Source organism: Arenimonas soli, assembly GCF_014643775.1.
In the GTDB taxonomy this organism is placed as follows: domain Bacteria; phylum Pseudomonadota; class Gammaproteobacteria; order Xanthomonadales; family Xanthomonadaceae; genus Arenimonas; species Arenimonas soli.
Genome location: NZ_BMKC01000002.1, coordinates 1 through 56,108, shown reverse-complemented (window position 1 = coordinate 56,108; position 56,108 = coordinate 1). Strand labels below are relative to the sequence as shown.

The window sequence follows — 56,108 nt, the reverse complement described above, 5'->3', positions numbered from 1 at the left end:
CGCTGATCGCGCGCGAGAACGCCCGCGGCGTGCCGCCCGAGCGCCTGCTGCTCGCGGGGTTCTCGCAGGGCGGCGCCATCGCGCTGGCCGCCGGTGTTCGCCGCGAGCGCGCCGTCGCCGGACTCATCGGCCTGTCCACCTACCTGCCCATGGGCTCGACCACGAAAGCCGAAGCCACACCGCAGGCCCTGGCCACGCCGGTTTTCATGGCCCACGGCACGCACGACCCAGTGGTGCCGGAAGGCTTCGGCGCCCGCAGCCGCGACCTGCTCAAGACCCTGGGCATGGACGTGGACTGGCACAGCTATCCCATGCAGCACAACGTCTGCGCCGAGGAGATCCGCGACCTGGGCGACTGGATGGACCGGCGATTCAAGGCCGGCTGAACTGGAAAACCAAGGAGCCGGCATGCGCTACGCACGTCATGGAATCGCTTTGGTCCTGCTGTTGCCCGTAGCGCAGTCAGCCATCGCTGTCGATGCAGCCGAAAACGAAGCGTCGGACGGGGAGGCCAGCCCGCCGGTGGTCCTGTACCAGAAGGCGGTCGCGCAGGCGGCCGCAGGCGAACCCGACGCCGCCATGCAGTCGCTTGCACAGGCGGTCGCCGCCGGTTACCAGGGCGACCGCGCCTTGCGCAACGACCCGGCGCTTGCCGCCCTTCGCGAGCGCGAGGACTGGGCGGCGCTGAGGGCGGACTTCGAAGCTCGCAACCCGTGGCTGGCCGTTATCGACTTCAAGCCTCGCGCCGGTTCGCCCTGGACCGAATATGCCGCCGGCTGGACCGCGTTGGCCGAGGGCAACGCGCCGAGCCCGGAGCGAGGCGCCGACCCCTCGACGGTCGGACATTTCGGACAGCTGCAGGCCCAGCGCGCCAGCCTGGTGGGCGACTACGACTACGCGCATGCAAACTACTTTGGCGGCATCCCGAAAGCAGATGCCGCCAGGTTGGGGCTGACGGGTCTCTACCCGGCGCTGCCGGCGCTGGCCCGGCTGGTGGAAGGGCGGAACGTCGTGATGTTCAACGAAACCCACGGCCACTCCAACCAGCGCGCGGCGAACTTCATGTTCGTGCGCGAGCTACGCAAGCTCGGTTTCACCCACCTGGCCCTCGAAACCTTGGCCTACACGCGAACCACGGACCATCCCTGCGCAAGTTCGGTAATTACCGACGACCAACTGCATTCGCGCGGCTACGCGACAAGCAAGACCGGCTATTACACGGACGATCCGGTCTTTGGTGAACTTGTGCGCATGGCCCTCGCAGAAGGCTATACGCTGGTCGCGTACGAACACGGCTTTCCCGACCCGCAAAGCCCTGCTCGGGAACAGGAGCAGGCGCGCAACATCGCCTGCGTATTCGAGGGGTCGCCCGACGCCCGCATCGTCGTGATCGGGGGCGGCGCCCATATCTCCAAGGCGCCCGACGACCGCAGGCCTCCGGGCATGATGGGCATGCGACTGGCCGCCATGCTGGAAACCGAACCTCTTGCCATCAGCAATGCGGTCTCGCGGCTGGAGGGGTTCAGCCCGGGCCGCGCCAACCAGGGCTATGTCACGCCATCCCAGGACGGCGAGCTGGCAGGCCAGCCGTATTTCGCAGACAACCGGGGCGGTGCGATTACCCGCCGGGGTTATGACCGCACCGCGTTCATCCCGCTGCCGGAAGACCGCTCCGCCGACGCCGGCTGGCTTCGCCTTGGCGGCTGGCGCGTGCCCGCGCCGCAAGTACCACTAACCTGCGAAAGAGCTCCTTGCCTGCTCGAGGCCCGCCGCGTCGGCGAAGACCCCGAGGCCGTGCCGGGCGATCGCTGCGTCATCGAAGCGGCCGGCCAGTCCTGCCAGCTTTTCCTGGCGCCGGGTGACTACGAGGCCACGCTGCTGGACGCCGACAGCCAGCGATCCGCGCCGGTACGGCTGCTCGTGGAACGCGCCGGCTGAGCCGGCGTCGTCTCTGGGGCATACTTCGGGGATGAAGCTGCTTATCGTCGACGACGAACCGCTGGCCCGCGAGCGCCTCAAGGCGCTGGTGGGCGAGGTGGGCGGGCACGTCATCGCCGGCGAGGCCGCCAATGGCCGCGAGGCCGTCGAGCAGGCCGAAGCCCTGGCGGTGGACATCGTGCTGCTGGATATCTCGATGCCGGTGATGGACGGCCTGGAAGCCGCCCAGCACCTGTCCGGGCTGCGGCCGGCGCCGGCCGTGGTGTTCTGCACCGCCTACGACCAGCACGCGCTGGCGGCCTTCGAAGCCGCGGCCGTGGACTACCTGGTCAAACCCGTGCGCCGCGAACGCCTGGCCGAAGCGCTGGAACGTGCCCGCCGCCATCGCAGCGCCCAGCAGCTGCCCGGACCCGGCGGCGGCCCGCCGCGCCAGCGCAGCCACCTCAGCGCCCGCCTGCGCGGCAGCCTGCGCCTGATCCCGGTGGACGAGATCCGCTACCTGCAGGCCGAGGAAAAATACGTCGTCGTGCACCATGCCCGCGGCGAAGACCTCATCGAAGAATCACTGAAGTCGCTGGAAACCGAATTCGGCGAACGCTTCATCCGCATCCACCGCAACTGCCTGGTCGCCGCCGACGAGTTCGCCGAACTGCGCCGCGGCGCCGACGGCCAGGTGCGCGCGATGCTGCGCAACGACGATGCCGCGCTCGAGGTCAGCCGTCGCTGCCTGCCGACGCTGCGCGAACGCTTGAAACACCTCTAGGGGGAGGACGAATGGAAAAGATCCGCCTGGCCACGCGCGAAAGCGCGCTGGCGCTGTGGCAGACCGAACACGTGGCCGCGCTGCTGCGCGAGGCGCATCCGGGGCTGCAGGTCGAACTGGTGCCGATGACCACGCGCGGCGACCAGGTGCTGGACCAGCCGCTGGCCGAGATCGGCGGCAAGGGCCTGTTCCTGAAGGAGCTGGAGGTGGCGATGCTGGAAGACCGCGCCGACGCCGCCGTGCATTCGCTCAAAGACGTACCGATGGATCTCGAGGCGGGTTTCGCGCTGGCCGCGGTGCTCGAGCGCGCCGATCCCTTCGACGCCTTCGTGTCCAACACCTATGCCGGCTTCGAGGAGCTGCCCTTCGGCGCCCGCGTCGGCACCTCGTCGCAGCGCCGGCAGGCGCTGCTGCGCGCGCACCGGCCCGACCTGGTCATCGGCGACCTGCGCGGCAACGTCAACACCCGCCTGGCCAAGCTCGATGCCGGTGACTTCGATGCCATCGTGCTGGCCTGCGCCGGCCTCGAACGCCTGGGCATGGGCGCGCGCATCCGCGAACGCTTGCACGCCCCACGCTTCATTCCCGCTGCGGCCCAGGGCGCGGTGGCGGTGGAGGTGCGCGCCGGCGACGCGGCAACGGCTGCGTTGTTCGCGCCGCTGCACCACGCCGACACGGCGGCGTGCACCAAGGCCGAACGCACCATGACCCGCCTGCTGGGCGGCAGCTGCCGCGTGCCGATCGCTGCCTACGCCACGCTCAAGGGCGACAAGCTGTCGCTCGAAGGCCTGGTCGGCGACGCAAAAACCGGCAAGACCGTGCGCGGTTACGCCAGCGGCCCCGCCAGCGAGCCGGACAAACTCGGCGAACAGGTCGCCGACATGCTGGTCGCGCGCGGCGCCGACGCGCTGTTGCCTTAGTAGTAGAGCATCACGAGGTGCCTGGCCTCGGCGAAGAACAGCCAGCGCTCCACCAGCGCGCCCAGCAACGAGGCCAGCACCGCCACCGCCAGCACGGGCGTGGCGGCCGCGGGGAACATCCAGGCCAGCCAGCAGCAGGCCGCCGGCACCAGGCCGAACAGCAGCACCGCGATCACCCGCAGCTTGCGTGAATGCTTGCGCGCCAGCACGAAGCCCATTTCAGTGGTCAGGTAATTGGCCTCGGTGTGCGGGCGTTCGAACACGCTCACCTCGCGTCCTTCCGGCAGGCCCAGCGCCGACGCCTTGCTGACCGGCAGCGGCCTGCGGTCGATGCCGCGCCAGTACAGCCACTTCATGAAAGCCACGATAAACGCCAGGCCGCCCGCCACCACCAGCAGCGGCGCGATCGCCACGCCGCCGGCCAGGCGCTGGCCCAGCAGCATCAGCAGCAGCCCGCAAAGCAGCGCGAATGCCAGGTAAACCGGCAGCACCAGCGGGTGCCGCCAGGCCGGGATGGGCTTGAGCGACGCGTAGATCATCGCCGTGCAGACCACGGTGGCCAGCGCGAACAGCAGCGCGGTCCAGATAACCCAGCGCACCTCGTCGGGCAAACCCGCGCCGGCTTCCACGCCGCGCAGTGGCGCCGACAGCCACCAGGCCAGGGCTCCCACCGGCAGGTAAACCAGCACCGCCATTACGCCCTCGCGTGAAAGCCAGGACGTGCGCCACTGCGAAAACGCCCGCCAGGCGCGCTGCGGCTGCCCCAGGTGGCCCAGCGAGCTGAGCAGGCCAGTGGTGAAGAATGCCGTCGCCGCGGCCAGCAGCCCCAGGAACAGCAGCGGCGTATTGCCCATCAGCGCCCCGGGCCGCTCGAAGGCCAGCAGCAGCATGGTCCAGGCCAGCAGGCCGTAGCCGGCGCCCGACAGGGTGGAAAAAAACAGCACGGAAAAGGCGGGATGCATGTCAGCGGCTCAGGGCGCGGTCGAGCCAGCGCAGCAGTGGATTGAGTTGCGACGGGTCCACGGTTTCGCCCGGGGCTTCAGGCTTGGCCGCGGCTTCGCCCGGAGGGCCGGCGCGGCGCGGGCGCGGCGGCAGGTAGCGGTTCACCGGCGCATAGCCCAGCTCGGGCATCAGCGGCACGCCGCCGCGTTCGGCCACCAGTTTCGAAACCTTCGAGTCCGGGTCGCCCAGGTCGCCGAAGTGGCGCGCGCGGGTCGGGCAGGCCTGCACGCAGGCAGGTTCGCGGGACACTTCGGGAATGGACTCGTTGTAGATCCGGTCCACGCACAGCGTGCACTTCTTCATGACCCCTTCGACGGGGCTGGTTTCGCGCGCGCCGTAGGGGCAGGCCCAGCTGCACAGCTTGCAGCCGATGCACTTGTCCTCGTCCACCAGCACGATGCCGTCTTCGGCCCGCTTGTAGCTGGCGCCGGTGGGGCAGACGGTGACGCAGGCCGGCGTTTCGCAGTGCAGGCAGCTGCGCGGGAAGTGCAGGGTGCTGGCGGGCTGGTCGGCGGTGGCGGCCACGTCGTAGCTGTGCACGCGGTTGAACCACACGCCGCTGGGGTCCTTGCCGTAGGGCCGCTCGTCGGTCAGCGGCCCGGCGATGCCACCGGCGTTCCATTCCTTGCACGACACCGCGCAGGCATGGCAGCCCACGCAGGTGTCGAGGTCGATCACCAGTCCCAGCTTCTTGCCGCCTGGTTTGGGCAGGGCGGTCATCAGAACGGGAAGAACTTCGGGATCAGGTACACGGCCATGCCCCAGAACATCAGGTTCAGCGGGATGCCCATCTTCATGAAGTCCACGAACCGGTAGTTGCCGGCGTTGTAGACCATCGTATTGGTCTGGTAACCCACCGGCGTGGCGAAGCTGGTGGACGCGGCGAACAGCACCGCCACCAGGAAGGGCGTGGGGCTGACGTCCATCGAAACGGCGGTGGTGAAGGCGATGGGGGTGATCAGCACGGCCGCGGCGTTGTTGCTCATCAGTTCGGTCAGCAGCGCGGTGGTCAGGTACACCGCCGCCAGCACGGCCAGCGGCCCGAAGCCGCCAACCCAGTTCACCGAAAAGTCCGCGATGCCCTGGGCCAGGCCCGACTTCTGCATGGCGATGCCCAGCGGCAGCACGCCGGCCAGCAGCACTATCACGCGCCAGTCGATGGCCTGGTAGGCCTGGTCGTTGCCGATGCAGCGCGTGGCCACCAGGGCAATGCCGCCCAGGATCGCCGAGGCGACGATCGGCAGCCAGCCCAGGCCGGCGACGGTGATGGCCGCGGCCATGATGCCGATCGCCAGCCAGGCCTTGCGCTTGGGCAGGGCGGCTTCCTCGCGCTCGTTGAGCACGATCAGGTTGTGGTTGGCGCGCAGCACGTTGAGCTCGGACTTGGGCGACAGCAGCAGCAGGACGTCGCCGACGTTGAGGTTCACGTCCCGCAGCTTCTCGCGCAGCACTTCGCCGCGGCGGTGCACGGCCAGCACGGTGGCGTTGTAGGTCCACTGGAAGTCCAGATCGAGCAGGGTATGGCCCACCAGGCGCGAACCCGGCGCAACCATGGCTTCCACCAGCACCTGCGACTGGTCGCCGTCCTCGCCGCTGAACTGGCTGTCCTGCAGCTTGAACTCGGGCTCGAAGTCGAGCTTGCTGCTGTCCTTGAGCGTCTTGATCTTCTCGAGGTTGCCGCGCACCAGAAGGACGTCGCCCTCGCGGAGCTCTTCGCCGCGCGGCGACCAGTGCTTCTGCTCGCCGCGCATGAGCTCGAGCACGTACACGGAATGTTTTTCGCCCAGCTGCGCCTGCGCCACCGACTGGCCGATCAGGGGCGACTCCGGCATCACCCGCAGTTCGGTGATGTACTTGCCCAGCTCGTAGGTTTCGGTGATGGCCGCCGGCGCGTGCTTGGGCAGCAGCCAGCGCCGCATCAGCAGCAGGTACACGAAGCCCACCGCCATCGTGATAAGCCCCACCGGCGCGAAGTCGAACAAACCAAAGCCCGGGTGGCCCAGGTCCTTGGCCATCGAGTTCACCAGCAGGTTGGTCGAGGTGCCGATCAGCGTGCACACGCCGCCCATCTGGGCCGCGTAGGACATGGGGATGAGGATCTGCGAGGGCGACTGCTGGTTGGCCGTCGAGGCCGCCAGCACCAGCGGCAGCAGCACCGCCACCGCCGCGGTGTTGTTCACGAAGGCCGAAATCGGGCCGACGACCAGCATGATCAGCAGCATGAACAGGAAGCCGTTCTTGACCCGCCCGAACAGCCGCCCCAGCGAGGCCAGCGCGCCGGTATGCGCCAGGCCCGCGCTGAGCACGAACATCGCCGCCACGGTGATCGTGGCTTCGCTGGAAAAACCCGACAGCGCCTCCACCGGCGTCACCAGGCCCAGCACCAGCAGGCTGGCCAGCACCAGCATGGCCACCACGTCCACCGGCAGTTTTTCGGTCACGAACAGCGTGACGGCGCCCACCAGCACCAGCAGCGTCAGGATGGCATCCATTTCCATCGTCAGGATTTCCTGAAATCGGCGCCGTAGCGCAAGGGGGCATTGTCGCCGTTATCGCCCAGCGCGGCGAACTGCGGATGGCTTTCTTCGACCGGGTCGGCCCGGTGGATGGCCACGCGCAGGTCGAACCAGGCCGCCTGGCCGGTCACCGGGTCGGCGTTGGCGTAGCCGCCATCGGGCAGCTTGTCGGAAATCAGGTGGTTGAGCAGGAAGCCCTTGGTGGCCTCCGGCGCATCCGCGGCCAGCTTCCAGGCCCCGCGACGCTTGCCGATCGCGTTCCAGGTCCACACCGTGTCCGGCTGCACGTTGCCGGCCAGCCGGCACTGCACGGTGATCCGGCCGTGGTGGGAATCCACGTGCACCCAGTCGTCGTTGGCCAGGCCGTGCCGCGCGGCGGTGTCCGGATGCAGGTACAGGAAATTGCGCGCGGTGATCTGCCGCAGCCAGGCGTTCTGCGACCCCCAGGCGTGGTACATGAACGGCGGCCGCTGGGTCACCGCGCTCAGCGGGTAGCGCTTGAGGTCGAGCTGGCTGCCTTCGAAGGGTTCGTACCAGGTCGGCAGCGGGTCGAAGTAGGTGGCCACGCGTTCGCGTTCGGCCTCGGGCGGCTGCACCGGCCCGTGGCCCAGCGCCGCAAGCCGGAACTTCTGCAGGGTTTCCGAATACAGCTGCAGCACCACCGGTTCCGCCTTTGCGATGAAGCCCATCCCTTGCGACCACTCGAGATAGTCGCGGTTGGCCATCTTGAAATAGCGGCCGGCCGCGGGCACCTCTGCGCTCCAGAAGCCGCCGTTGGCGCGGTAGCGGTCAAGCTGGTCCGGGTTGGGCGCGCCCTTGCCGTGCTGCGTGCCGTCGCCGCGCCAACCGGCCAGCAGGCCGACGCCGGGCGCCCGCTCATGGTTGACGATGTAGTCGGCGTAGTCGCGGTAGCGCGGGCTGCCGTCGTCCTTCACCAGCGCCGGCAGGCCGATGCGTGCGCCCAGGTCCAGCAGCACGTCCTGGAAGCCGCGCACGTCGCGGCCTTCGCGCTGGGTGCTTGCATCGAGCACCGGGTGCCGGATGGCGTCGGCGGCGCGGTCGGCGTCGGAAATCGGCCGGTCCAGCAGCGAAATCGCGTCGAAGCGCTCCAGGTAGGTCGTGTCCGGCAGCACCAGGTCGGCGTAGGCGACCATTTCGCTGGCGTAGGCGTCGGAATAGATGATCTTCGGGATGCGGTACTCGCCGGCCTCGTCCTTGTCGGTCAGCCAGCGCATGGTCTCGGCGGTGTTCATGGCCGAGTTCCAGCTCATGTTGGCCATGAACAGGAACAGCACGTCCACCGGCGCCGGGTCGGCGGCCCAGGCGTTGCGGATCACCGTGTGCAGCATGCCGTGCACGGCCAGGGGATAGCGCCAGGAATACGCGTGGTCGATGCGCCGCGGCTGGCCGTCGGCGTCCACCAGCAGGTCTTCGGGCCCGTGAATGAAGCCCAGCGGCGCGGCGTCGAGCGCGCCATTGGCCTGCCTCGTCTTGCCGGGCCGGTTGGCCGGCGGCACCGGCCGCGGGAAGGGCGGCTGGTAGCGGAAGCTGCCGGGCGTATCCACCGCGCCCAGCAGCAGCTGCAGCAGGTGCAGCGCCCGGCAGGTATGGAAGCCGTTGGAATGGGCGCTGATGCCGCGCATGGCGTGGAAGGACACGCCGCGGCCAACCATGCGTTCGTGGCGCACGCCGTGCACGTCGGTCCAGGGCTGCTCGATCACCACCGGTTCGTCGAAGGCGGCCGCGGCCAGCTCGCTCGCCAGCCGGCGGATGGTCGCCGCTGGCACGCCGCAGCGGTCCGCGACGGCGTCGGGCGAGTACTTCGGGTCCAGGTAACGTTCGGCGACGAGGTGGAACACCGGCACGGCCTGGCGGCCGTCGGGCAGGGTGAATTCACCAACAACCGCCGGGGAAAGGCCCGTGGCATCCGCAGGCGCCACGCCTTCCGTTCCCGCAGGCGCGCCAGCAGCCGGGGAACGGTTCCAACACAAGCCCCGCCCCTGTCCATTCCGCGCAAACAAGCCGTCGTCCGCCCCACCCGGATCGCGCACCACCAGCCAGTGCGCGTTGGTGTACCGAACTAGGTAGTCGAGGTCGACCTTGTCGGCCTTGAGCAGTTCATGGATCAGCGCGAACGCCAGCAGCCCGTCGGTGCCCGGCCGGATGCCCACCCATTCGTCGGCGATCGCCCCGTAGCCGCTGCGCACCGGGTTCACGGCCACGACCTTGGCGCCACGGCCCTTCATGTGGCCCAGGCCCAGCTTGATCGGGTTGGAATCGTGGTCTTCGGCCACGCCCCAGAGCATCAGGTACTTGCTGTGCTCCCAGTCGGGCTCGCCGAACTCCCAGAAGCTGCCGCCCAGCGTGTACAGCCCGCCGGCGGCCATGTTCACCGAACAAAAGCCGCCGTGCGCGGCGTAGTTGATGGTGCCGTACTGCTGCGCCCACCAGCCGGTCAGGGCCTGGCTCTGGTCGCGGCCGGTGAAGAAGGCCAGGCGGTCGGGGTCCCTGGCGCGGGTCTCGCGCAGCCAGCCGGCGGCCAGGTCCAGGGCTTCGTCCCATTCGATCTCGCGGAACTTGTTTTCGCCGCGTTCGCCCACCCGCAGCAGCGGCTTGTCCAGCCGCGCCGGCGAGTAGTGCTGCATGATGCCGGCCGATCCCTTGGCGCAAAGCACGCCGCGGTTCACCGGGTGCGCCGGGTTGCCTTCGATGTAGCGCACGCGGCCTTCGCGCAGGTGCACGTTGATGCCGCAGCGGCAGGCGCACATGTAGCAGGTGGTCTGGCGGACCTGGTCCCCCACCGGCTTTTGCAGATCGAGGACGGGCTCGTGCATGGCGCGCATTGTGCCGGTCGCGGGCGGCGGGTGCGAGGCCCGGCGCCCACGGTGGCGGGGCAGGGGCCGGAACTGCCATCCTAGGCGCCTTGCCGCCCACCGCCGGACCCGACCCCCATGGACCGCTACGAGCGCATCCTCGCCCTGCACCGCAGCCTCAAGACCGCCCGCTACCCGGTGCCGATCAAGCGCCTGATGGAAGAACTGGCCTGTTCGCGCGCCACGCTCTACCGCGACATCGCCTTCCTGCGCGACGCCCTGGGCGCGCCGGTGGAAAGCGAAGGCGAGGGCAGCATCCGCTACGACGAAAAGGAAGCCGAACGCTTCGAGCTTCCCGGCCTGTGGCTCAATTCCGACGAACTGCACGCCCTGCTGGCCGCGCACCAGCTGCTCGACCGCACCGGCCAGGGCGTGCTTTCCAGCGCGCTGGCGCCGCTCAAGGGCCGCATCGAGTCCCTGCTGGCCCAGCAGGCCGGCGGCAAGCGCTGGCCGGTCGAACGCGTGCGCGTCATCGCTTCGGGCGTGCGTCGCCGCGACGAACTGGCCTTCCGGCTGGTCGCCAGCGCGGTGCTCGAGCGCCGCCAGCTCGAGTTCGACTACCTGGCCCGGTCCACCAACGAACGCACCCATCGCAAGGTGTCGCCGCAGCGACTCACGCATTACAAGGACAACTGGTACCTCGACGCCTGGGACCACGACCGCGAAGGCCTGCGCAGCTTTTCCGTCGACCGGGTGCAGCACGCGCGCCTGCTCGACCCGGCCGCGCGCGACATCCTGGACGAGGAGCTCAACCAGCACCTGGCCTCGAGCTACGGCATCTTTTCAGGCGCCCCGAAGGGCATGGCCACCCTGGTCTTTTCGGCCAAGGCCGCGCGCTGGGTGGCCGACGAACACTGGCATTCCAAGCAGGAAGGTCGTTTCCTGCCCGACGGCCGCTACGAACTGAAACTGCCCTACAGCAACGCCAAGGAACTGCTGATGGACGTCATGCGCTACGGCGCCGATGCCGAAGTGATCGAGCCGCCGGCCCTGCGTGCCCAGGCGCGCACGATGCTGCAGCTGGCGCTGTCGGCGTATGAGCGCTGAGGCGTCCCGGCCAGCCGCGCCTGTGCGCGGCAAGCGCGTGGCGCTGGTGCTGGGCGCGGGCGGCGCCCGTGGCATCGCCCACGTCGGCGTCATCGAAGCCATCGAAGCGCGTGGCTACAAGATCGCCGGCATCGCCGGGTCGTCGATGGGTTCGCTGGTGGGCGGCATCTACGCCGCCGGCCGGCTGCAGGAATATTCCGACTGGGCCCGCGGCCTTCAGCGCGGCGACGTGCTGCGCCTGCTCGACTTCGTCTATGGCTTCCCGGGCCTGATCCGCGGCGACCGGGTCATCGGCGCCCTGCGCGAACTGGTCGGCGACCATCTCATCGAAGACCTGCCCATGCCCTACGTGGCCGTCGCCACCGACCTGGCCAGCCAGCGCGAAGTCTGGCTGACCCGCGGCAAGCTGTTCGACGCCATCCGCGCCTCCATCGCCATCCCGATGATCTTCACCCCGGCGCATGTCGACGGCCGCGAACTGGTGGACGGCGGCCTGCTGGCGCCGGTGCCTATCGCCGCCACCCGGCAAATGCGCGTGGACCGCGTGATCGCCGTGGACGTCAACGGCCCGGTGCCCTGGATGAACCCGGCGCTCGAACCCCGCCACGAAGAGATCCACGCCACCCATGGCGACGACGAGGAACCCGGGGACAACGGCGGCGGTGGCAGCCTGCGCGAACGCATGGCCTCGATCTGGGATGGCATCGCCTCGTCGGTGACGCCGTCCCGCCACGCCAGCGGGCACGAAAAGAGCCGCGGCGTGATGGACCTGATGTCGCGCTCGCTCGACACCATGCAGGCGCACATGTCGCGCGTGCAGCTGGCCCAGGACCCGCCGGACCTGCTTATCCAGATGTCGCGCGAGACCGCCAGCTTCTACGAGTTCTGGCGCGCCAGCGAACTGGTGGACGAAGGCCGCGCCGTGGCCGGAAAGGCGCTGGACGCGGCCGGCCTGTAAGCCCCCGCCGGTTTACTGGAAGCCCGGCTGCCCGACCTGTTCGGCCTTCTGCGGCACCTTCAGGATGGTTTCCGGGTCGTAGCCCCAGGCGGCGAAGCGCTGGCGCAGGTCCTGGTACAGGGCCTCGTCCATCACCGGCTTGCGCGAGAAGATCCAGGCCAGCTTGCGCTTGGGGTGGCCGATGAGCGCCCAGGAATAATCCGGCGCCACTTCCATCACCAGGTAGTCGGCTTTCACCAGCCCCCAGAAAAAGGCGATGCGCCACTGCGCATTGTTGGTGCCGGGCACGACCTCGGCGACGCCGTTCATGGACTTCTCGGGTTCGTCGAAGGCCTTGCGGTAGACGTAGGTGTTGGTGATGCGGCCGTCCTCGCGCAGCGTGTAGACGTCGGCGGCGGCAAGCTTGCCGCGTTCGGCGAAGTAGGGGACGTTGGCGATCACCCACCATCGGCCCATGTAGCGCTCGAGGTTGATGTTGGCGTCGGTGGTCAGGGGCGGCATGGTTCCTCCGGTGGCGGCGCAGGCGGCGAGCAGCAGCAGCGGCAGGATCAGGGCGAGACGGCGCATAGGCAGCTCCGTTCAGGGTTGTGACAGCCTATCGGGGCCGGGGCGAAGGGCGCGTCAATTCCGTCTCGGTCCCTGAGACAGGGGTTTGGGAGGCTTGCTCCACGCCAAACCTTGGAGCGTCCGATGCCCCGCCCCAGCACCTTCGCAAGCCGTCCCGAAGCCGCATTTCCCGTGCTTTCGCGCCTGCTCTGGCAGGCCCTGGCCCTGGGCGCGCTGGTTTCCCTGGCGCTGCTGGCGCTGCCGCTGGCGCCCGGCGGGGCAGCCACCTTCGGTTTCCTGCCCTTCTGGCTGCTTGCGGCGCCCGCCGCGGCCCTGCTCACGCTGCATCGCCGGTTCCTGGCGACGGCGTGGCGTGCGCACCTCGTCCGCGCCACGCCACGCCGCCGCCAGCGTTTTGGCGGCAGCCCGGTGCGCCGGTTTAGTCGCGCACGCCGAGGCGCTTCCTCTCAAGCCGCCTGAGAAACTCCCCCATGATCCGCCGGTACAGGTCTTCGCCCAGGTAGGCGTCCTCCACCCCGGCGTCGATGCTGGGGTTGTCGTTGACCTCGATGATCACCGTGCGGTCCTTCACCACCTTCAGGTCCACGCCGTAGAGGCCGTTGCCGATGGCGTTGCTGGCGCGCACGGCCAGGCGCACCACTTCCGACGGGGCCTCGCGCACCGGCAGGGTCTTGAAGCCGCCCGAGCGCACGGTGCCGGGCCTGGCGCCCGCCCTGGCCGCGTGGTCGTAGATCTGCCAGTGCCCGCGCGACATGAAGTACTGGCAGGCGTACAGCGGTTCGCCGTCCAGCACGCCGATGCGCCAGTCGAATTGAGTCGGCACGAACTCCTGCGCCAGCAGCAGCGCGGTCTGCTGGAACAGCTGGTCGGCCGCCAGCTTCAGCTGTTCCGGCGTTTCCACCTTGTGGATGCCGCGGGAAAAACTGCCGTCCGGGATCTTCAGCACCAGCGGCAGGCCCAGCAGGTCGGGCAGGGCGGCCAGCTTGCGGCTGTCGTCGCGGAACACGATCTCGGTGCGCGGCGTCGGCAGCTTGCGGCTGCGCAGGCGGTCGTGCAGGTAGATCTTGTTGGTGCAGCGCAGGATTGACTGCGGGTCGTCGATGACCACCATGTCCTCGCGCTCGGCCCGGTGGGCGAAGCGGTAGGTATGGTTGTCCACGGCCGTGGTCTCGCGGATGAACAGCGCGTCGTATTCGGCCAGGCGGGTGAAGTCGCGCCGGCCGATCGGGTCGACCTCGATGTCCAGTTCCTTGCCCGCCTCGATGAACTGCTTCAGGGCCCGCTTGTTCGAAGGCGGCATCGCTTCGTCCGGGTCCTGCAGCATCGCCAGGTCGTAGCGATACTTGCGGCGCGCCCGCGGCTTGCGCCACATCTTCTTGCTGAAGGCATCCAGCGCGTCGGCGAACGCCGTTTCCTGGTCGTCCGACAGCATGTGCAGGCTGGCCGGCTTGATCGCGGTGATCTGCCAGACCCGCTGGCGCTCGAACTCGATGCGCAGCACCGGGCAGGGGAAGGTTTCGAAGACCTGTTGGGCCAGGTCCTCGAGCGGCGCGTAGTGCGTGCGGCCGAAGTACACCAATAGGCCGAAGTCGCTGGCGTCGCGCGAACCTTCCGGCAGGAACTTGCCCAGCTGGGTGTTGAGGTCCTCGATGTCGATGCCGTACAGCGAGCGCCGGCGCAGGTCGTTGATGGTGCGCACGCTCGGGATCACCTTGTGCCCGCGCGCCTCGGCCAGCAGCGAAACGTAATAGCCGGTGCCCATGTACTTGTAGCTGCGGCACAGGTTGATCACCTGGGTGCGCTCGCCTTCGGCGGCGACTTCGCCACGCAGGTAGTCGGCGGCCGCCACCACGTTGTCGGACGGGTAGAACGCCCCCCAGTCGGAGGGTTTTTCAACAACGATGACGAGGCGGCTCATGGCGGCAGGCAGGGGGCGACGGCGCGAATCATGAGCCTTCCCCGCGCGCTTGGATAGACTGCCGCCATGCCCGCCCCCGCCCGCCTGCGCACCGCCCGACCCGCCGACCTGCCGGGGCTGCTGGCGCTGGAGGCCCGCTTCCCCGGCGACCGCCTTTCCGCCCGCCAGTTCCGCCATCACCTGGGCAACCCGCGGGCGCGCCTGCGCGTGGCCGTCGCCGGCGGTGCCGTGCTTGGTTACCACCTGGTCCTGCTGCGCCGGGGAAGCGGCCTGGCGCGGCTGTATTCGATCGCCGTGGACGAGGCCGCCCGGGGCCAGGGCCTGGGCCGGCGCCTGCTGGCCGACGCCGAGGCCCAGGCCCGCGCCGCCGGCTGCCGCGGCCTGCGCCTGGAGGTTCGCCAGGACAATGCCGCCGCCAATGCGCTTTACACGGCCGCCGGCTACCGGCCCCTGGCCGCCCTGCCGGGCTACTACGACGATGGCGCCCCCGGCTGGCGCTATGGCCGCGACTGGGCCCCGGCATGACTTCAGGCCTACGGCTCCTTAACGGGGCGCCGTGTTAGCGTCGAAGGTCGTTTCAACTACCGGGGACTTCCATGCGCTTTACCGCCCTAGCCTGGCTTGTCGCCGGCGCCCTTTCCGTGAACGCCTCCGCCGCCGAGCCTGCCGACATGAACAACGACCCATACCTGTGGCTCGAGGACGTCGAGGGCGAAAAGGCCCTGGACTGGGTCCGCGCCCGCAATGCCGTGTCCGAAAAGCAGCTGGCCGGGGATCCCGGCTTCGAACAGGTGCGCCAGGACCTGCTGGACATCCTCGATTCCGACGCCCGCATTCCCTACGTGTCCAAGCGCGGCGAGTACTACTACAACTTCTGGCGCGACAAGCTCAATCCGCAGGGCATCTGGCGCCGCACCACGCTGGCCGAATACCGCAAGGAAGACCCGAAGTGGGAAGTCCTGCTCGACATCGACGCCCTGGGCAAGGCCGAAGGCGTGAACTGGGTCTGGGGCGGCTCCGACTGCCTGCGCCCGGACTACGACCGCTGCCTGGTCAACCTTTCCCGCGGCGGCGCCGACGCCACAGTCACCCGTGAATTCGACGTCTCGGAGAAGGCCTTCGTCGAAGGCGGCTTCAGCCGCCCCGAGGCCAAGGGCAGCGTCGGCTGGATCGACGCCGACACCGTTTACGTCAGCACCGACTTCGGCGATGGCTCGATGACCGATTCGGGCTACCCGCGCGTGGTGAAGGAATGGAAGCGCGGCACGCTGATGTCCGAGGCCAGCGTGGTGTACGAAGGCGAAAAGACCGACATCGCGGTCGGCGCCTACCACGACGACACGCCCGGCTGGGAGCGCGACTTCGTCTATCGCGGCCTGACCTTCTACACCAACGAACTTTACCTGCGCAAAGACGGCGGCGAACTCGCCAAGCTCGACCTTCCCGACGGCTCCCAGAAGGGCGTTTTCCGCGAATGGCTGACCGTTGAACTACGCCAGCCCTGGGAAATCGCCGGCACCACGCATCCGGCCGGTTCGCTGCTGGCGATCAACTTCGATGAATTCATGAAGGGCAGCCGCGACTTCGAAGTCGTGTTCGCCCCGACCCAGAACAGCTCGCTGGCCAGCTCGGGCGCCACCAAGGACTACTACTTCATCAACGTCCTTGAAGACGTCAAGAACCGCATCTACGTGCTGACCCCGGGCAAGGACGGCTGGAAGCGCGAGCCGCTGGTGGGCGCGCCGGAGTTCGGTACCGTCAGCATCGGCGCGGTCGATCCGGACGAATCGAACGAATACTTCATGACCGTCGCCGACTACCTGACCCCGACCTCGCTGCTGATGGGCGAGATCGGCAAGCAGCCGGAAGTCCTGAAGCAGCTGCCGGCTTACTTCGACGCCGAGCCCTACCGCATCGAGCAGCACTTCGCCGCGAGCAAGGATGGCACCAAGGTTCCGTACTTCATGGTTTCGCGCAAGGACATCACGCTCGACGGCGACAACCCGACCCTGCTTTACGGTTACGGCGGCTTCGAGGTTTCCCTTACCCCGAACTATTCGGCCGGCGTCGGCAAGAACTGGCTGTCGCAGGGTGGCGTGTACGTGGTCGCCAACATCCGCGGCGGCGGCGAATACGGCCCGCGCTGGCACCAGGCGGCGCTGCGCGAGAACCGCAACAAGGCCTACGAAGACTTCGCGGCCGTGGCCCGGGACCTGATCGATCGCAAGGTCACCAAGCCGGCCCGCCTGGGCATCCAGGGCGGCAGCAACGGCGGCCTGCTGACGGGCAACATGATGGTGATGTACCCGGAGCTGTTCGGCGCCGTGGTCAGCCAGGTGCCGCTGCTGGACATGTACCGCTACGACAAGCTGCTGGCCGGCGCCTCCTGGGTGGCTGAATACGGCGACCCGGACGTGCCCTCGGACTGGGCGTTCCTGCGCAAGTATTCGCCCTACCAGAACGTGAAGAAGGGCGTTGATTACCCGCCGGTGCTGTTCACCACCTCCACCCGCGACGATCGCGTGCACCCCGGCCACGCCCGCAAGATGACCGCCCGCATGCTCGAGCAGGGCCACGACGTCACTTATTACGAAAACATCGAAGGTGGCCACGGCGGCGCCGCCAACAACGCCCAGTCGGCCTACATGGGCGCGCTGGCCTACACCTTCCTCAAGCAGCAGCTGTTCGGCGACAAATAACCGCGGCCAGGCCTGCGCTCCCGCGTCGGGAGCGCAGGCCCGGTCACGCGCTTACCAGCCCGCCTGCTGGAGCAGCAGTTCGGTCTTGGGATCGGCGGGTTTGGCGACCAGGCCGCCGCGGGGGTTCAGCGACACCTCGTAGGTGGCCCCGTCGATCATCGGCAGGTAGGCGGCGCTGCCCCAGCGGGCGTCCGCCACCGGCAGGCCGGCCAGCCAGCGCTGGCGGAATTCCCAGAAGTCCCAGCCTTCGCGCAGGTCGTGCACGCTGCGCTGGGCCACCAGCTCCTGCTTGGGGTCGCCGTAGCGGCCCGACAGGCGTTCGAAGCGGTAGACCGGGCGCATGCCGGCCAGTTGGCCGGGCAGGGTCCAGCGGATCACCCGCGCGTCGAGCTGCCATTCGTCGCCCAGGATCTCGAACTGGCGATCCGGCTGGCCCGGGCGCACCAGGGTGGCCTCGAAGCGCTGGCTGCCCAGCTGGCGCAGGCTGATCGTCGCCACCGGCACGTCGGCCGTCAGCCAGTGGTACTGGCGCAGCAAACCACCCAGGCCGGCCAGGAGCAGGGCCACCAGCAGCGCGAATGCGCCCAGGGCCCGGCCCAGGCCGCCCCGGCTGCCACGGCGGGTGCGGCGCGGCCGCATCCACGGCAGCAGGCCCAGCAGGGCCAGCAGGCCGGCGGCCAGCAACAACCAGTTCGAAAGCGACATCGCGCACTCCATTCGCCCAGGTCCTGCCGCGGACTATACTCGCCGCATGAAAACCGCCCGCTTAATGTTGCTGTTGCTCAGCCTCGTCCTGGTCGCCGCCTGCGGCAACAAGGGCGACCTGGTCCGTCCCGCTGCCACCGGGGCCGCCGCCGCGCCATGACCGGCGCCGCAAGCCTGCGCTTTTCCAAGATGCACGGGGCCGGCAACGATTTCGTCGTGCTCGACCTGCGCGGCGGTCTTCCGGCGCCGACCCCGGCGCTGGCCCGGGCCCTGGGCGATCGCCACACCGGCGTTGGTTTCGACCAGCTGCTCACCATCGAAGACCCCGCCCAGGCCGGCGCCGTGGCCCGCTATCGGATCTGGAACGCCGACGGGTCGGCCGCGCAGCAGTGCGGCAACGGCGCCCGCTGCGTCGCCGCCTGGCTGCAGCGCGACGGGGTGGCCAGCGAATCGATGTTCGTGCTTGAAGCCCCGCCGGGCCCGGTCGCGGTGCAGTCCCTGGGCGAGGGGCGCTACGCGCTGGCCCTGGGCGTGCCGCGTTTCGAACCCGCCGACCTGCCGTTCCGCGCCGAAGCGGCGCAGGACAGCTACCGGTTCACGTTGGGCGGCCAGGACGTGGTCTTTGGCATCGCCTCGATGGGCAACCCGCACGCGGTGGTCGAAGTGCCCGACGTGGACGCCGCCGACGTCGCGGGCCTCGGTCCCGCACTGCAGGCGCGCGCTGAATTTCCCGAGGGCGTGAACGTCGGCTTCGCCCAGGTGCTGGCACCCGACCGCATCCGCCTGCGCGTGTTCGAGCGCGGCGCCGGCGAAACCCTGGCCTGCGGCAGCGGCGCCTGTGCCGCCGTGGCCGTCCTGGCGCGGCGTGGCCGTATTGGCCGCCACGTGTTCGTCGAGCTGCCCGGCGGCACCCTTGAAATCACCTGGCCCGGCGATCAGTCGCCGGTCACCATGGCCGGACCCACCGCCTTCGTGTTCGAAGGCGACTTCCTGCTGGAGCAAGTCGAATGATCGAAGAAAAGAACGAGCGCCTGGGCGCCCACGAAGTCGCCGCCTTCCTGCGCCGGCATCCGAAGTTCCTGGGCCAGTTCCCGGACCTGGCCGTGTCGCTGCTGGTGCCCAAGGAAGAGGGGCAGGCGGCGTCGCTGGCCAGCTACCAGCTCGACGTGCTGCGCGACAAGAACCGCGAACTCACCCGGCGCCTGAACGAGCTGTTCGCCAACGCCCAGGAAAACGAGCGCCTGGCCGTGCGCACCCACCAGCTGTCGCTGGCGCTGATGCGCGCCCGCGGCAAGGCCGAGACCCTGCGCACGATGGTCGCGGTGCTGGGCGAAGACTTCCGCGGCGAAGACGTGCGCGTGGTGCTGTTCGAGGCCGTCGACGGCCTGCAGGCCGACTGGCTGCAGGTCATCCCGGAAAAGGACGCCGCGCTCAAGCCCTTCCGCGACTTCCTCGCCAGCGACGAGCCGCTGACCGGCCGCCTCAACCAGGACAAGCTGGCCCTGCTGTTCGGCGACGACCAGGCCCGCGCGGCCTCCGCGGTGCTGCTGGCGCTGCCGGGTTTTGGCCTGCTGGCGGTCGGCAGTTCCGACCCCAACCGCTTCTTCCCGGGCATGGGCACGCTGTTCCTGCGCCTGATGGCCGAATCGCTGGTGACGGCGCTGGGTCGCCCGCCCGCCGACTGACATGGCCCCCGACGCGCCGCTGCAGCCCGAGATCGACGCCTTCCTGGCCTGGCTCGCGGTCGAGCGGCGCATGTCGAAACACACGCTCGGCGCCTACCGCCTCGACCTGGCCGACCTGTCGGCCTGGATGCGCGACAACGGCATCACGTCCTGGGCCGGCCTGCGCCAGGAAGCCCTGCGTGGCTACGTGGCGGGTGCGCACCGGCGCGGGCTGTCGGGCAAGAGCCTGCAGCGCCGGCTTTCGGCGGTGCGCAGCCTCTACCGCTTCCTCAACCGCGAACACGGCACCCAGCTCAATCCCGCGCTGGGGCTGCGCGCGCCGAAGTCGCCGCGCAAGCTGCCGCAGGTGCTCGACCCCGACGAAGCCTCGCGCCTGGTCGAAGTGTCCACCGATGGCCCGCTGGGCCTGCGCGACCGGGCGATGCTTGAGCTGTTCTATTCCTCGGGCCTGCGCCTGTCCGAACTGTGCGGCCTGCACTGGGGCGGCCTGGACCTGGCCGATGGCCTGGTGACGGTGCTGGGCAAGGGCGAAAAAAGCCGCGTCGTGCCGGTCGGCAGTCACGCCCGCAAGGCGCTGGCCGAATGGAAAACGGCCTCGGCGCCGGACTCACCCGCGTCGCCGGTGTTCCCCGGCCGCCAGGGCGGGCCGATCAGTCCGCGCACGGTGCAGGTGCGGCTGCGCGCGCTGGCGATGCAGCAGGGCCTGTTCAAGCGCGTGCACCCGCACCTGCTGCGGCACAGCTTCGCCAGCCATGTGCTGGAATCGAGCGGCGACCTGCGCGGCGTCCAGGAACTGCTGGGCCACGCCGACATCGCCACCACCCAGGTCTATACCCACCTCGACTACCAGCACCTGGCCAAGGTCTACGACGCCGCCCACCCCCGCGCCCGCCGCAAGAAGGACGGTTGAAGGCGCCCGGAACCGCCCCCAACTGATGCCTGTCCCCCCACGGAACCGCCCATGGATCCCACCGTCTTCCACGCCACCACCATCCTTTCGGTCCGCCGCGGCGACCGCGTCGTCGTCGCCGGCGACGGCCAGGTCACCCTGGGCAATACCGTCATGAAGGCCAATGCCCGCAAGGTCCGCAAGCTGGCCGGCGGCAAGGTGGTCGCCGGCTTCGCCGGCGCCGCCGCCGACGCCTTCACGCTGTTTGAAATCTTCGAAGGCAAGCTTGACCAGAATGGTGGCCAGCTGGTGCGCGCCGCGGTCGAGATGGCCAAGGAATGGCGCACCGACCGCCGCCTGGGCAAGCTCGAGGCGCTGCTGGCGGTGGCCGACAAGGACACGTCGCTGGTGATTTCCGGCAACGGCGACGTCATCGAACCCGAGGACGGCATCGTGGCGATTGGGTCCGGCGGCCCCTTCGCGCTGGCGGCGGCGCGGGCGCTGTACGAGCACACCGAGCTCGACGCCCGCGCCATCGCACAAGCCGCGCTCGACGTCGCCGGCGACATCTGCATCTACACCAACCGCAACATCGTGATCGAGGAGCTGTGATGTCGGAGCTGACCCCCCGCGAGATCGTCGGCGAACTCGACCGCTACATCATCGGCCAGGCCGGCGCCAAGCGCGCCGTCGCCATCGCCCTGCGCAACCGCTGGCGGCGCATGCAGCTCGAGCCGGCCATGCGCGACGAGGTGATGCCCAAGAACATCCTGATGATCGGTCCCACCGGCGTCGGCAAGACCGAAATCGCCCGCCGCCTGGCGGCGCTGGCCAACGCGCCGTTCGTGAAGGTCGAGGCCACGCGCTTCACCGAGGTCGGCTACGTCGGCAAGGACGTCGAGCAGATCATCCGCGACCTGGCCGACATGGCGGTGAAGATGTTCCGCGAACAGGCCAAGCAGCGCGTGCACACCCAGGCCGAGGAACGCGCCGAAGACCGCATCCTCGACGCCCTGCTGCCCAAGCGCCGCGGCCCGGGCTTCGCCATCGAGGTCAACTCCGAAGGCGAGAACGAAACCCGCAACAAGCTGCGCCGGCAGCTGCGCCAGCGCGAGCTCGACGAGCGCGAGATCGAACTCGAACTGCAGCCGCCGATGGGCGCCGGCATGGACATCATGACCCCGCCGGGCATGGAGGAAATGGGCCAGCAGCTGCGCCAGATGTTCCAGTCCATGGGTGGCGCCAAGGCCCAGAAGCGCACGCTGGCGGTCAAGGCGGCGCTGCCGATGCTCGTCGAGGAAGAGGCCGGCAAGCTGGTCAACGAAGACGAAGTCCGCGCCCAGGCCATCACCGCCTGCGAACAGAACGGCATCGTCTTCATCGACGAGATCGACAAGGTCGCCAAGCGCCAGGACGTGCAGGGCGGCGACGTCAGCCGCGAAGGCGTGCAGCGCGACCTGCTGCCCCTGGTCGAAGGTTCGACCGTCAGCACCAAGTACGGTTCGATCAAGACCGACCACATCCTGTTCATCGCCTCGGGCGCCTTCCACGTGGCCAAGCCGTCCGACCTGATCCCGGAGCTGCAGGGCCGCTTCCCGATCCGCGTCGAGCTGGGCGCCCTGAGCCGCGACGACTTCAAGCGCATCCTCACCGAACCCAAGAATGCGCTGGTGCGCCAGTACATGGCGCTGCTGGCCACCGAGGGCGTGAACATCGGCTTCGATGAAAGCGCCGTCGACCGCCTGGCCGAAATCGCCTTCCTGATCAACGAACGCCAGGAAAACATCGGTGCCCGCCGCCTGCACACCGTGCTGGAAAAGCTGCTGGAAAAACTCAGCTTCGAAGCCCCCGACAAGGGCGGCCTGTCGCTGATGGTGGACAAGGCCATGGTCGACGAACAATTGGGCGACGCCGTCCAGGACCCCGACCTGAGCCGCTACATCCTCTGAAACCGGGGTCAGAGTCGAGTTTTCAATGCGAGGCGGGCCAATGACTGTCAGGTTTCCAGCGCAGGCGGTGTCTACCGCTTCAAGTGACCCTGGAACCCGACATGCCCGCCGTTTCCGCAGTCTCCAACCCGGCCGCCAACCGGCCGGCGCCGCGCCCCCGGCCGGTGCCTGAGCCCCGGCCGGCCGTGGCCCGCGCCGACGCCCCCCGCATCGAGGACGTGCTGCGCGAGCACGGCCCGATGCTGGCGCGCATCGCCGGCAGCTACGAAGCCGAACCCGCGCGCCGCGACGACCTTTTGCAGGAAATCAGCCTGGCCGTCTGGAAGGCGCTGCCGGCCTGGCGCGGCGACGCCTCCCTGCGCACCTTCGCCGCCCGGGTGGCGCACAACCGCGCCCTGGACCACCTGGCGAAGGAAAAACGCGCCCAGGGCGACGAACTGCACGACGAACACCCGGACCCAGTCGCCAACCCCTTCCGCCACGCCGAAGCCCACCAGCAGCGCAGCGACCTCGTCGCCGCCGTGCGCCGCCTGCCGCTGGGCCAGCGCCAGGTGGTGGTGCTGGCGCTGGAAGGGTTCTCGCAGCGAGAAATCGCCGACAGCCTGGGCCTGGAAGAAAACACGGTGACGCAGCGCCTTTCCCGCGCGCGCCGCCAATTGAACGAATGGCTGGGAGCCGGCGCATGAACGCAAACAAGGACTGGGACGCGCTGTCCGCCACCTGGCAGCAGCAGGACGCGCCGGCCATCGACGTCGAGGCGCTGCGCCGCGAAGCCAGCCGTCGGGGCCGCACCCTGCGCCGCACGGTCTGGCTGGAAACCGGGTTCACCGCCCTGGTCGTGCTGCTCTGTGTGCTGGTGGCGCTGGCGCCGGACAGCGATGGCTTCGAACGCGGCCTGTTCGGCGTCCTGGCGCTGCTGATGACGGCCTACCAGGCCTACATGGTCTGGCTGCGTCGCCGCGAGTGGAGCGAGGCCGGGCTCGACGCCACGGCCCTGCTGGACCTGGAACTGCGCCGCTGCGAAACCACCCTGTATTACTGGCGCTTCGGCATGTGGAGCGTGCTGGTGCTGTGGCTCGGGCTGTATGGCTTCTGGCTCTGGCTGTTGTCCCAGGACGGTGACCCCGGCCGCGCCGCGGGCCTGGTCGGCGGCCTGTACATCAACGTGCTGGTGATCCCGGCCATGGGCCTCTACGGCCTGTGGCGCAGCCGGCAGGCCCGCCAGCGCCGCGAACGCCTGCTCGCCCTGCGCGACCAGGCACGCGCACCCTAGAATGGCGCGATGAACCCGCCGCGCCCCACCGACATCGTGCTGCACAAGGCCTCGCACCTGCTCGAGGTCGCCTTCGACGACGGCCGCCGCTTCCGGCTGCCCTGCGAGTACCTGCGGGTCGAATCCCCCAGCGCCGAAGTCCAGGGCCACGGCCCCGGCCAGAAGGTGCTGGTGGCCGGAAAGCGCAACGTCAACATCCGCGCCATCGAACCGATCGGCCACTACGCCGTGCTGCTGCGCTTCGACGACGGCCACGAAAGCGGCCTCTACAGCTGGCGCCTGCTCGCCACCCTGGGCGAAGAACAGGACACGCGCTGGCCCGCCTACCTGGCCGCCCTGGAAGCCGCCGGCCTGTCGCGCTAAAGCAGCTCCAGCAGGCGCTCGGCCGGCCGGCCGATGACCGCGCGATCCCCCACTTCCAGCACCGGCCGTTCGATCAGTTTCGGATGCGCCGCCAGCAGCGCCGCCCATTCCGCCGCCGGGCGCTGGTCGCTTGCGGACAGCCCCAGGGCCTTCGCTTCGTCTTCCTTGAACCGCACCAGCTGCCGCGGGTCGCCGCCCAGCTTGGCCAGCAAGGCTTCGACCCCGGCCGGGGAGGGCGGCTGCCCCAGGTAATCGACCACCTCCGCCGCCACGCCCCGCTCCTGCAGCAGTTTCATGGCCTCGCGCGACTTGCTGCACCGCGGGTTATGCCAAATCCGAACCATCACACCCTCCTGAAAATGGGGTCAGAGAACATTAACGATTAAATCAGGTGCTTTAATCGTTAATGTTCTCTGACCCCATTTATACTGGGCGCATGGACGAGAAGAGCGGCGAGCAGACCACCCACTTCGGCTTTCGCGACGTGCCGGTGGGCGAAAAGAAGAAGCTGGTCGGGCAGGTCTTCAGCTCGGTCGCGCGCCAGTACGACCTGATGAACGACCTGATGTCCCTGGGCATCCACCGGGTCTGGAAGCGTTATTTCGTCGGCACCTCCGGGGTGAAGCGCGGCGATCGCGTGCTCGACCTGGCGGGTGGCACCGGCGACATCGCCGCCCTGCTGCACGAACGCGTCGGCGACACCGGCAGCGTGGTGCTGGGCGACATCAACGCACAAATGCTGGGCGTCGGCCGCGACCGCCTCACCGACCGCGGCCTGGTGCGCGGGCTGGAGTACGTGCAGCTCAACGCCGAAGCGCTGCCCTTCCCCGACGCCAGCTTCGACCTGGTCACGATTGCCTTCGGCCTGCGCAACGTCACCGAGAAGGCCAACGCGCTGAAGGAAATGCACCGCGTCCTGAAGGTCGGTGGCCGCGCCCTGGTGCTGGAGTTCTCGCAGGTGAAGCCGGAATGGTTCCGCCCGGTCTACGACTTCCATTCCTTCCAGGTGCTGCCGCGCCTGGGCAAGCTGTTCGCCAACGACGCCGACAGCTACCAGTACCTGGCCGAGTCCATCCGCAAGCACCCGCCGCAGGACGAACTCAAGGCCATGATGGAAACCGCCGGCTTCGGCCGCTGCGACTACCGCAACCTCAGCGCCGGCATCTGCGCCATCCACTCGGGCTACAAACTCTAGTCCGCGCGCACCCGCCAGGCTTCGGTCAGCGAAATCAGCCCCTGCCGGGCCAGGTTCACCGCCGCCTGGGTTAGCGGCACCATGCCTTCCTCCAGCGCCGTCGCGTGGATCTTGTCGGCTTCCGCGCCCGGCACGATCAGCGACTGGATGCGCGGCGTGATCACCATGAATTCGTACACCGCCCGGCGCTTGAACATGCCCAGGCCCTCGCAGTGCGAACAGCCGCGGCCGGCGTGGAAGACCTCTTCCGGCCCCACGCCCAGGCTTTCGCGGATATGCGGATCCACGTCCTCCACGTCCTTGCAGTGGGTGCAGGTCAGGCGCACCAGCCGCTGCGACATCACCGCCAGCAGCGAGGCGCGCAGCAGGTAGGCTTCCACGCCCAGGTCCAGCAGGCGGGTCACCGTCGTCGCGGCGGTGTTGGTGTGCAGCGTGGACAGCAGCAGGTGGCCGGTGAGCGCGCTTTCCACGGCGATGGCGGCGGTTTCGTGGTCGCGGATCTCGCCGACCATGATCACGTCCGGGTCGTGGCGCAGGAAGTTGCGCATCGCGCTGGCGAAGGTGAACTGCGCCGCGCGGTTGACCTGCATCTGCTGGATCTCGTCGATGTAGAACTCGACCGGGTCCTCGATGGTCAGGATATTGATGCGCTGCTTGCGCAGTTCCAGCAGCATCGCGTACAGGGTCGTCGACTTGCCGCAGCCGGTCGGCCCGGTGGTCAGGAACATGCCGTGGCTTCGCCCCATCACGTCTTCGATGCGGCGGCGGTCGTCGTCGGTCAGGCCCAACTGGTCCAGGTCCCACAGGCTTTCGTTGGTGTCGAGCAGGCGGATCACCACGCTTTCGCCATACACCGCCGGCAGCACCGAAATGCGCAGGTCCACTTCGCGGCCGTCGTCGAGCGTGAAGGTCGTGCGGCCGTCCTGGGGTTTGCGGTGTTCGGCCAGGTTCATCGAACCCAGCACCTTCACGCGGCTGGTGACGGCCGGGTGCAGGCTGCGCATCAGCCGGCGCACGGGCACCATTTCGTCGTCGATGCGGTAAAGCACGTCGGTGCCGTTCTCGCCAGGGCGCAGGTGGATGTCGGACGCGCGCCGGGCCACCGCGTCGGCGATCAGGCCGTGCACGATGCGCACCACCGGCTTTTCCCGGGACAGGCGCTGGGCCTCCTGTTCGCTGGTTTCCACGGCGGTGCCGGTGGGGTCCACGCCCAGCTGCCGGGCGATGTCCTGGTCCTCGACCCGGTCGTAGTGGCGGGCGATGGCCTCGCGGATCTCGCGCGGCGTCGCCAGCAGGGCGTGCACGCGCTGGCGCGACAGGAAATCCAGGGTGCTCAGGGCTTCATTGTTGCCCGGGTCCTCCATCGCCACCGCGACGCTGCCGCCGCGCACCAGCAGCGGCACCGCGCGCAGGCTGCGGGCCACTTCCGGGCGGATCAGGCGGGTGGCGGCCTGGTCGGGTGCCAGGTTCTCCAGGCGCACCAGGGGCACGCCCAGGGCCCGGGCCTTGTGGAAATGGGCCTCGGTGGTGTCGTCGCCCAGGGCCAGCCAGTCGTCGGGCTCCAGGCCCCCATCGTCGTGGTTCCACGGCGACCCGGTGGGCGAGGACTCCAGCCACTGGGCCAGCGCCCCGGGTTCGGTGATCAGGGTCGGGCTGCGCGGCGGGGCGGGGGTGGACATGGGCGGGCTCGGCAGGGGTCTGGACCCAGTATGCCGCGCCTCCCGGGAGGCTGGTTTGTCCCAGATCACGTTTGCCACCTGGGCCGGGAACCGGGTCCCGCCTGCGATAGAATCGGACGGTCCCGCCGTACGGAAACGCCCATGCGCCGCCTCAGCCTGATCCTTGCCCTGCTGCTGTCCCAGCCAGCCCTTGCCCAGGCGCCCGCCCAGGCCCCGGCCGAAGACGATCGCCGCAGCGATGAACATTCCTACGCCCAGCCCGACAAGGTGCGCATAGCGAACCTGGGGCTGGACCTGGCCGTTGATTTCGCCGACCGCCAGCTAGAAGGCCACGCCACGCTGGGCCTGGAGTGGGTGGACGAAGCGGCCCGCGAGCTGGTGCTCGACACCCGCGACCTGGCCATCGAACGCATCGAGGGCCGCAACGGCAGCCGCAAGTGGCGCGAACTCGAATTCGCCCTGGCCGAAGAAGACGAACGATTCGGCAGCAAGCTCACCATCACCCTGCCGCGCCAGTACGAACAGGTGCGCATCCACTACGCCACCTCGCCCGACGCCTCCGGCCTGCAGTGGCTGGCGCCCAGCATGACCTCGGGCGGCAGGACGCCGTTCATGTTCAGCCAGTCCCAGGCCATCCACGCCCGCAGCTGGGTGCCGCTGCAGGACACCCCGTCGGTGCGCTTCACCTACACCGCGCGCATCCGCACCCCGGCCGACGTGATGGCGCTGATGAGCGCCGACAACGACCCGCAGGCCGAGCGCGACGGCGACTACACCTTCACCATGCCCCAGGCCATCCCCAGCTACCTGATGGCGATCGCCGCCGGCGACCTGGTGTTCAAGCCCATCTCCGAACGCGCCGGCGTCTGGGCCGAACCGCAGGTCATCGACCGCGCGGTGAAGGAGTTCGAAGACACCGAGCGCATGATCCAGGTCACCGAGTCGCTGTACGGTCCCTACCGCTGGGGCCGGTACGACCTGCTGATCCTGCCGCCGTCGTTCCCGTTCGGCGGCATGGAAAACCCGCGTCTTAGCTTCATCACGCCGACCGTCATCGTCGGCGACAAGTCGCTGGTGTCGCTGATCGCGCACGAGCTGGCGCATTCGTGGTCGGGCAACCTGGTCACCAATGCCACCTGGAAGGACATGTGGCTCAACGAAGGCTTCACCAGCTACGTCGAGAACCGCATCGTCGAGGAACTGTTCGGCAAGGCCCGCGCCGACATGGAGTACACCATCAGCCGCAATGGCCTGCGCGAAGAGTTGAAGGAAGTGCCCGAGGCGCAGCAGGTGCTGATGCTGCCCGCGCGCGCTGGCTCCGACCCGGAAGAAGCGCTGGGCGCGGTGGCCTACGACAAGGGTGCCTGGTTCCTGCAGTTCCTTGAACAGCGTTTCGGTCGTGAAAACTTCGACGCCTTCCTGCGCGCCTGGTTCGACCAGCACGCCTTCCAGTCGGCCACCAGCGAACAGTTCCTGGCCTTCCTTGAAAGCGAGCTGATGGTCAAGCAGCCCGAAGCCGTCACCCGCGAGGAAGTGATGGCCTGGATGACCGCGCCCGGCATCCCCGAATTCGCGCCCCGCATCGACTCCCCGCGATTCGCCGCCGTCGACGCCGCGCGCGCCAGCTGGCTGGAAAGCCGCGAAGCCGCCCGCGACCTGCCCACGGCCGAGTGGACGACGCAGGAGTGGGTGTACTTCCTGGAAGGCATGCCAGAGTCGCTGGAGCCGGCGCAGATGGTCGAACTCGACCAGGCCTTCCGCTTCACCGGCACGTCCAACGGCGAACTGGCCCAGCGCTGGTACCCGCTGTCCGAGCGCAGCCAGTATTTCGAGGCGCGGCCGGCGATGTCGCTGTTCCTGCGCAAGATCGGCCGCCGCAAGCTGATCATGCCCACCTACGAAGCCCTGGTCGCCAGTGAAGAAGGCCTGGCCTTCGCCACGCAGGTTTACGAAATGTCCAAGGCCGGCTACCACCCGATCACCCGCGGGTCGGTGGAGTCGGTGCTGGCCAAGGCGCGCGACGCCGCGGACGCAGGAACCCAATGACGGCCGACCGCCCGGCCAGCTCGCGCAACAAGCTGCTGCTGGCCGGCGCCCTGGGCGTCACCATTGGCGCGCTGGGGCTTGCCGCCAGCGCGCCCGAACGCCTGCTGCAGGCCGAGTTCGCGCGCCAGCGCTGGCTGGCCGGTGCCGACCCGCTGGATTTCGAGGTGGCCGGCCACCGCTGGGCCAGCGTCGCGGCCGGCCCGCGCGATGCGCCGCTGCTGGTGCTGGTGCACGGCTTCACCGGCAGTAAGGAAAACTGGCTGCCGCTGATGCGCGAACTTTCGCGCACGCATCGCGTCATCGCGGTGGACCTGCCCGGCTGGGGCGAAAGCGACCGCCTGGCCGGCGCCGACTACGGCCCGGTTGCGCAGGCCGCGCGCCTGGCGGCCTTCATCAAGGCGCTGCCGCAGGCGCCGGAGTTGGTGGTGGGGCATTCCATGGGCGGGCAGATCGTCGGCCTGCTGGCATCGCGTCACCCGGAGGCTGCGCCGCGCATCGTGCTGATGTCTTCGGCCGGCGTGCGCTATGACGAAAACGCCTTCGCCAACGCCGTGCTGGCGGGCGACAACCCCTTTCAGGTGACCAACCGCGCCGAGCTCAAGCGTTACCTGGGCATCGTTTTCGCCGACCCGCCGTTCGTGCCCTGGCCGGCCAGCGAAGCCCTGGTGCGCCGCCGCCGCGCGGATGCCGATTTCGAACAGCGCGTGCTCGACGGCATCGGCCGCGGCCCGGACGCGTTCGCGCTGGAAGCCGAGCTGGGCAACATCAGCGCGCCGACACTCCTGCTGTGGTGCCGCGAAGACAAGGTGATCGACATCAGCGCCGCCGAGGTCTTCGCCCGCGGCCTGCCGGAAAGCCGCACCGTCATCCTCAGCGGCTGCGGCCACATGCCCATGATGGCCCAGCCCCGCCAGGTCGCCGAAGCCCTCACCGCCTTCGTGCAATAAATGGGGTCAGAGAACATTCTGGACCCCATTCTGGGGGCATGAAAAAGGCCGCCCGGAGGCGGCCTTTTTCGTGCAACGTCGCGGGCCTTATTCGGCAGCGCGCGACTCATCGCGGGCGGCCTTGAACGCATTGCCTTCCACGTAGTTCGGCCAGGCGTCGTTGCCTGCCAGTTCACGGCCAACGCCGTACAGCGCCTGCAGGTCCTGCACCACGCCGCGCAGGTCCCAGTTCGGGTCGTACTCGTCGGCGGCCTTGTGGTAGGCCACGGTCTGGTAGTTGGCCTGGATCTCGCGGCCGTACTCCTTGCCCTTCTCGACGTGGTCGATGCCGCCCTTGGCGTACAGCGCCGGCACGCCGTACTTGGCGAAGCTGAAGTGGTCGGAGCGGAAGAAGAAGCCCTTCTCGACGCCGTCCTCTTCGACCAGCACGCGGCCCTGGGCTTCGGCGATCGGGCGCAGCACGTCGTCGAGTTCGCTGTTGCCCAGGCCGATGACCACGAAGTCCTTGGTCGGGCCGACGACGGACATCGCGTCCAGGTTCACCACCGCCACCGTGTCCTTGAGTGGGATCACCGGGTTGGCGGCGTAGTACTTCGAACCCAGCAGGCCCGACTCTTCCAGGGTCACCAGCAGGAACACCACCGAACGCGCCGGCTTCGGGTCCTGCACGGTGAAGGCTTCGGCGATCTCCAGCACGCCGGCGACGCCGGTGGCGTTGTCGATGGCGCCGTTGTAGATGTGGTCCTCGCCTTCTGAACCGGCCGACACCGCGGTGCCGTCACCGCCGTGGGTCGCGCTGTGGTCGCCCAGGTGGTCCCAGTGCGCGGTGTAGACGATGGCCTCGTCCGGACGCTCGGTGCCCGGCAGCATGGCCAGGATGTTGCGCGAGCTGCCTTCCTTGATGCTGGAATTGAGCGTGGCGCTGAAGGTGGCGTCACCCAGGGCGACGCCGCGGAAGCCCTGCTTGTTGGCGGCGGTGCGCTGCGCGGCCAGGTCCAGGCCCGCGTCGGCGAACAGCTGCTCGGCCACTTCGCCGGTGATCCAGCCCTGCATCGGCAGGCGCGGCTCGGGATCGGCCGACACCGGCAGGTCGTACTGCGCGCCCGACCAGCTGTTCTTCACCACGTCCCAGCCATAACCGGCACCGGCGTCGTCATGGATGACCAGCGCGGCGGCGGCACCCTGGCGGGCGGCTTCTTCGTACTTGTAGGACCAGCGGCCGTAGTAGGTCATCTTCTTGCCGGCGAACAGTTCTTCGTCGCCGACGTGGAAGCCCGGGTCGTTGACCAGCATGACCACGGTCTTGCCCTTGACATCCAGGCCTTCGTAGTCGTTCCAGCCGGCTTCCGGCGCGTTCACGCCGTAACCCACGAACACCATCTCGCTGGCTTCGACGGAAACTTCGGGCTTGGCGGTACGCGTGCCCAGGGCCATCTGGGTGCCGAAGGCCAGCGGGCGGTCTTCACCACCCAGGGTGATCTTCGCGCTGGACGTGGATTCGTCCGCGGTGGTTTCCACCATCGCCACGTCCTGGAACCAGCTGTCGCCGTTGCCCGGCTGCAGGCCCAGGCGCTCGAACTGCGCCACCAGGTAATCGGCGGTCATCTGCTCGCCCTCGGTGCCCGGGGCGCGGCCACCGAACTCATCCGAAGAAAGCACCTTCACGTGGGCCGCGAAGTCCTCGGCGGAAATTTCGGGGCCAAAGCCGTGGTCGACCGACGGTGCGGCGCTGGCGACCGGGGCGACCGTGGTGCCGGCCTCGTCCGCCGGTTCCGACGACGGACTGCAGGCCGACAGGGCCAGCGCCGCGGCGGCAAAGAGCAGGGTGTGTTTCATGCGTGGGGTCTCCAGCTGAACGGAAACCCCGATTCTAGCGCCATCCCGCGTTAAGGAAATCAGTCGGCCCGCGGTGCGTCGGGGCCGTCGATCATCTTCGGCGAAACGCCGGACTGCTTGCCGACCTTGGCGTCCGGGTGCACGTACAGCTCCACTTCGTGTTCGAACACCATTTCGCCGCCCACCACCGAACCGGCGCCGATGATGATCCGCGGCATGCGCTTGCGCTTGCTCGACCACCAGCTGCTGCTGGGCTTCTCGACACGCAGGTCGCCGCGCACGGTGGAACCCTCGAGCGTGATGTCGCCGTGCGTGGTCACCACCTCGCCGCCCACTCGGGCGCGGTCGAAGTACATGGCGCCGTTGACGTTCTCGACGTTGCCGCCGATTTCGGTGCCGGCTTCGACGCGCACGCCCCCGTTGACCGCCTCCACGTCGCCTTCGATCCGGACATCGCGGCCCAGCCTGACGCCGCCGTTGACCACGTCGATCTCGCCGGCGCTGGCGCCGTCCTCGAGGCGGATGCCGCCGTTTACGGTCTCGGCAGCGCCGACGCGGGCCTTGGCCTTGACGGTGATGCCGCCGTTGACCGTTTCAGCCTCCCGCACCGTGGCGCCTTCCCGGATCGTGATGCCGCCGTTGAGGGTCGAAAGCGAGCCGTATTCGCCATCAGCCTCGGCGGTGACGCTGCCGTTCATCTTTTCGATGTCCTGTTCGGCGAAGGCGGGTGCGGCGGCCAGGGCCAGTGACAGGGGAATCAGGGCGGCGAGGGGACGAATGCGCATGGCGTGGCTCCTTGGAAAGTACCGGGTCTGATGCATCCCCCGGGCGGGGGGTTTAAATGTCCGACAGGCCGACTATCCGCTCCGGCGCTACAATTCGCCCGTGCCACACGTCCCGGAGTCCGCCTTGCCTGCCCCCAACCGCCCCAAGCCCCTGCTGCTGCTGATCCTCGACGGCTGGGGCCACCGCGACGACCCCGCCGACAACGCCCTGGCCCAGGCCCGGCTGCCCAACTGGCGCCGCCTGCTGGCCGATTGCCCGCACACCCTGGTGCACACCGAGGGCAAGCACGTGGGCCTGCCCGAGGGCCAGATGGGCAATTCCGAAGTCGGCCACATGAACATCGGCGCCGGCCGCATCGTCTACCAGGACCTGACCCGCGTGGACGCCGCCATCGAGGACGGCAGCTTCTTCGCCAATGCCGAACTGGTCGCCGCCTGCCGCGCCGCCAAGGCCGCCGCCGGCACCCTGCACCTGTTCGGCCTGCTGTCGCCGGGCGGCGTGCACAGCCACGAAGACCACCTGTTCGCCATGGTCGAACTGGCCCGCCGCGAAGGCGTGGCCGACATCGCCGTGCACGCCTTCCTGGACGGCCGCGACATGCCGCCGCGTTCGGCCGAGCCCAGCCTGCAGCGCCTGCACGCCCTGTGCGACGAAGGCGACGTGCGCGTGGCCACGGTCATCGGGCGTTATTACGCCATGGACCGCGACAAGCGCTGGGACCGGCTTGAACGCGCCTGGAAGGCCATCGTCGAAGCCGACGCCGACGACACTGCGTCCGACGCCGTCACCGCGCTGCAGGTCGCCTACGGGCGCGACGAAAACGACGAATTCGTGCTGCCCACCGTCATCCGTGGCCACCACCCGATGCGCGACGGCGACGCCGTGGTGTTCATGAATTTCCGCGCCGACCGCGCCCGCCAGCTTACGTCCGCCTTCGTCGACCCTGCCTTCGACGGCTTCGCGCGCCGCGTGCCCAAACTCGGCCGTTTCGTCTGCCTCACCGAATACGACGCCAAACTGCCGGCCCCGGTCGCCTTCGGCGCCGAAGACCTGAAAAACACCCTGGGCGAAGTGCTGGCCGCCAACGGCCTGAGCCAGCTGCGCATCGCCGAAACCGAAAAGTACGCCCACGTCACCTTCTTCATGAGCGGCGGCAAGGAAACCGTGGTCGAAGGCGAAGAACGCGCGCTGATCCCGTCGCCGAAAGTCGCCACCTACGACCTGCAGCCGGAGATGAGCCTGCCCCAGCTCACCGCGCGCCTGACCGACGACATCCGCGCGCGCAGCCACGACGTGATCATCTGCAACATCGCCAACCCCGACATGGTCGGCCACAGCGGCATCTTGGCCGCCGCCATCCAGGCCGCCGAAGCCGTCGACCACGCCCTGGGCGCGATCCGCGCCGCGCTGGCTGAAGTCGGCGGCGAGATGATCGTCACCGCCGACCACGGCAACCTGGAAATGATGCGCGACCCGGACACCGGCCAGCCGCACACCTCGCACACCGTCGGCCCGGTGCCCTTCGTTTACTGCGGCCGCAAGGCACGCCTGCGCGACGGCGGCGCCCTGCGCGACATCGCGCCCACGATGCTGGCCCTGCTGGGCTTGGCCAGGCCGGCCGAGATGAGCGGTCGGCCGCTGGTGGAGCTGGTTTGATCCGTCGCCTGGTGCTGGCCGCCTGCCTGGCGGCGGCGGCCCTGCCCGCCGCCGCCCAGCCGGCCGAGCGCGAAAAGAAGGAAGCCGCCGCCGAACAGCAGCTCCAGGCGCTGCGCCAGCAGATCAAGGCCATCACCGCCGAACAGCGAAAGCTCGACGGCGAACGCAGCGAAGCCAGCAAGGCCCTGCGCGAGGCCGACGCCCAGGTGGGCGACGCCGTGCGCGCCCTGCGCCGCACCGAAGCCGGCATCGCCACCACCGAAATCGAACTGCGCGACCTGCAGGCGCAGCAGGCCCGGCTGGAAGCCGGCCTGTCCGAACAGCGCGAAGCCCTGGCGGCGCTGGTGCGCTCGGCCTATGCCCTGGGGCGCCACGAACAGCTCAAGCTGCTGCTGGCCCAGGACCGCATGGCCGACCTGGCCCGGGTACTGGCCTACCACCGCTATTTCCAGGCCGACCGCCAGGAACGCATCGCCGGCCTGCTGGACGAACTGCAGGCCCTGGCCACCGTCGCCCAGCGCATCCAGGACCAGCGCGACGTGCTGGCCGCCGCCCTGGCCCAGCAGCAGGCCGACCTGGCCGCGCTGGAAGGCCAGCGCGCCGAGCGCGCCAAGGTGCTGGCCACGCTCGAATCGGGCTTCAAGGACCGGGCCGCGCGCCTGGCGGCCCTGGGCCGCGACGAAAAGACCGTGCTCAAGCTGCTTGAACAGCTGCGCGACGCCGTCGCCGACATCCCCCGCCAGGTGGACGATACCCGGCCCTTCGCGGGCCGCCGCGGCCAGCTGGGGCGGCCGCTGGCCGGCAGCGTGCTGGCGGCCTTCGGCGGCAAGCTGCCCGACGGCCGCGGCAGTGACGGCTGGCTGGTCGCCGGCACCGCGGGGGCCGAAGTCAGGGCCGTGGCGCCCGGCCGGGTGGCCTTTTCCGATTGGCTCAAGGGCTATGGCCTGCTGGTCATCGTCGACCACGGCGACGGCTGGATGAGCCTGTACGCCTTCAACGACGCCCTGCTCAAGGACGTCGGCGACTGGGTCCGCGCCGGCGACCCGCTGGCCACCGTCGGCAGCTCCGGCGGCCAGGGCCGCCCGGCCCTGTACTTCGAACTGCGCCGCAATGGCCAGCCCCAGGATCCCAAGCCCTGGTTCAAACCCTGACCCACATCGCCCTGCCGGGCGCATAATCCCCCCATGCGCCAACTACTTGCCTTCGTTTTCGCCCTGCTGCCCGCCCTGACCCTCGCCCAGGCGCCGGTGTCCGTGCCCGCCCCCGTGGACGCCACCGACCCGGTCATGGCCGAAACCCTGCCCACCGACGTGCCGCTGGCCGAGATCCGCCGCTACGTGTCGGTCTACAACGCGGTCAAGGACGCCTACGTCGAACCGGTGGACGACAAGCAGCTTATGAAGTCCGCGCTGCGCGGCCTGCTGTCCGACCTCGACCCGCACAGCGCATACCTGGACAAGGACGAGGCCGAGGCCCTGCTAGACGACACCCGCGGCGAGTACGTCGGCATCGGCGTGGAAACCGAACGCCGTCCCGACGACACCCTGCTGGTGGTGGCGCCCATCGACGGCACGCCCGCGCACCGCGCCGGCCTTCGTGCCGGCGATGTCATCGTCGCCATCGACGGCGAACCCCTGAGCGGCAACGCCAAGCCGCACCACGACCTGCGCGGCGAAGCCGGAGAGCCGGTCACCATCACCATCACCCGCGTGGGCGAGATCGAGCCACGCGACATGACCATCGTGCGCGAAGCCATCCGCGTCACCTCGGTCACCAGCCGCCTGCTCGAGCCCGGTTACGCCTACCTGCGCATCAGCACCTTCCAGACCGACACCGGCCCGCAGGTGCGCCGCCAGCTGCGCAAGCTGGCCGAAGAGGCGGAAGGGTCGATGAGTGGCCTGGTGCTGGACCTGCGCTCCAACCCGGGCGGCCTGCTCAGCGCCGCGGTCGAAGCTGCCGACGCACTGCTCGACGACGGCCTGATCGTGCGCACGCAGGGCCGCCTGCCGTATTCGAACGCCAGCTTCCACGCCAAGCCCGGCGACCTGCTTGAAGGCGCCCCGGTCATCGTGCTGGTGGACACCGGCACCGCCAGCGCCGCCGAGGTCCTGGCCGGCGCGCTGCGCGACCACGGCCGCGCCAGCGTCATGGGTTCACGCACCTATGGCAAGGGCTCGGTGCAGACGGTGGTGCCGCTGGACAACGGCGATTCCATCAAGCTCACCACCGCGCGTTATTACACGCCCAGCGGTATTTCGATCCAGGCCCGCGGCATCCTTCCGGACATCGTGTTGCGCGGCGAAGCCGCCCGCGGCATGCGCGAACAGGACCTGGCCGGCCACCTGGCCGGCGAAGCCGAAGCCAAGGCCAAGGCCGGCGAGCTGATAGAAGGCGACAGCGCCATCAGCCGCGCGCTCGACGCGCTCAAGGCCGGCACCGCCACGGCCCGCGCGCGCCGCCGCTTCTAGGCGCTCAGGCCGCGCGCGGCGCGGCGACCATCAGCAGCGACAGCGGCCGGCCCGTGTTCGGGTCGGGCGGCTCGCGCAGGCTTTCCAGCCCCAGCCCGGCGTCGCCCAGGTCGGCGACCCAGCGCGCCAGCGTGCGGAAATACCAGGGCATCGCTTCCTTGAATTGACCGGCACCGAAGGCGGCGAAGGTTTCGCTGCGCCAGCCGTCCGCGTACTCGCCGTCGCCGCAGGCGACCCACGGATGCATGGTGTGCACCACCAGCCGGCCCGTGGGCGAAAGCCGCCGTCGCAGCCCCGCCAGCAGCGGTGTGATGTCTTCGCCAAGCAGGGCGAAGTTGCAGGCGATGGCATCGAAGGGCCCGGGCAGGGTGTTGCTTCCCGCCAGCGTGGCGTAGTCCGTCACGGTGAAATCGCCGCCACCGGCCTCGCGCGCCGCGGCCACCAGCGGCGGCGACGCATCGATGCCCGTGCACGCGACCCCGCGTCCGGAGAACGCGCGGCACAGCCAGCCTTCGCCGCAGCCCACGTCCAGCAGCGTGGCCGGGGCGAGTTCCGCAATCGCCGCCACGACCGCGGCATTGGTGCCCAGGCGCCGGCTTTCGATGCCATCGCTGCGCACCAGGTGCGTCCAGGCGTCGGCGTTGGCCAGCCAGCTGCGGGTGATGGCCTCGTCCTTCATGCCCGGTGCTTCAGTGCGGGCCGGACGCGTTCTCGAGGATCGGCTGCTGCTGGCGCAGCCAGTCGTTGGCCAGCTCGCTCCAGGGCCAGATGCCCTCGACCGTCGGGTACACCAGCTGCAGCATCTTGAAGCGCGGCCCGTCGTGCAGCCAGACATTGAAGCCGAACAGCGCCTCGTGGTGCGAAGGGTCCACCGGGCGCAGCACGCAGTCGGTGTCCTTGATGAAACCCTGCAGCACCTGGCCGGCCTCGAAGCGTTCGCCTTCGCGCACGCGCTTGTTGTAGTGGTGCAGCAGCCGGTGCGCCGCCGGCGCCGGTTGCCCGAAGATGCAGACGTCGGGGCTGTCGGACGTGCGGCCGATGCCCACGCTGTAGGCGAACGACGGGTGCGGGCCGTTGCCCTGCACCTGGATCACGTGGCAGCCGTACTTGCGGATGTCTTCAACGATGCGTGCCTGGGCGGCGGCGAGGTCCATCAACGTTTCCTGCCTGTCTGGGGCGCACAGGTTAGCGGATGCGGCTCAGCGGCGGAAACGCACCACCAGCGCCACGCCGCCGACGATGGCCAGCGCCGCCAGCGCCAGCCGCAGCGTGGCCGGTTCGCCCAGCCAGGCCACGCCGGCCAGCGCCACCAGCAGCGGCACGCCCAGCTGCAGCGTGGCGGCCGTGCTGGCCCGCAGCGCGGGCAGGGCGGTGTACCAGATCGCGTAGCCCAGGCCAGAGGCCAGCGCGCCGGACGCCAGCGCATAAGCGACGCCGGCGGCATCCATCCGGGTGCCGTCGCGCATCAGCAGCCAGAACACCGCCGCGAACGGCAGGCAGCGCAGGAAGTTGCCCGCCGTCACCCGGATGGCGTCACCGCCGCCCTGGCCGCGCAGCGAATACACGCCCCAGGCGATGCCCGCGACCACCATCAGCGCCGACGGGCCCGGGGGCGGTGCGGTCAGGCCCGGCAGCAGCAGGCCCGTCAGCCCGACCACCGCCAGGGCCAGGCCCAGCCACTGCCAGGCCGCCAGTCGCTCGCCGCGCCACAGGCCGCGGCCGATCATCGTCACTTGAACAGCGCCGAACAGCAGCAGGGCACCGGCGCCCGCCTCGAGCTGCACGTAGGCCAGAGAAAACAAGGCCGCATAGGCGAACAGGGCCAGCGCCGACGCCCAGTTTCCCCGGCCGTTCGCATCCTTCCGGAAGCGGGTGGCCAGCAGCCAGAGCACCAGCGCGCCGGAAGCCAGCCGCAGCGCCGTGAAGCTGGCCGGATCCATGCCGCCCTCGCGCAGGGCCAGCCGCGCCAGCACCGAATTGCCGGCGAAGGCCAGCAGCGCCAGGGTGACGGCGATGGCCAGGCGCGGGCCGCGCAGGAGGGGGGCGGCGGTCATCGCTCTTGAATGGCTCGTGGGTTCCACACGGCGGGCGCGACGGCGAAGATCACCAGTGACGCCAGGTACACGCTGCCCGAAACCGGGTCACGCGAGGCGATGTACTCGGCCGGCGATCCCGGGCCCAGAATCCAGGCCAGCAGCAGTTCCGCCGCGGCCAGCAGCGCGAATGCGAACAGCCCGGCCAGCAGGCGCGACCCCCGGCCCAGGTCGGCATGGCGCTTGGCCAGACGCCACGACGCCCAGGCGATGACCGCCAGCATCACCGGCATCTCCATCAACTCGGCCGTGCGCACGCCGAAGCGCGGCACCAACAGGGGAAGCCGGATGAACGCCAGCGCGAAACCGGCGCCGAAGACGATCAGGAAATAGGTCAAACCGGGTTTCAGTATCCTCAACAAGCCCAACGCTCCTGCACGTCAAAGACTCCGGCCCGTCGCATTTCGATAAGCAAGCAGCAATCGCGACATGTGCTTGCGCTCCAGCACCAGGCGCTTGGTCAGCCCCCAGGGACTGCGACCGCGCTGGTACTTGAAATCAACCCAGCCGGTCCGGGGGCTTGCGTGCCGGAAAGTTTCCCAGACCATGGGCAGGTACTCGTCCTCCAGGACCAGGCCGACGATGTGCCTGACGCTGACCCGCTCGGGATCACCGCGCTTGAGCCGGTAGGTGATGTAAACCGTGCGGTGCCGGCAGGCCCTGCAGGTGCGGCGCAGCAGCGCCTGGTCCCAGCCACTGGGCGCCAGCTCATCGCGGATGAAGGCGGCAACGCTCCGGGACCCGCACGCGGCAAGCCAGGCGGGCCGGTCGCCGCAGGCGGTGCACTGCCACCCGTACCTGGCTGCCATTGGATTTCCTGCCTGCGGTGGTCTGCGGGATGTTACGCGAGAAGGCTCGGCGGCCCCTCGCCACGTCGACGGCTACGCCCTGATCTCCAAAGTCATGCTGCCCAGCCTGGCCCCGCGGGCGATCCAGCAACTTACCCGGACGTCCTTGCCGTCTTCCAGCCGAAGCCTGCCGTCGACGAACAGCGTGTTGCCGCGGCTCTTGTGCGACGCCGACCATTGATAGGTGGTCACGTCCTGCGCCTTGAAGTAGGCCTGGGCAGCCTCGCGGCAGGGGACCACCAGCAGGCTGGCTTCGCGGACGATCACCTGCTCCCGGGGGATCTCATGCGGGGCAGGGGCAAGGGCAAGAAGAGTGCTTAACAGCAGGCTCATGGTTCCTCCTTGGCGACCAGCGTTTGGCAACCCGGCCGGTGGCGGTCGGATTCAGGGTAACCGCAACCGCCCACCCTGTTCGGAACGGCGACTTAACGCGGCCTTGGCTCGCGACCTGCGCCAGCCTCCCGCCATCCACGGCCGCTCCGGGAAACCACGCGACGCTATAGGCCACGCACCCGGCACGCCACCAGCAGCAGGCCAAAGCCAATAATCCAGGACTCAGGTTTCGTCGGGGCGCTTGCTGAGAGCGAGCACGAGTTCCCGCTGCCCGGAAAGCCCGAGCTTCTTCCAACTCCTGGCGGGCGGGGAGGCGGAGAGAATCCGGCCGCCGGAAACGAAGAAAATGTAGCTCCCGCCAACTTCGACCTGATCGTCCCAGAAAGCCTCGTTGCCAAAGCAACCGGCGATCTGATGGTGAAGCCTGGCGCTGAGCGAAAGGGCGGTGCCCGCCACGGGCGTGCCCACCAGCGCCTCGACTATTTCAACCTCCACCGCTGACATGCGCTCACCCGGGCCGGGAGTTTCCGGACCCGCCTGGATGGAGGTCACCTTGCCGATGAAGACCTGGTCAGACCTGCCCAATGCATCGCGGGTCAGCGCCCGTTCTTCCTGCATCGCATTGACGTAGTAGGCGTTGTCGGGCGGCAGTTCGCATGCGAACGCCAACCGGCTGCACAACAGTCCCAGGAAACAACACAGAGTGATGGAGGTTTTCATGAGGATCGGCACCTTGGGCCAGGCCGCGCCGAAGGCGTCGGCCCTGGGTAATGGTCCGGCGGCCTGACGAAGCTAGTGGCAGGCTGAAATCGAAACGTCCCCGCCAACATAGCCCGACTCCGTCCGGACGAACTGGTGAACCGTTGCACCACAGGTTCCCGTGGGGGCGGGGCCCTTGTTGTAGGTGCAAAGGTACAGGTCGCCGTCGGCAGAGCGAAGCCAAACGCTACTGACCTTTTGGTCGTCCACGGCGGAGGGAAACCGGGCGCGTAGCGTGGCCAGAAGATCGGGCGCCTCCGGCGGCGCGGACGTCAGCACCGAAAGCCCCTGGCCATCGTGGTCGCAAAGTCTCCCGGGCGTGGATGCGCACCCCCCTGCGGTGAACAGGAGCAAGGCAATGGTTGTCTTGTGCATATGGCCTGGATGATTGTTCCGACCCAGGAAGCGGGTCCGGAATCCACCCTTTCCTCGTAAGTGTCAGATTGCGTTTGGCTGCCGGCTGCGATAGCGGCCAGCAAGCCACCCTACAGCGAAAGCGAGCAGGAAAAACTGCAGGAACATGATGCCGTGAAACAGCCAGGCGGCCGGCTCTTCCGTATTGCCTGACAGCAGGGCGGCACCACGAAAGGGAAGGTAGAACGCCGGCCCGATCCAGTCGAGAACGCCATACATCTGCTGCCTGGCGACGAAGATGACTGCCAGGGCGAGCGCAGAACCTACCAGCACCGACTCGATCAAGGGACGCTTCCAGCTTTTCATGACTTCTCCCGGCAAGGCCGAACACAGTGAGTCAAGCGCCGCCCCCGGCGCCCGCTTGAATAATTGCCCAGGCGGCATGGCCACGAAGTACCGCCCACAGGACCAGCCCGCCGAGAACGACGGATGCGACACCGACCAGGGGTAGGAACCGCAAAGCCTCCGGTACGGCGTGCCGGGCGAACCGATGATGCCAGCGCCAGGGGATCAGCAGCAGGACTGCCGTCGTGGCGACCAGTACCCAACCGAAGACGCTGAAAGCGCCGGGCCAAAGCACGTAGGGAGCTGCCAGGAGGAAGGCGCCACCCACGACAAAGCGGATGGCGAGCTCCGCGTAGTGTTTGCCCGGGCTGCCGGCAAACCCAAGGAGGAAACGACTCGCGCCGGCGGGTGCCACCAGGGACGCCGCGCCGAGGGTGATGAAGAACAGGGCGGCCAGTGCCACCACGGCCAGCGGGACTGCCTGGGTCATCCATCGGTCTCCGAGTACGCTTTCGTCTGCTTTCGGAGGGCTGAAACCGCATCCCAGTCCCCGGCCCGTACTGCAACTCTGACTAAGGGGAAGCACGCATGGCAAGGGGCTCGCCGGCGGCGGCCCGATGGCCGTAGCTGAGCACACGAGTAACCTGCCAAACGCCGTCCTTGTGCCGCCAGATCATCGTGAAGTCGGCCATCCCCTCGCACTTTCCGCTCGCGAACTGGCAGAAGCGGTGTGAGCCCTGGGAGATGGCCCCGAAGTCCTTGATCGGGTGGACCTGAAGGGTGTCGGGAACCAGCTCCCGGCTGAAGTGCCCGCACACGTGCTTCTCAGTGTTGGCCAGCATCTCGTCTCGGGTCCACGTGACGCCGCCCGTATCGTGATAGAACTCCACATCTTCGGCGAAGTAGCCCGCGTGCTTTTCGAGCTGTGCCGGCTCGCTGCAGCGGTTGAAGGCATCGAATGCCGTCGAATCCAGGGCCGCAATCGTTTCGTAAAGCGATTCCGCTGCCGAGGCGTCGGGATCCCCTGCGCCGGACGCGGCAACGGGAATTGCAAACACTGTGGCCACGAGGGCCGTAAGCACTTTCATCCGGATCTCCGAGAGTTGCGGTGCGGGCAAGAAGGCCTTGATTCAGGTCGCGCAACCCAACAAGCCGAGGGTCACCATTGGCGAAGTTCCGACGCGCATAACATGCAGGAATCTCCAGGTTCGGGCAAGAGGGCGTCGCTCGCCCTCCATGTCTATGGTGTTCAGCTGGCCAGATGCAAGGTCAACGCAAACTTGGACATCTCCGTTCATGTCGAAGATCGGGAGCCAAGTATCCTGCCAGCCGAAGTCAGGCCATTCGTCTTTGAACTTCTGGAGGTTCGTGTAGCACGCGATCGCATCTTCTGCGGAAAGAAAGTGCAGGAAAGCATCCAGATGATATACGCCGTTGTGTAGCCCGTAGAGGCGCGTCAGCTCGCTCGGTGGTTCGACGCCTGCAGCGTCAATTACTGATCGAACGTGATCTTCCGAGGCAGGGGCTCGTTCCTGTGGTTAGTCGTTGACGCGGCGAATCATCGTGTAGATCGCTGCCAGCTTGTTGACTGTGTCCATGCGCCGTCCAGGGGGTTCCAACGCTTCAGTTTGGCCGCGCCCAAGGTGGCGGCCTGAACTATTGGTTGGGCGTCCTAGCCAAAGAACATCCCAAATACTGCCGCTATCGCGACCAGGATGATTATTGCCCCGAGAGCGCCAACAACAAAAGGGAACGCCACTGCGGCGCCACCTAGCGCGGCCGCCCCAATACAGGCGCGGGGCGGCTCCTTACGCACGAACCCAAGGACCGCCAGGACCAGGGCTAGACTACCCAGAATAGACGTCGCCGTGACGACGATCTGATGCGAGTCCCACCGGGCTTGTTCTGGCTCCTTCTCGCGTCCGGCCAGTCTGTCCACTGTTGCGTCCCGAATAGCAACGACTTTGTCAGCGATGCGGTGCTCAAGCGCCGGCTTCGGCGCCGCAGCAGAAATCCAGAAGTGCCCAATGGCCACCAGGAGTGCGAGAGCGCCGAGGGCTAGGCCAACTGTGCTGAACTTCAACTTTGCCGGACTGGTCATTGGAAGACTAACGCCTTGAGTTGAACCGCGCCGAAGGCATCGGCTTGAATGAATAGTTAGGGCGCAGTCGCTTCAGCGCAACTACGCACAACGGCAGCGCAAGGACAAACGCCGCCAGACCCATGATGAACGCAACCTTGGTGAACTGCAGTGCGCCCTCAAGTTGCATGTGGGACGCATCGAATGCCCCGGCTATGAGGGATACGGCCACTGCAACTGCTAGCGCACGCTTTCCCTCGACCCAAAGCGCGAGCTTGCCATGCACGTACCAATAGCCGGCAAGGGCGAGCGGGAACATTAGAACTTGGGCCGCTACCCGCATGAAATCTCCCTGTGCCCCAACATCTTGAGGTAAGCCGCGCTGAAGCCGTAGGCTTGAATGATTGGTTAGGCCGAAGCCTATGGCAGCTACTTGCGGGGCGGCAAGTGCCTGGGAACCCTGGCAAGAAGCAGCTCGACCAGCGCTGGTGCCATGTACTCATAGTCGTCCGGGATGTCGAGACTTGCCACGCGCTTGCCGCGGAGGTGGGTACCGAATCTTGAGGTCAATTTGGCCCGATGGGATGACTCCATGACGAGGACGGTATCCGCCCAGTCCAGGAGCTCAGGCGTCACCGGCGAATCCGCGTCCCGATTGATGCCAGCTGATGAGGTCTCGACGCCCTCCCAGTCGGAAAAGACGTGCTCTGCGGTCGGGCTGCGCAGTCGGTTCTTGCCGCAAACGAATAGAACACGATGCGTCATTGTCCCAGCTGAGGCCAAATGCCTGAGTTGAGCCACGTGCCGGAGGCACGTCGGCTTGATTGATTAGTTAGAAGGCGTCCGCAAATACGCCGCCTCCGCAGAAGCCAGACAACGCGAGAGAGCATCGATTGTTGAGTCGATCTCGGCCTGAAACGGATGGGCTGGCGATCCGTAATAATTCCATCGCATTTCGTTTCCGTTACCATCAATGGATTGGAGATAGTACGACGTGCCGTGCATGAGCGTTGCGTCCGACGGGTTCTCAAAAAGGAACCCCACAGGCAGCGACTGCGAGGCAAGTCGACGATAGAGGTCCGCCGACTCCGGGCATTCGGCTTCGCTCATCACGACAGTGCAAGCGCGTTCGCTCCAGTCGCCTACTGACAGCCGCACTCGCGGCAAAGCCGTGACCTGACCAGGTCCGACGAAGCGCCTATCGAAGTGAATTAGTGTGGCGAGCCCACTTCCGGTATCAGGCAGCCGACCAATCCGAATATCCGTACTTCCAAGGTCGCCATCCGGAAGGGCGCCAGGCATTTCCAATGCCCCAGCCAGTCCGCGCGCGACACAGCCGGTCTCTGTAGGGGACCAGCCCAAGTCGACTGACTTGCATCCCGCGATGGCAGTGACAAGTAATACGGCGAGGAGCGCGCGTTGCATGGGTGGCCTTCCAACACCTTGAGTTAAGCCGCGCCGAAGGCGTCGGATTGAATGATTGGTTAGGCGGCAAGTCGCGCCATGGACGCGTGAAATGCCAGCCCTGCTGAAGCACCTGCAAGTGCTCCCAGAATAATGTCTGCTGGGACGTGTCGGCGCAACGCAATCCGAGACCAGGCTACGACCACGGCTGCCAGTGTTAGCGCGACTGCGGACACCAGATTGGGCCAAACCAGGAAGGCAGCGAATACCGCAAATGCCACATGCAGCGACAGTTTGGCCACGCGCCGGAGTGCATGGCCAGCCCCAATGATTAGGCCGGAAAGGCCAACGACCAGGGGGATGCCGGAGTGGAGCCCGGAGAGCCAAAGAGCGCCGGCGGCCAGCACAAGGCCGACGCCTACCCGTGAGTTCAGTTGGGCTCTCTCGGTCGGCACCGATGCATCGATGTGAACCCAATCTGCCCGGTTGGCCTTGTAGAAACTGTAGCCCAGGACCGCAGAGGCACAGGCCAGAGAAACGGCGATGGCGGCTAGGCCAATCTTTTCGGGCGACGCGATCACCGCAGCTGCCGGCATCAGCACGACAGGGTGCCCCGCGATCGACACTACTCGAGCTAGCGAACTACCCATTGCCGCCCAACACCTTGAGTTAGGCCGCGCCGAAGGCGTCGGCTTGAATGATTGGTTAGGCCGCGCGAGTTAACAAAGCAAGTGCAACACCCGGGCCGCCAAACGAAAACTCAACATGCCCCACCAAGAGGGAAGGACTCAGAGAAGCTGCAACAGTCTATCTAAGCGCTGCCGATGCCCAGGGGGGGCTACTACTTTCTGCGCTTGGCAGCGTACGTTCCCGCTGCTGCAACAAGAATGACGATAAGAACAACTACTACTCCGGTGGTCATGTGTCTTGCCTCGGTCGCCTAGGTGAAGTCCGATAATAGGGCCTGGAGTGCCCTGATGCTTGTTCCGCGGCCTACACCTTGAGTTGAGCCGCGCCGAAGGCGTCGGCTTGAATGATTGGTTAGCCGCCTAGTCGAAACAAGACGAAAGCAGCCATCGAAATGCCGACAACTGAAAGACAGAATCCAACCCGGTTGTACATTAGCTCACGCCCGATGAACATCTCGCGCGGTGCCCAGAAAGTGCTAAAGACCGGCTTCCCGCGTCGCCAGGGTGGCAAGATGCTCGCGACCAAAAGTACGAGGCCGAGAATGGCGAGGACAGCCCCAGCGAGGTAGAGAAACCAGAGGCTTGAGTTCATTTGCATCTCCAAGCAGTCGGATTGTCGCTGAGCGGCTAACACCTTGAGTTAAGCCGCGCCGAAGGCGTCGGCTTGAATGAATAGTTAGACCTTGGCTAGTGGAAGCACCACTCGCCGGTCGCCTTGCCGTCGCTGACGTGATTGAAGCAACCAATCGTCTGCCAGGATCCCTCGGCGGAGCAAGCCCCAACTACAACGGCATCTGGTTCCGAGTCCCATGGCGCCTCACACCAACCTTCGCAGTCCGAATTGTCCCGACACATCTCTCCACCATCCGAAGTGGGCCAGACACAGGTCTGGGTTGTGTAAAGCGCCTGCTCAACTCGGCCGCCCATGGCCTTGCAGTCAACCAGCTCTTGGGCCGAAAGAGCTTTCGACGCTGGTCGTATCGTCGGCTGCGAACAGGCGACAAGACCTAGAGCAACAACGACCTGCAGGATTCTGAGCAAGGTCTAACACCTTGAGTTAAGCCGCGCCGAAGGCGTCGGCTTGAATGAATAGTTAGGCCTCGACGAGACTCCCGACGTTGGCCGACTCTGTCTCTACGATACCTGGATAGTGGTACCAATCCTTGTGTGGCGAAAAGCGTTCACAGCACGGGCATTGGGTGTCATGCCACTGATGTCCGCAGCCGGGGCAATGACCGCCGGTCAAGAAGGTGTTCCACACAGTTCCGCAGCTCGGAACGCACTCCCAGAGGTCATCCCCGTCAGGATGCCATTCGCACTTTGGCCAGTAGATTATTGGTTCCGACATGTGTGCCTTCGAGGCCTAACACCTTGAGTTAAGCTGCGCCGGCCGCGGCAGTCGGTTTACCCGGATAGACGGTCCGGCGTCAGCTTGAATGATTGGTTAGGCGACGCTAGCTCCGAATAGCCCTGGTCGCAACTGCCCAGGAACCGCCAGACGCGAGAAAGTTTCGTAGCCCCTGTGGCCGCGGGGCGGGACGCAGCTCCAAGCCGGTGCGACACGACGCGGGTGAGTCTCAAGACTGTCAGAAGCAGGGCGCTGGGAGCGGTACGCCCAGGTGCCGAAGCCGTGAAGCTAGCGACGGGCCTAACACCTTGAGTTAAGCCGCGCCGAAGGCGTCGGCTTGAATGATTGGTTAGGCCCCACGGCTACACGCTGCCGGGACGCCCCATCGTGCAGCAAGCTCGCCAGCTCGATCTTTGATGCTTGCCGAAGAGTGCCGCAAATAGTGGCAAAGCACGAACTGCCTAGACTCTTCGCTCCCAGAATCTCCAGCTCGTTCCCTCCAGAGCAGGCCGGTTTCATCCTCGCCCAGTGCCACCGTGTAGTGGAAGAAAAGCCTTTCCATAGACGCTACATCCCCACTCGCTGCAGCCTGAAGCACAGAGGACAGCTCACCGCGCGTAAGAAGAAATGTATTGCTGGGGCTTGGTGCAGTCACCACTTGAGCAGGGTTGTGCGTGCAGGCTCCGAGGAGTGCAGCAGCCACAAGTGCGACGTACAATCGGGACATCAGCGCTCCGGAAGCAATGTTGTGGGGCCTAACACCTTGAGTTAAGCCGCGCCGAAGGCGTCGGCTTGAATGATTGGTTAGGCCGCAGACTACGTACGCCTCAAACCGACGGCAAGTGACGCGGCACCTTGGCCTTGAGAAGGCGAATTAGGCCTGGGTCCATGAACTCGAACTCGTCAGGAATCTCTAGGCAAACGACGCGGGCCTTGCCCAGATGCGGCTTGAACTTAGCGGAGAGCTTGTTGCGGTGCGCTCGCTCCATCACAAAAACGATGTCTGCCCACTGCAGCAACTCCGGCGTGACCGGGTTCTCCGCGTCATGGTTGAGACCGGCTGACGACGCCTCGATACCGGGCCAGTTGGCAAAGACTTGCTCTGCAGTCGGGCTGCGGAGCCGGTTCTGGCTACAGATGAAAAGTACTTTGCGCGCCATCAAGTTTGCTCTGCGGCCTAACACCTGAGTTAAGCCGCGCCGAAGGCGTCGGCTTGAATGAATAGTTAGGCCCTACCGGAGGAGTCCGTGGTACACGCTTACCAAAAGAAAAAGCTGAAACATGACGGCGACAATCGAGGTGAGGGTTAGTACTGCGAATGCTAACGAGACGGCGACGAACTGAGCCAAACTGGCTCGTCGGATTCCTTCGCGTTTGAGGACTAGAAGAACAGGCACAACCCAGAGAAAGACTAGCATCCCGGCGGACAGCCAATCAGGCCTGCTCTCAGGCCAGAATATTGGCCAGAACAGTTCGGTGCCAATGAGAATGTCGCCAACCATTAGCGAAGCGGTGGCAGCGGAGACGAGCCAGAGCCTTGGCCACAATGTCCTGAAGTAGAGTTTCATGCGGTAATGCCGGACATTGGCCTGAGCGGTTGGATGGGCCTAACACCTTGAGTTAAGCCGCGCCGAAGGCGTCGGCTTGAATGATTGGTTAGGCGCTCCGGGCATATACGCTTGCCCTGGATTGTGCCTCTCCTGTAACTCCGACTACCTTGCCGAGTGATGGATCCGCGGTCCGATAGACGATGTACCCCACATGCTGGAGCCGACTACGCCTGATGCAAGTTAACTCCACCCGATGAGACGACTGCCAGTGACTGATGGCACCGGCCGTGCCGACTGCAAGCATGAAGCTGTGCCAGTCCTTCTCGGACAGGTGGGGATGGAACTCCACAATGAACGATGAAGGCTCCATGGACGCCTAACACCAGAGTTAAGCGGCGCCGGCCGCGATAGTCGGTTTACCGAAGTAGGCGGTCCGGCGTCCGCTTGAATGACTAGTTAGGCGACGCTAGCTCCGAATACGCCTGGCCGCAATACTCCGGGGGCCTCCCGGGCCGAGAAAGTTTCATGGGCCCATCTGGCCGCGGGGCGCTGCTGAACACCCAGCCGCGGCGGCGCAGCGAATGGTGGTCTCAAGACTGGCCGGAACCCTGTGGTCGGAGTGTGGTGGCCGCAGTAGAAACGGGGATGAAATCGACGACCTAACACCTTGAGTTAAGCCGCGCCGAAGGCGTCGGCTTGAATGATTGGTTAGGCCGCCACAGCCGGCCTACGGATTGCCGTGCTCTGGAAGCGAATAGCTAAAATACTTGTTGAATCGCTTCTGGGATTCATCGGTCGTGAGAACCCAATAAATGTGGTCGGATAGGCGAGGCATAAAGAAGTAGCAGATTGACCTGCAAGATTCGTTTCTGACCGCGACCTCAAAGACTGATTCATCCCCCATCTCTCGAAGTAATGCCTCGCCGTCTCTGACAAGGCGCGGGGAAACCTCGCTGTTTGGCATTGCTCCTACGCGCATGCTCAGCCACGTGCGAGGCGGATCAAACTCATTGTCGTAGTGTGTCTTCACAATCTCTGTGTGAGCGCAGCCCCCCAAGAGCAGCACGCTGATAGAAAAGGACGCCACTACTTTCGACGATAGCGATTTCACGATGCGCTTTTTGTCATTGGACTTGCCTGCGGCCTAACACCTTGAGTTAAGCCGCGCCGAAGGCGTCGGCTTGAATGAACAGTTAGGCCGCATGCTAGCCGAAGCCCCGGCGCTGAGCATCTGCCAGCCAGGTCGAATCTACTGGGCCGTCAAAGCCGACCACAGCGTCTACGTCGCAGTTCGGGCAAAGGGCTGTCTCACCAACAGGTTCGCCATCCGTCCATTCCGTGACGGCACTTGGAGGAAAGGTAGAGAGGCAGTGAAAGCAAGCTGCGGTCTGACTAGCAAGCAGCTGCTTTCGATGCATCGAAGAGCCGCAGGTTCTGCCCATGAGGCCTAACGCCTTGAGTTAAGCCGCGCCGAAGGCGTCGGCTTGAATGATTAGTTAGGCCTCTTGCCCGAATGCAGATTTATAGCAAATCGGGCAAATGCCAGTTGTTACAGCAGTATCGGCATATCGTTGCAGAAGAGGTCTCCTGCAAGTGTGGCAGAGCAATCCGGTTTTCTTTGCCCACCGAATTGAATAGACCAAATAGCCGATGCAGGTGACAAGAAGTAGTCCAATAAAAACCCACAACGTCGACTCGGGAGCAGACTGCGAAAGAGGGACGCCAAGGAGAGCAAACAAGACGAACCCGACTCCAATCAGCCGGTCGAATCTGGGGGCCTCCCGGTCAAGAGCCTTCCGACGCAGGATGAACTCTTCTTTCGTCATCGCGAAGCACCGTTGAGGCCTAACACCTTGAATTAAGCTGCGCCGGCCGTGACAGTCGGTTTACCCGGATAGACGGTCCGGCGTCAGCTTGAATGAATGGTTAGGCGACGCTAGCTCCGAAGTCCCTGGGCCGCAACTCCCCAGAGCCTGCCAGCAGCGAGAAAGTTTCGTACCCCGGTCTGGCCGCGGGGTGGGACGCCGGTTTGAGCCGCCACGTGACACTAGGGTGGGTCTCAGGACTGTCCGGAACTATGCGCTCGGGACAAGCTGCGTCGGCACCGAAGTCGTTGAGCTAGCGACGGGCCTAACACCTTGAGTTAAGCCGCGCCGAAGGCGTCGGCTTGAATGATTGGTTAGGCCCCGATTCCGCAAAAGGGACGGCCTTCCAAGTCAGATTCTTCAAAACTGATGAAGCAACCCGACACCTCGTGCTGATACGTACAAACTGTTCCGTCGTAACAGTAATTGCCATTGTCGAAGCTCGTATGAATCAGGAAGCCACTCGATGGTGGGGCGGTACGGGGTGGTCCAGGCAAAGCAATCAAGACGATTCCACGCGCGTGATTCTTGAGGATGTTCCAAGGGACGTTTCCTGCAGCAGCCTCGGCGAGAACGATTCGCTGGACGTCAGAGCAGCATTCGCCCCACATGCGATTCGCGTCCGCGTCAGAAAAATCCGAACCGGTCCAGCCTAGGTCAGTAACGCTTTCAGTCGTCTTCCCAAGCCATTGCGTCGTCACGTGCGGGGCCAAACGCCTTGAGTTAAGCCGCGCCGAAGGCGTCGGCTTGAATGATTAGTTAGGCCCCAACTCGCTGATGAGCCAAGCGGCCAGCTGTCTGGGCCCACGACGATTGCCATTGGAAGTGTCTGTCGCCTCGGTACAAGCCGCAATATACAACTGGCCTGGCGAGCCGTGGCAAGGAATCCCAAGTTGGTCCCGAAGTGCCAGGCACTCTGTTGCGAGGGAAAGAAGCGCCTCGCTATTGGAGCTGAACCAGCGCGGCTGGTAGTTGTCCGGACGGTACCGGGAGTTGAAGAACAACATGTCGCCATGAACGGCGGTGTGGGTCAGCGACTCACGAAGCAGCGAAACAAGCTCGACTTCCGTCGCCGCAAGTTGCGCTTCCAGTTTGCTCTGGCGAGCAGCTTTCATTGGGGCCTAACACCTTGAGTTAAGCCGCGCCGAAGGCGTCGGCTTGAATGATTGGTTAGGCCTCAGGGCCCTTGCGAAAGATGCTCTACCGAAAGAACCTCTATCACGTCAATTGCGTGGGTGCACGTACCCATGTTTCCGTACTTGCCGGGTTCGCTCAAGACGCCCCGCACGACCACCTTACTTCGCCCCCACGGGCGACCGGAGCCCTTGGCCGGGAGCTCCGCAGCAGACATATCGCCACGCGCCTCCCAACACTCGCTCTGGCCTTCCGGAGTCAGCGCCGCATTCTCGAAGTTGTAGAAGTAGATGCCACGAACCTCCGTCGGCTCGCCGCCGGCGGCACAAGCGCCGCTACAGAGCAGTAACGCGGCAAGTGGCAGTCGGGTCGTAAGTTTCATCGTTGAGGCCTAACACCTTGAGTTAAGCCGCGCCGAAGGCGTCGGCTTGAATGAATAGTTAGGCCACAGCACTCGTATCATTCGCGCGGCCAGAAGTATGTGATAGCAGCAACAGCAATGCTTGCAACTAGGAACGATGGCGCAACGGATCCTACCTCCGCCCAAGTCGTGGAGCCATCCCACTTACTAAACTTCCCGCGAAATCCTAGCTTGAAAAGTAGAATCAGGAACACATAGAGCGCCGCGCCGCTGAAAGCAGCAACGCGTAGTCGATCTATGCGTCTGTTCGTCTGTTTGGACATGCGAGCTCTTTGGGGCCTAACACCTTGAGTTAAGCCGCGCCGAAGGCGTCGGCTTGAATGAATGGTTAGGCCGCGACATCGATTAGCCCAAGCCCGGATAGCACGGCCAAGCCGCCAAGGAGCATGGCAAGTGCCGCGTAGAAGAAAGCCATGCCTCGACCCTTGGGGCTAGACCAATGTTCACAGACCCAGATGAGGCCACGCAAGAAGAATGTCTTGTGGCTGAAGTAGTAGCTAGCCAGGAACATTGCGCCCCAAGCCATGAGGTACAGGCCAAGAAAAGTGCTGCTCGGGCCGGGACCAATCGGACCTGCCTCAAGCCCTGAGGCGAGTGTGGCCACTAGCAGTACGACTAGAACTGCTATCAAGCCGATGCCGAGTGCCACGCCGGGTTCATTTTGTACTTGGCTCGGCTGCAACGAAGCCTCCTGAGCGGCCTAACACCTTGAGTTAAGCCGCGCCGAAGGCGTCGGCTTGAATGATTGGTTAGGCCGCAACTCGGACAGCCAACGTAAGAGCCAGCGCGACCAGGCTCGTGCAGCACAAAATTAGAATCCATTTGTGCCGATCGAGCATTCGAACGATTAGCGGATTAGCCAGACGTTTATGCCTGTTCCTGAGGAGGTACGCAAAGAAGACTCCGTCGCCAATCAGAATAATGGATGGTGACCCGCATGCTCTAAACTCTTCGGGGTAGGCCTCTTTGAAGAGTGGCAGCGAATACGCCGAGTAAAAGATCTCAATTATCGCCATCACAATAGCGAAAATAACTGCGGCTGCGACCAGGCTGGGCATGCGGCCTAACACCTTGAGTTAAGCCGCGCCGAAGGCGTCGGCTTGAATGATTGGTTAGGCCTCATCGTAGCCCCGAGAAGCCTAGAGGAAAACTAGCGCAAGGAAAGCTGCCGCAGCCAGGAGGGCGGCCAGGACAAGTAGCCCCCTAAAGCTGGACGGATCCAAGAAGCCGAAGTAGCGAATTGCCCGTGACCTAAGTTGCAGGGAGCAGTTGGGGCATTGAACTCTTGGCGGGATCTCGTGGCGCTGGAACAGCGACGGCGATATACCGAGAGCCACGACTGCACTCCGTGGCGAGAACTCGGTGCCACATTTGGGGCAGGACTCGTGCATGGGGTTCTAGAGGCCTAACACCTTGAGTTAAGCTGCGCCGGCCGCGACAGTCGGTTTACCGAGATAGACGGTCCGGCGTCAGCTTGAATGATTGGTTAGGCGGGAATGTAGCAAAGGACATCTCGACTTGCCCGCCCGGACCAGGGTCGAGGCTGAACTGCCGAAAGTGATGGCTGGCCGGGCGCCGCCCGACGCCGCTACCGGGGATCCGAAGCCGAGACCGGACGCGAGGCCGCAAGCCCAGGACCGAACGAACGAGCACCTCCCCGAAGTCAGCCGACGCAGTCACGGGCGCCCCATCGCGACGAGGCCACGGAAATCGGTTGGCGAGGAAGGCGGACAGCGGCGAGGGAAAAGTGGCCGGCGACCGCGAGCGCCCAGGCACCGCGCAGCCACCTAAAGAAGCAACCCGCCTAACGCCTTGAGTTAAGCCGCGCCGAAGGCGTCGGCTTGAATGATTGGTTAGGCCCCGCGCCATTCGTCTCAGGAAGGCGGCAAGGGGATCCCGCGTTGGCGAACCTAGCGAGCAGGCTCTCGTTGTGCCTCGCGGCGTCCACTCGGCTCCGGCCCGGCCCTGGCGGTCGGCCTGCTGAAGCATGTGAATCGAACACCGGCCTAACCGCAATTCGCTCATCCCCACACAGAACGAATCCCTCACTGCTAGCTGCCGAAACTTTGCCGAGACCCCAGACAGAGTGGGAGAAGTTGCCGTCGTACCAAGAGTGGAAGTACGCCTTCGTCGACATTGGAGCATATGGCTCCTTTGCTGCGTTCATCGAACAGCCGGTCAAGGCGATGAGGATCAGCACCACCTGTCGAGACATGGCCTAACACCAGAGTTAAGCGGCGCCGGTCGCGATAATCGGTTTGCCGAGATAGGCGGACCGGCGTCCGCTTGAATGACTAGTTAGGCGACGCTAGCTCCGAATACACGTGGCCGCAACTCCCGGGCGCCGCCCGCGCCGAGAATTTTTCCTGGACCCATCTGGCCGCGGGGCGCTGCTGAACACCGGGCCACAGCGATACGGCGAATGGCGGTCTCCAGACTCGCCGGAGTCCGGCGGGCGGAGGGCGGTGGTTGCAGTCGAAGCCGGGGTGAAAGCGACGTCCTAACACCTGGAGTTAAGCCGCGCCGAAGGCGTCGGCTTGAATGATCAGTTAGGCGGCGGACCGCCATCCACTGTTAGAAGGAGCGTCACGTCCTTTGTGAAACCTTCACTAGACGGCCTGAATTGCCAGGACCTCACAGCCGCAACGGCGGAACGGTCCCATGCGCGATGCCCTGATGAGGACAGGATCGCTGCATCGCCCACCGATCCATCACAAAGGACGCTCAGCCGAACTACAATTTTGCCGGCGGTTAACCCAAGGGTTCGCGGCGCTCTTGGCGCGGGGCAATGGACCAAACGTTGATCGATGCCAGCGCAGCCCGGTTCAGCAGCCGTAGGCGCGGCCGGCGAACTCAAAGCGACCAGTACTAGCGATATCAGCAACATGAGCCGCCTAACACCTTGAGTTAAGCCGCGCCGAAGGCGTCGGCTTGAATGATTGGTTAGGCATCTTGCCTTCGACTCATGACACCAACAAGGCCCGCGGAAAAAAAGACGACAGATCCGCCTAGAACCATCAGCCCGTGATTTGCAGGGCCTGCAACGAAAGCAACGAGCGCAAATCCCGCTAGGCCGAACAGCAGAAAAAACCAAGCAAGAACATGACTGCCTCTGGGGCCAAGAGCCCGCGGCGTGCCAAATACGGCCCGATATAGCAAGACAAACCAAACGCAAGTGACGAGGCCAAAGACTATGCCCGCAACGGCAAACCCCCGGAAAGTCAGAAACGCTGCCAGGGAACCAAACAATACGGCAAGCAGGCTATTGAGCACGATTGCCAGTGCTCGCTCGCCTCTTGTCGGAGGGCGGGTGAAATCTCTCAAAAGATGCCTAACACCTTGAGTTAAGCGGCGCCGGCCGCGACAGTCGGTTTACCGAAATAGACAGTACGGCGTCCGCTTGAACGATTGGTTAGGTGTTTCGGCCCGGTGAAACGAATGCCACGCCGAAACGACGCGCGGAACCTCAACACCCACTGTTGTCTCGTATCCGCTGGCTTGCCCGAAAGACCCCGGCGCGTGGTGCCCCCGGAGCCGCCGACTTGGCCAACGAGGCGAGTCTACGGCAGGGACGCTGGCGAGAGAATCGGGCGTGGCGGCTAGCCTGGAAATCGGTAGCCAGCCAGCCGGGATCGTTCTCTCCAGCCGTAACACCTAACACCTTGAGTTAAGCCGCGCCGAAGGCGTCGGCTTGAATGATTAGTTAGGCCGCGTAGCAGCAGTGCCTGGGCACCTGTGCCTCACAACCTCTCGTCCCGGAATGGTAGTCCGATCCACCAGTTGAAGCCCATCGTCCGAAAGCGTGAAGCTGGCGGTAGCTAGCCAGGCCTCTCCCTCGCCGTGTAGCTCGGCGATCAGGGCAATCTCGTTCCCCCGGGTCACGGACGCACGAATGGGCCCCTGACTCTCCCAATACTCAATGTGCTTGGCGCCGATGCGGAGAGCGAGATCATCCGCCTTCGATCCACAAGCATCAGGACTTCCTGCCCAGTGCGCAACGAAGCGGTCGGGCACTATCGGGTCCGCCGCATGTGCACACCCGGAGAGATTCAGGAGGAGAGCTGCGGCAGCATCTACAAAGTTCATCGTCCCTCCATAGCGGCCTAACACCTTGAATTAAGCTGCGCCGGCCGCGACAGTCGGTTTACCCGGATAGACGGTCCGGCGTCAGCTTGAATGAATGGTTAGGCGACGCTAGCTCCGAAGT

General features: G+C 66.5%; 50 protein-coding genes and 3 pseudogenes (1 of these 53 running past the window's edge). 24 read left to right on the top strand and 29 right to left on the bottom strand.

Annotated features, from left to right (window positions below):
- The 4 genes in view from IEX13_RS08430 to hemC are tightly spaced (at most 31 nt apart) and all read left to right on the top strand, a layout consistent with a single transcriptional unit that may run on beyond the window.
- Positions 1-386: the 3' portion of an alpha/beta hydrolase gene (locus IEX13_RS08430; protein WP_188663180.1), read on the top strand. It extends 286 nt beyond the left edge of the window; the window shows 386 of its 672 coding nt (coding positions 287-672); its start codon lies beyond the left edge, outside the window; it ends in the stop codon at positions 384-386.
- Between the two features lie 22 nt (positions 387-408).
- Positions 409-1,938: a hypothetical protein gene (locus IEX13_RS08425; RefSeq protein WP_188663178.1), complete on the top strand. Its 1,530-nt coding sequence runs from the start codon at positions 409-411 to the stop codon at positions 1,936-1,938.
- Between the two features lie 31 nt (positions 1,939-1,969).
- Positions 1,970-2,701 (top strand): LytR/AlgR family response regulator transcription factor, encoded by a 732-nt coding sequence (locus tag IEX13_RS08420; RefSeq protein ID WP_188663176.1) that lies wholly within the window; start codon positions 1,970-1,972, stop codon positions 2,699-2,701.
- 11 nt (positions 2,702-2,712) lie between these two features.
- The gene (gene hemC / locus IEX13_RS08415) at positions 2,713-3,621 is read left to right on the top strand and encodes a hydroxymethylbilane synthase (protein WP_188663174.1); all 909 of its coding nucleotides are present in this window, start codon (positions 2,713-2,715) and stop codon (positions 3,619-3,621) included.
- On the opposite strand, the gene IEX13_RS08410 is transcribed toward hemC, so the two are convergent.
- The 4 genes from IEX13_RS08410 to IEX13_RS08395 are packed head-to-tail and all read right to left on the bottom strand — an operon-like array spanning position 3,618 to position 9,973.
- Positions 3,618-4,583 (bottom strand): dimethyl sulfoxide reductase anchor subunit family protein, encoded by a 966-nt coding sequence (locus tag IEX13_RS08410; protein ID WP_188663172.1) that lies wholly within the window; start codon positions 4,581-4,583, stop codon positions 3,618-3,620. The genes hemC and IEX13_RS08410 overlap by 4 nt on opposite strands.
- Before the next feature lies 1 nt (position 4,584).
- Positions 4,585-5,343, bottom strand: coding sequence for a 4Fe-4S dicluster domain-containing protein (locus IEX13_RS08405; protein WP_188663170.1), 759 nt, complete (start codon positions 5,341-5,343; stop codon positions 4,585-4,587).
- Positions 5,343-7,121, bottom strand: coding sequence for an SLC13 family permease (locus IEX13_RS08400; protein ID WP_188663168.1), 1,779 nt, complete (start codon positions 7,119-7,121; stop codon positions 5,343-5,345). Before IEX13_RS08400 ends, IEX13_RS08405 begins: the two co-directional genes overlap by 1 nt.
- Positions 7,122-7,123: 2 nt before the next feature.
- Positions 7,124-9,973: a molybdopterin oxidoreductase family protein gene (locus IEX13_RS08395; protein WP_229668501.1), complete on the bottom strand. Its 2,850-nt coding sequence runs from the start codon at positions 9,971-9,973 to the stop codon at positions 7,124-7,126.
- Between the two features lie 117 nt (positions 9,974-10,090).
- On the opposite strand from IEX13_RS08395, the gene IEX13_RS08390 reads away from it, so the two are divergent.
- Entirely contained in the window at positions 10,091-11,059 is a 969-nt protein-coding gene (locus tag IEX13_RS08390; protein ID WP_188663164.1) for a helix-turn-helix transcriptional regulator, read from the top strand.
- Positions 11,049-12,017 (top strand): patatin-like phospholipase family protein, encoded by a 969-nt coding sequence (locus IEX13_RS08385; RefSeq protein WP_188663162.1) that lies wholly within the window; start codon positions 11,049-11,051, stop codon positions 12,015-12,017. Before IEX13_RS08390 ends, IEX13_RS08385 begins: the two co-directional genes overlap by 11 nt.
- A gap of 12 nt (positions 12,018-12,029) precedes the next feature.
- Here the strand turns inward: IEX13_RS08385 and IEX13_RS08380 are convergent, their stop codons facing one another.
- Entirely contained in the window at positions 12,030-12,584 is a 555-nt protein-coding gene (locus IEX13_RS08380; RefSeq protein ID WP_188663160.1) for a lipocalin family protein, read from the bottom strand.
- 123 nt (positions 12,585-12,707) lie between these two features.
- On the opposite strand from IEX13_RS08380, the gene IEX13_RS08375 reads away from it, so the two are divergent.
- Positions 12,708-13,043: a hypothetical protein gene (locus IEX13_RS08375; protein ID WP_188663158.1), complete on the top strand. Its 336-nt coding sequence runs from the start codon at positions 12,708-12,710 to the stop codon at positions 13,041-13,043.
- On the opposite strand, the gene IEX13_RS08370 is transcribed toward IEX13_RS08375, so the two are convergent.
- Positions 13,003-14,502 (bottom strand): RimK family protein, encoded by a 1,500-nt coding sequence (locus IEX13_RS08370; protein ID WP_188663156.1) that lies wholly within the window; start codon positions 14,500-14,502, stop codon positions 13,003-13,005. The genes IEX13_RS08375 and IEX13_RS08370 overlap by 41 nt on opposite strands.
- A gap of 66 nt (positions 14,503-14,568) precedes the next feature.
- On the opposite strand from IEX13_RS08370, the gene IEX13_RS08365 reads away from it, so the two are divergent.
- The gene (locus IEX13_RS08365) at positions 14,569-15,027 is read left to right on the top strand and encodes a GNAT family N-acetyltransferase (protein WP_188663155.1); all 459 of its coding nucleotides are present in this window, start codon (positions 14,569-14,571) and stop codon (positions 15,025-15,027) included.
- Between the two features lie 71 nt (positions 15,028-15,098).
- The gene (locus tag IEX13_RS08360) at positions 15,099-17,201 is read left to right on the top strand and encodes a prolyl oligopeptidase family serine peptidase (RefSeq protein ID WP_188663153.1); all 2,103 of its coding nucleotides are present in this window, start codon (positions 15,099-15,101) and stop codon (positions 17,199-17,201) included.
- A 51-nt stretch (positions 17,202-17,252) separates the two neighbouring features.
- Here the strand turns inward: IEX13_RS08360 and IEX13_RS08355 are convergent, their stop codons facing one another.
- Positions 17,253-17,906 (bottom strand): hypothetical protein, encoded by a 654-nt coding sequence (locus IEX13_RS08355; RefSeq protein WP_188663151.1) that lies wholly within the window; start codon positions 17,904-17,906, stop codon positions 17,253-17,255.
- 46 nt (positions 17,907-17,952) lie between these two features.
- Between IEX13_RS08355 and lptM the strand changes: the two genes are divergently transcribed.
- The 9 genes from lptM to IEX13_RS08310 all read left to right on the top strand — a co-directional run bounded on the left by lptM (position 17,953) and on the right by IEX13_RS08310 (position 24,065).
- On the top strand, positions 17,953-18,066 hold the full coding sequence (gene lptM / locus IEX13_RS08350; RefSeq protein WP_188663149.1) for an LPS translocon maturation chaperone LptM: 114 nt from the start codon (positions 17,953-17,955) through the stop codon (positions 18,064-18,066).
- On the top strand, positions 18,063-18,917 hold the full coding sequence (gene dapF, locus IEX13_RS08345; RefSeq protein WP_188663148.1) for a diaminopimelate epimerase: 855 nt from the start codon (positions 18,063-18,065) through the stop codon (positions 18,915-18,917). Before lptM ends, dapF begins: the two co-directional genes overlap by 4 nt.
- Positions 18,914-19,591: a DUF484 family protein gene (locus IEX13_RS08340; protein WP_425489089.1), complete on the top strand. Its 678-nt coding sequence runs from the start codon at positions 18,914-18,916 to the stop codon at positions 19,589-19,591. Before dapF ends, IEX13_RS08340 begins: the two co-directional genes overlap by 4 nt.
- A 1-nt stretch (position 19,592) precedes the next feature.
- On the top strand, positions 19,593-20,501 hold the full coding sequence (gene xerC / locus IEX13_RS08335) for a tyrosine recombinase XerC (protein ID WP_188663146.1): 909 nt from the start codon (positions 19,593-19,595) through the stop codon (positions 20,499-20,501).
- Positions 20,502-20,552: 51 nt separating this feature from the next.
- A complete protein-coding gene (hslV, locus tag IEX13_RS08330) occupies positions 20,553-21,092 on the top strand; it encodes an ATP-dependent protease subunit HslV (protein ID WP_188663144.1) in 540 nt (179 codons plus the stop codon).
- Positions 21,092-22,429, top strand: coding sequence for an ATP-dependent protease ATPase subunit HslU (gene hslU, locus IEX13_RS08325; RefSeq protein ID WP_188663142.1), 1,338 nt, complete (start codon positions 21,092-21,094; stop codon positions 22,427-22,429). The genes hslV and hslU overlap by 1 nt, the downstream gene beginning before the upstream one ends.
- Before the next feature lie 101 nt (positions 22,430-22,530).
- Positions 22,531-23,115, top strand: a complete 585-nt coding sequence (locus IEX13_RS08320; protein ID WP_188663140.1) for an RNA polymerase sigma factor — start codon at positions 22,531-22,533, stop codon at positions 23,113-23,115.
- The gene (locus IEX13_RS08315) at positions 23,112-23,702 is read left to right on the top strand and encodes a hypothetical protein (RefSeq protein ID WP_188663138.1); all 591 of its coding nucleotides are present in this window, start codon (positions 23,112-23,114) and stop codon (positions 23,700-23,702) included. Before IEX13_RS08320 ends, IEX13_RS08315 begins: the two co-directional genes overlap by 4 nt.
- A gap of 9 nt (positions 23,703-23,711) precedes the next feature.
- Complete coding sequence (locus tag IEX13_RS08310) at positions 23,712-24,065, top strand: gamma-butyrobetaine hydroxylase family protein (RefSeq protein WP_188663137.1); 354 nt, start codon at positions 23,712-23,714, stop codon at positions 24,063-24,065.
- Here the strand turns inward: IEX13_RS08310 and arsC are convergent.
- On the bottom strand, positions 24,062-24,409 hold the full coding sequence (gene arsC, locus IEX13_RS08305) for an arsenate reductase (glutaredoxin) (protein WP_188663135.1): 348 nt from the start codon (positions 24,407-24,409) through the stop codon (positions 24,062-24,064). The genes IEX13_RS08310 and arsC overlap by 4 nt on opposite strands.
- A gap of 92 nt (positions 24,410-24,501) precedes the next feature.
- On the opposite strand from arsC, the gene ubiE reads away from it, so the two are divergent.
- A complete protein-coding gene (gene ubiE / locus IEX13_RS08300) occupies positions 24,502-25,260 on the top strand; it encodes a bifunctional demethylmenaquinone methyltransferase/2-methoxy-6-polyprenyl-1,4-benzoquinol methylase UbiE (protein WP_188663133.1) in 759 nt (252 codons plus the stop codon).
- Here the strand turns inward: ubiE and IEX13_RS08295 are convergent.
- On the bottom strand, positions 25,257-26,939 hold the full coding sequence (locus IEX13_RS08295; RefSeq protein ID WP_188663131.1) for a GspE/PulE family protein: 1,683 nt from the start codon (positions 26,937-26,939) through the stop codon (positions 25,257-25,259). The two genes, ubiE and IEX13_RS08295, sit on opposite strands and share 4 nt — an antisense overlap.
- Before the next feature lie 141 nt (positions 26,940-27,080).
- On the opposite strand from IEX13_RS08295, the gene IEX13_RS08290 reads away from it, so the two are divergent.
- Together IEX13_RS08290 and IEX13_RS08285 are read left to right on the top strand one after the other, a co-directional pair.
- Positions 27,081-28,985: a M1 family metallopeptidase gene (locus IEX13_RS08290; RefSeq protein WP_188663129.1), complete on the top strand. Its 1,905-nt coding sequence runs from the start codon at positions 27,081-27,083 to the stop codon at positions 28,983-28,985.
- Positions 28,982-29,932 (top strand): alpha/beta fold hydrolase, encoded by a 951-nt coding sequence (locus IEX13_RS08285; protein ID WP_188663127.1) that lies wholly within the window; start codon positions 28,982-28,984, stop codon positions 29,930-29,932. The genes IEX13_RS08290 and IEX13_RS08285 overlap by 4 nt, the downstream gene beginning before the upstream one ends.
- Before the next feature lie 87 nt (positions 29,933-30,019).
- Here the strand turns inward: IEX13_RS08285 and IEX13_RS08280 are convergent, their stop codons facing one another.
- Positions 30,020-31,768 carry a M28 family metallopeptidase gene (locus tag IEX13_RS08280; protein ID WP_188663125.1) on the bottom strand — a complete coding sequence of 583 codons (1,749 nt, stop codon included), beginning with the start codon at positions 31,766-31,768 and terminating at the stop codon, positions 30,020-30,022.
- Positions 31,769-31,827: 59 nt separating this feature from the next.
- On the bottom strand, positions 31,828-32,553 hold the full coding sequence (locus tag IEX13_RS08275) for a DUF4097 family beta strand repeat-containing protein (RefSeq protein WP_188663123.1): 726 nt from the start codon (positions 32,551-32,553) through the stop codon (positions 31,828-31,830).
- Positions 32,554-32,677: 124 nt separating this feature from the next.
- On the opposite strand from IEX13_RS08275, the gene gpmI reads away from it, so the two are divergent.
- From gpmI to IEX13_RS08260, 3 genes and pseudogenes are all read left to right on the top strand, one after another.
- Positions 32,678-34,210, top strand: a complete 1,533-nt coding sequence (gene gpmI, locus IEX13_RS08270; protein ID WP_188663121.1) for a 2,3-bisphosphoglycerate-independent phosphoglycerate mutase — start codon at positions 32,678-32,680, stop codon at positions 34,208-34,210.
- Positions 34,207-35,361, top strand: coding sequence for a murein hydrolase activator EnvC family protein (locus tag IEX13_RS08265; protein ID WP_188663119.1), 1,155 nt, complete (start codon positions 34,207-34,209; stop codon positions 35,359-35,361). Before gpmI ends, IEX13_RS08265 begins: the two co-directional genes overlap by 4 nt.
- A 33-nt stretch (positions 35,362-35,394) precedes the next feature.
- Positions 35,395-36,840: pseudogene (locus IEX13_RS08260) on the top strand (S41 family peptidase).
- Positions 36,841-36,871: 31 nt separating this feature from the next.
- Here the strand turns inward: IEX13_RS08260 and IEX13_RS08255 are convergent.
- The 18 genes and pseudogenes from IEX13_RS08255 to IEX13_RS14410 all read right to left on the bottom strand — a co-directional run.
- Positions 36,872-37,357 (bottom strand): annotated as a pseudogene (locus IEX13_RS08255) (class I SAM-dependent methyltransferase); the annotation flags it as partial.
- 10 nt (positions 37,358-37,367) lie between these two features.
- Positions 37,368-37,832, bottom strand: coding sequence for a DUF4262 domain-containing protein (locus IEX13_RS08250; RefSeq protein ID WP_188663113.1), 465 nt, complete (start codon positions 37,830-37,832; stop codon positions 37,368-37,370).
- 45 nt (positions 37,833-37,877) lie between these two features.
- Positions 37,878-38,732, bottom strand: a complete 855-nt coding sequence (locus tag IEX13_RS08245; protein WP_188663111.1) for a DMT family transporter — start codon at positions 38,730-38,732, stop codon at positions 37,878-37,880.
- On the bottom strand, positions 38,729-39,109 hold the full coding sequence (locus IEX13_RS08240) for a hypothetical protein (protein ID WP_229668499.1): 381 nt from the start codon (positions 39,107-39,109) through the stop codon (positions 38,729-38,731). The genes IEX13_RS08245 and IEX13_RS08240 overlap by 4 nt, the downstream gene beginning before the upstream one ends.
- A 42-nt stretch (positions 39,110-39,151) precedes the next feature.
- Positions 39,152-39,580 (bottom strand): hypothetical protein, encoded by a 429-nt coding sequence (locus IEX13_RS08235; RefSeq protein ID WP_188663108.1) that lies wholly within the window; start codon positions 39,578-39,580, stop codon positions 39,152-39,154.
- A 72-nt stretch (positions 39,581-39,652) separates the two neighbouring features.
- Positions 39,653-39,952 (bottom strand): hypothetical protein, encoded by a 300-nt coding sequence (locus IEX13_RS08230; protein WP_188663106.1) that lies wholly within the window; start codon positions 39,950-39,952, stop codon positions 39,653-39,655.
- A gap of 222 nt (positions 39,953-40,174) precedes the next feature.
- Entirely contained in the window at positions 40,175-40,672 is a 498-nt protein-coding gene (locus tag IEX13_RS08225; protein WP_188663104.1) for a hypothetical protein, read from the bottom strand.
- Between the two features lie 477 nt (positions 40,673-41,149).
- A complete protein-coding gene (locus IEX13_RS08220; RefSeq protein ID WP_188663102.1) occupies positions 41,150-41,431 on the bottom strand; it encodes a hypothetical protein in 282 nt (93 codons plus the stop codon).
- Between the two features lie 31 nt (positions 41,432-41,462).
- A complete protein-coding gene (locus tag IEX13_RS08215) occupies positions 41,463-41,900 on the bottom strand; it encodes a hypothetical protein (RefSeq protein ID WP_188663101.1) in 438 nt (145 codons plus the stop codon).
- An 82-nt stretch (positions 41,901-41,982) separates the two neighbouring features.
- Positions 41,983-42,498, bottom strand: a complete 516-nt coding sequence (locus IEX13_RS08210) for a nuclear transport factor 2 family protein (RefSeq protein ID WP_188663100.1) — start codon at positions 42,496-42,498, stop codon at positions 41,983-41,985.
- A 42-nt stretch (positions 42,499-42,540) separates the two neighbouring features.
- Positions 42,541-42,921 (bottom strand): annotated as a pseudogene (locus IEX13_RS14415) (SMI1/KNR4 family protein); the annotation flags it as partial.
- Between the two features lie 597 nt (positions 42,922-43,518).
- Positions 43,519-43,809, bottom strand: a complete 291-nt coding sequence (locus tag IEX13_RS08205) for a hypothetical protein (RefSeq protein WP_188663099.1) — start codon at positions 43,807-43,809, stop codon at positions 43,519-43,521.
- Positions 43,810-43,919: 110 nt separating this feature from the next.
- Complete coding sequence (locus IEX13_RS08200) at positions 43,920-44,255, bottom strand: low molecular weight protein tyrosine phosphatase family protein (RefSeq protein ID WP_188663098.1); 336 nt, start codon at positions 44,253-44,255, stop codon at positions 43,920-43,922.
- 63 nt (positions 44,256-44,318) lie between these two features.
- A complete protein-coding gene (locus IEX13_RS08195; protein ID WP_188663097.1) occupies positions 44,319-44,600 on the bottom strand; it encodes a hypothetical protein in 282 nt (93 codons plus the stop codon).
- 374 nt (positions 44,601-44,974) lie between these two features.
- Entirely contained in the window at positions 44,975-45,520 is a 546-nt protein-coding gene (locus IEX13_RS08190; protein WP_188663096.1) for a phosphatase PAP2 family protein, read from the bottom strand.
- A gap of 2,238 nt (positions 45,521-47,758) precedes the next feature.
- Positions 47,759-48,091, bottom strand: a complete 333-nt coding sequence (locus IEX13_RS08185; protein WP_188663095.1) for a low molecular weight protein tyrosine phosphatase family protein — start codon at positions 48,089-48,091, stop codon at positions 47,759-47,761.
- Positions 48,092-51,101: 3,010 nt separating this feature from the next.
- Positions 51,102-51,461, bottom strand: coding sequence for a hypothetical protein (locus IEX13_RS08180; protein WP_188663093.1), 360 nt, complete (start codon positions 51,459-51,461; stop codon positions 51,102-51,104).
- Positions 51,462-54,446: 2,985 nt separating this feature from the next.
- Positions 54,447-54,788 (bottom strand): energy transducer TonB, encoded by a 342-nt coding sequence (locus IEX13_RS14410; RefSeq protein ID WP_188663091.1) that lies wholly within the window; start codon positions 54,786-54,788, stop codon positions 54,447-54,449.
- Positions 54,789-56,108: the final 1,320 nt, after the last annotated feature.

Bases quoted from the DNA above. Each gene is read 5' to 3' on its own strand.
- arsC (WP_188663135.1), bottom strand. From the start codon at position 24,409: ATGGTTCGGATTTGGCATAACCCGCGGTGCAGCAAGTCGCGCGAGGCC.
- IEX13_RS08285 (WP_188663127.1), top strand. From the start codon at position 28,982: ATGACGGCCGACCGCCCGGCCAGCTCGCGCAACAAGCTGCTGCTGGCC.
- IEX13_RS08360 (WP_188663153.1), top strand. From the start codon at position 15,099: ATGCGCTTTACCGCCCTAGCCTGGCTTGTCGCCGGCGCCCTTTCCGTG.
- IEX13_RS08210 (WP_188663100.1), bottom strand. From the start codon at position 42,498: ATGAAAGTGCTTACGGCCCTCGTGGCCACAGTGTTTGCAATTCCCGTT.
- IEX13_RS08390 (WP_188663164.1), top strand. From the start codon at position 10,091: ATGGACCGCTACGAGCGCATCCTCGCCCTGCACCGCAGCCTCAAGACC.
- IEX13_RS08355 (WP_188663151.1), bottom strand. From the start codon at position 17,906: ATGTCGCTTTCGAACTGGTTGTTGCTGGCCGCCGGCCTGCTGGCCCTG.
- IEX13_RS08200 (WP_188663098.1), bottom strand. From the start codon at position 44,255: ATGACGCATCGTGTTCTATTCGTTTGCGGCAAGAACCGACTGCGCAGC.
- IEX13_RS08310 (WP_188663137.1), top strand. From the start codon at position 23,712: ATGAACCCGCCGCGCCCCACCGACATCGTGCTGCACAAGGCCTCGCAC.
- IEX13_RS08340 (WP_425489089.1), top strand. From the start codon at position 18,914: ATGATCGAAGAAAAGAACGAGCGCCTGGGCGCCCACGAAGTCGCCGCC.
- IEX13_RS08375 (WP_188663158.1), top strand. From the start codon at position 12,708: ATGCCCCGCCCCAGCACCTTCGCAAGCCGTCCCGAAGCCGCATTTCCC.
- IEX13_RS08275 (WP_188663123.1), bottom strand. From the start codon at position 32,553: ATGCGCATTCGTCCCCTCGCCGCCCTGATTCCCCTGTCACTGGCCCTG.
- lptM (WP_188663149.1), top strand. From the start codon at position 17,953: ATGAAAACCGCCCGCTTAATGTTGCTGTTGCTCAGCCTCGTCCTGGTC.
- IEX13_RS08380 (WP_188663160.1), bottom strand. From the start codon at position 12,584: ATGCGCCGTCTCGCCCTGATCCTGCCGCTGCTGCTGCTCGCCGCCTGC.
- xerC (WP_188663146.1), top strand. From the start codon at position 19,593: ATGGCCCCCGACGCGCCGCTGCAGCCCGAGATCGACGCCTTCCTGGCC.
- hslV (WP_188663144.1), top strand. From the start codon at position 20,553: ATGGATCCCACCGTCTTCCACGCCACCACCATCCTTTCGGTCCGCCGC.
- IEX13_RS08400 (WP_188663168.1), bottom strand. From the start codon at position 7,121: ATGGAAATGGATGCCATCCTGACGCTGCTGGTGCTGGTGGGCGCCGTC.
- IEX13_RS08315 (WP_188663138.1), top strand. From the start codon at position 23,112: ATGAACGCAAACAAGGACTGGGACGCGCTGTCCGCCACCTGGCAGCAG.
- IEX13_RS08420 (WP_188663176.1), top strand. From the start codon at position 1,970: ATGAAGCTGCTTATCGTCGACGACGAACCGCTGGCCCGCGAGCGCCTC.
- hemC (WP_188663174.1), top strand. From the start codon at position 2,713: ATGGAAAAGATCCGCCTGGCCACGCGCGAAAGCGCGCTGGCGCTGTGG.
- IEX13_RS08235 (WP_188663108.1), bottom strand. From the start codon at position 39,580: ATGGCAGCCAGGTACGGGTGGCAGTGCACCGCCTGCGGCGACCGGCCC.
- IEX13_RS08370 (WP_188663156.1), bottom strand. From the start codon at position 14,502: ATGAGCCGCCTCGTCATCGTTGTTGAAAAACCCTCCGACTGGGGGGCG.
- IEX13_RS08425 (WP_188663178.1), top strand. From the start codon at position 409: ATGCGCTACGCACGTCATGGAATCGCTTTGGTCCTGCTGTTGCCCGTA.
- IEX13_RS08385 (WP_188663162.1), top strand. From the start codon at position 11,049: ATGAGCGCTGAGGCGTCCCGGCCAGCCGCGCCTGTGCGCGGCAAGCGC.
- IEX13_RS14410 (WP_188663091.1), bottom strand. From the start codon at position 54,788: ATGTTGCTGATATCGCTAGTACTGGTCGCTTTGAGTTCGCCGGCCGCG.
- IEX13_RS08410 (WP_188663172.1), bottom strand. From the start codon at position 4,583: ATGCATCCCGCCTTTTCCGTGCTGTTTTTTTCCACCCTGTCGGGCGCC.
- IEX13_RS08365 (WP_188663155.1), top strand. From the start codon at position 14,569: ATGCCCGCCCCCGCCCGCCTGCGCACCGCCCGACCCGCCGACCTGCCG.
- IEX13_RS08225 (WP_188663104.1), bottom strand. From the start codon at position 40,672: ATGAAAACCTCCATCACTCTGTGTTGTTTCCTGGGACTGTTGTGCAGC.
- IEX13_RS08295 (WP_188663131.1), bottom strand. From the start codon at position 26,939: ATGTCCACCCCCGCCCCGCCGCGCAGCCCGACCCTGATCACCGAACCC.
- IEX13_RS08405 (WP_188663170.1), bottom strand. From the start codon at position 5,343: ATGACCGCCCTGCCCAAACCAGGCGGCAAGAAGCTGGGACTGGTGATC.
- IEX13_RS08280 (WP_188663125.1), bottom strand. From the start codon at position 31,768: ATGAAACACACCCTGCTCTTTGCCGCCGCGGCGCTGGCCCTGTCGGCC.
- IEX13_RS08220 (WP_188663102.1), bottom strand. From the start codon at position 41,431: ATGAAAAGCTGGAAGCGTCCCTTGATCGAGTCGGTGCTGGTAGGTTCT.
- IEX13_RS08245 (WP_188663111.1), bottom strand. From the start codon at position 38,732: ATGACCGCCGCCCCCCTCCTGCGCGGCCCGCGCCTGGCCATCGCCGTC.
- IEX13_RS08230 (WP_188663106.1), bottom strand. From the start codon at position 39,952: ATGAGCCTGCTGTTAAGCACTCTTCTTGCCCTTGCCCCTGCCCCGCAT.
- IEX13_RS08195 (WP_188663097.1), bottom strand. From the start codon at position 44,600: ATGAGCGAAGCCGAATGCCCGGAGTCGGCGGACCTCTATCGTCGACTT.
- IEX13_RS08185 (WP_188663095.1), bottom strand. From the start codon at position 48,091: ATGGCGCGCAAAGTACTTTTCATCTGTAGCCAGAACCGGCTCCGCAGC.
- IEX13_RS08180 (WP_188663093.1), bottom strand. From the start codon at position 51,461: ATGAAAGCTGCTCGCCAGAGCAAACTGGAAGCGCAACTTGCGGCGACG.
- IEX13_RS08205 (WP_188663099.1), bottom strand. From the start codon at position 43,809: ATGTTCCCGCTCGCCCTTGCCGGCTATTGGTACGTGCATGGCAAGCTC.
- IEX13_RS08290 (WP_188663129.1), top strand. From the start codon at position 27,081: ATGCGCCGCCTCAGCCTGATCCTTGCCCTGCTGCTGTCCCAGCCAGCC.
- ubiE (WP_188663133.1), top strand. From the start codon at position 24,502: ATGGACGAGAAGAGCGGCGAGCAGACCACCCACTTCGGCTTTCGCGAC.
- hslU (WP_188663142.1), top strand. From the start codon at position 21,092: ATGTCGGAGCTGACCCCCCGCGAGATCGTCGGCGAACTCGACCGCTAC.
- IEX13_RS08250 (WP_188663113.1), bottom strand. From the start codon at position 37,832: ATGGACCTCGCCGCCGCCCAGGCACGCATCGTTGAAGACATCCGCAAG.
- dapF (WP_188663148.1), top strand. From the start codon at position 18,063: ATGACCGGCGCCGCAAGCCTGCGCTTTTCCAAGATGCACGGGGCCGGC.
- IEX13_RS08320 (WP_188663140.1), top strand. From the start codon at position 22,531: ATGCCCGCCGTTTCCGCAGTCTCCAACCCGGCCGCCAACCGGCCGGCG.
- IEX13_RS08395 (WP_229668501.1), bottom strand. From the start codon at position 9,973: ATGCACGAGCCCGTCCTCGATCTGCAAAAGCCGGTGGGGGACCAGGTC.
- IEX13_RS08215 (WP_188663101.1), bottom strand. From the start codon at position 41,900: ATGACCCAGGCAGTCCCGCTGGCCGTGGTGGCACTGGCCGCCCTGTTC.